This is a genomic window from Brevibacillus sp. HB1.1 (assembly GCF_013332445.1).
GTDB lineage: Bacteria > Bacillota > Bacilli > Brevibacillales > Brevibacillaceae > Brevibacillus > Brevibacillus porteri.
This window is the reverse complement of the sequence record NZ_JABMIV010000001.1, coordinates 173,015-230,685: the sequence shown is the minus strand read 5'-3', so window position 1 is coordinate 230,685 and position 57,671 is coordinate 173,015. Positions and strand designations below refer to the sequence as shown.

32 protein-coding genes (2 of these 32 running past the window's edge) are annotated in these 57,671 nt (G+C 47.7%); 27 read left to right on the top strand and 5 right to left on the bottom strand.

Features of this window, described 5'->3' with window-relative positions:
- From HPY27_RS00925 to HPY27_RS00880, 10 genes are all read left to right on the top strand, one after another.
- On the top strand, positions 1 to 14,708 hold the 3' portion of the coding sequence (locus HPY27_RS00925; RefSeq protein WP_174224172.1) for a hybrid non-ribosomal peptide synthetase/type I polyketide synthase. 853 nt of this gene lie to the left of the window's left edge; 14,708 of the gene's 15,561 nt are visible here — the last part of the coding sequence; its start codon lies off the left edge, out of view; it ends in the stop codon at positions 14,706 to 14,708.
- A 16-nt stretch (positions 14,709 to 14,724) separates the two neighbouring features.
- The gene (locus tag HPY27_RS00920; protein WP_174224171.1) at positions 14,725 to 19,449 is read left to right on the top strand and encodes a non-ribosomal peptide synthetase; all 4,725 of its coding nucleotides are present in this window, start codon (positions 14,725 to 14,727) and stop codon (positions 19,447 to 19,449) included.
- Between the two features lie 136 nt (positions 19,450 to 19,585).
- A complete protein-coding gene (locus HPY27_RS00915; protein WP_017249127.1) occupies positions 19,586 to 20,869 on the top strand; it encodes an MFS transporter in 1,284 nt (427 codons plus the stop codon).
- A 90-nt stretch (positions 20,870 to 20,959) separates the two neighbouring features.
- Complete coding sequence (locus tag HPY27_RS00910; RefSeq protein ID WP_217437869.1) at positions 20,960 to 22,165, top strand: efflux RND transporter periplasmic adaptor subunit; 1,206 nt, start codon at positions 20,960 to 20,962, stop codon at positions 22,163 to 22,165.
- Between the two features lie 3 nt (positions 22,166 to 22,168).
- Positions 22,169 to 25,210: an efflux RND transporter permease subunit gene (locus tag HPY27_RS00905; RefSeq protein ID WP_174224169.1), complete on the top strand. Its 3,042-nt coding sequence runs from the start codon at positions 22,169 to 22,171 to the stop codon at positions 25,208 to 25,210.
- Positions 25,211 to 25,659: 449 nt separating this feature from the next.
- Positions 25,660 to 25,863 carry a hypothetical protein gene (locus HPY27_RS00900; protein WP_026043127.1) on the top strand — a complete coding sequence of 68 codons (204 nt, stop codon included), beginning with the start codon at positions 25,660 to 25,662 and terminating at the stop codon, positions 25,861 to 25,863.
- Between the two features lie 89 nt (positions 25,864 to 25,952).
- Positions 25,953 to 26,459, top strand: coding sequence for a MarR family transcriptional regulator (locus HPY27_RS00895; protein WP_254612801.1), 507 nt, complete (start codon positions 25,953 to 25,955; stop codon positions 26,457 to 26,459).
- An 86-nt stretch (positions 26,460 to 26,545) separates the two neighbouring features.
- On the top strand, positions 26,546 to 27,730 hold the full coding sequence (locus tag HPY27_RS00890; protein ID WP_174224168.1) for an MFS transporter: 1,185 nt from the start codon (positions 26,546 to 26,548) through the stop codon (positions 27,728 to 27,730).
- 79 nt (positions 27,731 to 27,809) lie between these two features.
- Positions 27,810 to 30,212 carry an AAA family ATPase gene (locus tag HPY27_RS00885; RefSeq protein ID WP_174224167.1) on the top strand — a complete coding sequence of 801 codons (2,403 nt, stop codon included), beginning with the start codon at positions 27,810 to 27,812 and terminating at the stop codon, positions 30,210 to 30,212.
- Between the two features lie 94 nt (positions 30,213 to 30,306).
- Positions 30,307 to 32,586: a S8 family serine peptidase gene (locus HPY27_RS00880; protein WP_174224166.1), complete on the top strand. Its 2,280-nt coding sequence runs from the start codon at positions 30,307 to 30,309 to the stop codon at positions 32,584 to 32,586.
- A 51-nt stretch (positions 32,587 to 32,637) separates the two neighbouring features.
- Here the strand turns inward: HPY27_RS00880 and HPY27_RS00875 are convergent, their stop codons facing one another.
- The gene (locus HPY27_RS00875) at positions 32,638 to 34,275 is read right to left on the bottom strand and encodes a PucR family transcriptional regulator (protein ID WP_174224165.1); all 1,638 of its coding nucleotides are present in this window, start codon (positions 34,273 to 34,275) and stop codon (positions 32,638 to 32,640) included.
- A 132-nt stretch (positions 34,276 to 34,407) separates the two neighbouring features.
- On the opposite strand from HPY27_RS00875, the gene HPY27_RS00870 reads away from it, so the two are divergent.
- Positions 34,408 to 35,916: a CoA-acylating methylmalonate-semialdehyde dehydrogenase gene (locus HPY27_RS00870; RefSeq protein WP_174224164.1), complete on the top strand. Its 1,509-nt coding sequence runs from the start codon at positions 34,408 to 34,410 to the stop codon at positions 35,914 to 35,916.
- A 31-nt stretch (positions 35,917 to 35,947) separates the two neighbouring features.
- Positions 35,948 to 37,312 (top strand): aspartate aminotransferase family protein, encoded by a 1,365-nt coding sequence (locus tag HPY27_RS00865; protein ID WP_017249117.1) that lies wholly within the window; start codon positions 35,948 to 35,950, stop codon positions 37,310 to 37,312.
- Positions 37,313 to 37,483: 171 nt separating this feature from the next.
- On the opposite strand, the gene HPY27_RS00860 is transcribed toward HPY27_RS00865, so the two are convergent.
- The gene (locus tag HPY27_RS00860; RefSeq protein ID WP_017249116.1) at positions 37,484 to 37,813 is read right to left on the bottom strand and encodes a MazG nucleotide pyrophosphohydrolase domain-containing protein; all 330 of its coding nucleotides are present in this window, start codon (positions 37,811 to 37,813) and stop codon (positions 37,484 to 37,486) included.
- A gap of 95 nt (positions 37,814 to 37,908) precedes the next feature.
- Here HPY27_RS00860 and HPY27_RS00855 point away from each other — a divergent pair, with 95 nt between their 5' ends.
- From HPY27_RS00855 to HPY27_RS00845, 3 genes are all read left to right on the top strand, one after another.
- Entirely contained in the window at positions 37,909 to 38,490 is a 582-nt protein-coding gene (locus HPY27_RS00855) for an LOG family protein (RefSeq protein ID WP_017249115.1), read from the top strand.
- Between the two features lie 166 nt (positions 38,491 to 38,656).
- On the top strand, positions 38,657 to 39,958 hold the full coding sequence (locus HPY27_RS00850; protein WP_174224163.1) for a hypothetical protein: 1,302 nt from the start codon (positions 38,657 to 38,659) through the stop codon (positions 39,956 to 39,958).
- Between the two features lie 186 nt (positions 39,959 to 40,144).
- Positions 40,145 to 41,404 (top strand): hypothetical protein, encoded by a 1,260-nt coding sequence (locus HPY27_RS00845; RefSeq protein WP_174224162.1) that lies wholly within the window; start codon positions 40,145 to 40,147, stop codon positions 41,402 to 41,404.
- Between the two features lie 10 nt (positions 41,405 to 41,414).
- Here the strand turns inward: HPY27_RS00845 and HPY27_RS00840 are convergent, their stop codons facing one another.
- Positions 41,415 to 41,843 carry a hypothetical protein gene (locus HPY27_RS00840; protein ID WP_017249112.1) on the bottom strand — a complete coding sequence of 143 codons (429 nt, stop codon included), beginning with the start codon at positions 41,841 to 41,843 and terminating at the stop codon, positions 41,415 to 41,417.
- Positions 41,844 to 41,852: 9 nt separating this feature from the next.
- Entirely contained in the window at positions 41,853 to 42,335 is a 483-nt protein-coding gene (locus tag HPY27_RS00835) for a hypothetical protein (RefSeq protein WP_371813495.1), read from the bottom strand.
- A gap of 216 nt (positions 42,336 to 42,551) precedes the next feature.
- Here HPY27_RS00835 and HPY27_RS00830 point away from each other — a divergent pair, with 216 nt between their 5' ends.
- The 6 genes from HPY27_RS00830 (at position 42,552) to HPY27_RS00805 (ending at position 50,013) form a co-directional block, all read left to right on the top strand.
- Positions 42,552 to 43,898, top strand: coding sequence for an NAD(P)-dependent oxidoreductase (locus HPY27_RS00830; RefSeq protein ID WP_174224161.1), 1,347 nt, complete (start codon positions 42,552 to 42,554; stop codon positions 43,896 to 43,898).
- A 15-nt stretch (positions 43,899 to 43,913) separates the two neighbouring features.
- On the top strand, positions 43,914 to 45,191 hold the full coding sequence (gene preA, locus HPY27_RS00825; RefSeq protein WP_174224160.1) for an NAD-dependent dihydropyrimidine dehydrogenase subunit PreA: 1,278 nt from the start codon (positions 43,914 to 43,916) through the stop codon (positions 45,189 to 45,191).
- Between the two features lie 90 nt (positions 45,192 to 45,281).
- Complete coding sequence (gene hydA / locus HPY27_RS00820) at positions 45,282 to 46,667, top strand: dihydropyrimidinase (RefSeq protein WP_173623591.1); 1,386 nt, start codon at positions 45,282 to 45,284, stop codon at positions 46,665 to 46,667.
- A gap of 34 nt (positions 46,668 to 46,701) precedes the next feature.
- Positions 46,702 to 47,592 carry a nitrilase-related carbon-nitrogen hydrolase gene (locus HPY27_RS00815; RefSeq protein WP_017249107.1) on the top strand — a complete coding sequence of 297 codons (891 nt, stop codon included), beginning with the start codon at positions 46,702 to 46,704 and terminating at the stop codon, positions 47,590 to 47,592.
- Between the two features lie 89 nt (positions 47,593 to 47,681).
- Positions 47,682 to 48,194 carry a hypothetical protein gene (locus HPY27_RS00810; protein ID WP_017249106.1) on the top strand — a complete coding sequence of 171 codons (513 nt, stop codon included), beginning with the start codon at positions 47,682 to 47,684 and terminating at the stop codon, positions 48,192 to 48,194.
- 106 nt (positions 48,195 to 48,300) lie between these two features.
- Entirely contained in the window at positions 48,301 to 50,013 is a 1,713-nt protein-coding gene (locus HPY27_RS00805; RefSeq protein ID WP_174224159.1) for a methyl-accepting chemotaxis protein, read from the top strand.
- Positions 50,014 to 50,079: 66 nt separating this feature from the next.
- On the opposite strand, the gene HPY27_RS00800 is transcribed toward HPY27_RS00805, so the two are convergent.
- Positions 50,080 to 51,570, bottom strand: coding sequence for an NCS1 family nucleobase:cation symporter-1 (locus HPY27_RS00800; protein WP_173623589.1), 1,491 nt, complete (start codon positions 51,568 to 51,570; stop codon positions 50,080 to 50,082).
- A 223-nt stretch (positions 51,571 to 51,793) separates the two neighbouring features.
- Between HPY27_RS00800 and HPY27_RS00795 the strand changes: the two genes are divergently transcribed.
- The 6 genes from HPY27_RS00795 to HPY27_RS00770 all read left to right on the top strand — a co-directional run.
- The gene (locus HPY27_RS00795; RefSeq protein WP_174224158.1) at positions 51,794 to 53,404 is read left to right on the top strand and encodes an ATP-binding protein; all 1,611 of its coding nucleotides are present in this window, start codon (positions 51,794 to 51,796) and stop codon (positions 53,402 to 53,404) included.
- A 32-nt stretch (positions 53,405 to 53,436) separates the two neighbouring features.
- Positions 53,437 to 54,090 (top strand): response regulator, encoded by a 654-nt coding sequence (locus HPY27_RS00790; protein ID WP_069201640.1) that lies wholly within the window; start codon positions 53,437 to 53,439, stop codon positions 54,088 to 54,090.
- A 147-nt stretch (positions 54,091 to 54,237) separates the two neighbouring features.
- Positions 54,238 to 55,296, top strand: a complete 1,059-nt coding sequence (locus HPY27_RS00785) for a tripartite tricarboxylate transporter substrate binding protein (RefSeq protein WP_174224157.1) — start codon at positions 54,238 to 54,240, stop codon at positions 55,294 to 55,296.
- 47 nt (positions 55,297 to 55,343) lie between these two features.
- Positions 55,344 to 55,811 (top strand): tripartite tricarboxylate transporter TctB family protein, encoded by a 468-nt coding sequence (locus HPY27_RS00780; protein WP_017249100.1) that lies wholly within the window; start codon positions 55,344 to 55,346, stop codon positions 55,809 to 55,811.
- 17 nt (positions 55,812 to 55,828) lie between these two features.
- On the top strand, positions 55,829 to 57,355 hold the full coding sequence (locus HPY27_RS00775; protein WP_017249099.1) for a tripartite tricarboxylate transporter permease: 1,527 nt from the start codon (positions 55,829 to 55,831) through the stop codon (positions 57,353 to 57,355).
- A gap of 109 nt (positions 57,356 to 57,464) precedes the next feature.
- Positions 57,465 to 57,671 carry the beginning of a GNAT family N-acetyltransferase gene (locus HPY27_RS00770; RefSeq protein ID WP_017249098.1) on the top strand. Its footprint extends 384 nt past the window's final position, so only the first 207 of its 591 coding nucleotides appear in the window; it begins with the start codon at positions 57,465 to 57,467; its stop codon lies off the right edge, out of view.

Here is a 57,671-nt window from a genome sequence, read left to right as displayed (position 1 = left end):
ATTTGTCAACGCTCCGCGCGATTCTAAATGGTGCAGAACCCATCGCTTCAGAATTAATTTATCACTTTTTGGATCAGATGAGCCCTTATGGATTGAAGAAAACAAGCATGCTCCCATGCTATGGACTGGCTGAAGCCTCTGTGGGAGTATCGATACCTGATCAAAACTTGCATTTTACAACGATTTCTCTGGATCGTAGGTTTATCCAGATAGGAAAGCCAATCAAGATGACGGATCAAACAAATCCAGAAGCGCTCACCCTAGTAGAAGTCGGTTACCCCATTGATTTTTGCGAGGTAAGAATATGTGATGACGAGGATCGGGAGCTGCCAAGCGATACGGTTGGCCATATCCATATTAGAGGGAAGAATGTAACCGCTGGATACTACAACAACCCTGTTGCCACCGCAAATGTAATGACGGCTGATGGATGGCTCAGAACAGGGGATCTGGGTTTTATGCGAAACGAACGTCTTGTCATTACGGGGCGTGAAAAAGACATCATCTTCGTGAATGGTCAAAACGTTTATCCGCATGATATTGAGCGGATTGCTGAGGAAGTTGAAGGAGTCGAGCTTGGGAAGGTCGTTGCTTGCGGGGTATTTAACGAGGAGAGCAAAGAAGAAGACATTCTCGTGTTTATCCTTCATCGGAAAAGTGTAGAAGACTTCATTGCGCTTTCTAAGAAAGTGAAAATGCATTTGAACGAGCGAACAGGGTGGAGAATAAGCGAGGTCTTGCCGATTCAGCGCATCCCCAAAACCACGAGTGGAAAAGTCGAACGATATAGAGTGGCCAGGGAGTATCAGTCTGGAGCATTCCGCGATGTTACCGAGGAGATGCAACGCCGAATCACCGAAGAGGTAAAAGAGGAGAGAACCGATCAATCACCGCAGTTACGTGAAGAATTAGAAAAACAATTGCTTACGATTTGCCGCGAGGTGCTTCAATCAGACAAATTGGGACCAAACGACAGTTATTTTGACGTAGGCGTGTCCTCTATGCAGTTGACCCAGTTAGCAGGGCGGATAGAAGAAAAGATGGGGATCACATTGGCGGTTACCGATTTGTTTGCCTATCCGACGATCTCCAAGCTTTCTCGCAGTCTCTTCCACGACGATCAAGCGACTGATCGCATAAAAGAGACAGATACGAGCCAACAGAAACAAAAGGATATCGCGATTATTGGTATTTCTTGTAAGTTCCCGCAGGCTCAGGATGTGGATCAATTTTGGCAAAACATCCGGGGAGGAAAGGATTGTATTCATGAGCTTCATGGTCAGAGACGAAAGGACACAGAACAATATGTATCGCTGGTCAGAAGCGAGCAGGGCAATCCAATCCTTGTGGAGGGTGGTTATTTAGAGGAGATTGATAAGTTTGACTATTCATTCTTCTCGATCACCCCAAAAGAAGCAAAGCTAATGGACCCCAACCAAAGGCTGTTCCTTGAAAATGCTTGGAATACGCTAGAGGATGCAGGCTATGGCGGACACAAGCTTTCAGGGGAAAAAGTAGGGGTGTATGTCGGATTCTCCAAGTTGGGATACGATTACGAACGCCTTTTGTCAGTGGTAAGTCCCAAGGATTTGCCCTCTTATGCAGTAGGCAACCTTCCTTCCATTATTGCAAGCCGCATCTCGCACTTGCTTGATTTGCGTGGCCCTGCTGTCACAGTGGATACAGCCTGCTCTTCTTCCTTGGTTGCGGTTCATATGGCGTGCAAGGCTATCCAAAACGGAGATTGTGAGATGGCATTGGCAGGTGGAGTCAAAACTATCCTGCTGGCGCTGAAGGCTGGAATCGGAATGGAATCCTCTGACAACCGTTCAAGGGCGTTTGACGATCAATCTGATGGAACGGGTTGGGGAGAAGGCGTAGCTACTGTTCTGTTAAAACCTTTGGAAAAAGCCATCGAGGACGGGGATCACATCTATGCAGTGATTAAGGGAAGCGCTGTGAATCAAGACGGCGTTACAGTCGGGATTACCGCACCGAACTCACAGGCCCAGGCAGAATTGATCGTAGACGCTTGGGAGGATGCGCAAGTCGACCCTGAAACGATTAGCTATATAGAGGCGCATGGAACGGGTACAAAACTAGGGGACCCCGTTGAGCTGGATGGAATTCAGAGAGCATTCCGACAATATACACAGAAAAAACAGTTTTGTGGAATAGGCACTGTCAAAGCGAATATTGGACATTTATATGAAGCAGCGGGAATCGCTGGATTGATTAAGGCTGCTTTGCAGTTAAAGCACAAAGAACTGCCGGCCCTCGTCCATTTCCAGAAGCCGAATCGGAATTTCGCATTTGAAAAGTCGCCAGTCTATGTACAAAACAGACTGGAAAAATGGGAAACAGATGGACATCCGAGGAGATGCGGGGTTAGCTCGTTTGGGTTTAGCGGGACCAATAGCCACGTTATTTTGGAAGAGTATGTGCCAGTTAATGAAACGGAGATGACAGTCTCAGACGAGGTGCAAGTATTTACCTTGTCGACCAAATCCGAGTCAGCCCTTCAACGTCTGATTCAAAAGTACCGGGAGTTTCTTTCTTCCAGCGGACCGCTTTCTCTGTCTGATTTGTGCTATACAGCAAATACTGGGAGAGAAACGCTTCCCTATCGGATTGCACTCATTTTGCATAGTCGCAGCGATTTCGAACAAAAGCTCGACCGATTGGCGGTCCGGCTTGAAAATGATCGAGATGTTTTCGTCTACTCACCTGGTAAAAAGCGCGTTCCAGAAGAAACCGTTCATCTGTTGAGTCAATCCGCTCGGGATGTGCAAGAAAAGTACCACAAGGCGAGTACAGAGATGAAGTATTCGTATGCCACGACATTATGCGATTTGTATGTACAGGGAGCTACGGTTGACTGGGATGAGTTCTACAGAGATGGCAAAAAGAGAAGAAAAATGCCACTGCCGGTCTATCCTTTCGATCAGCATCGCTCTTGGATTACAGATGATGTAATCAGCATCATTCCAGAACAGACGAATACTATTAGCGGAAATAGAGGTGCTACTGTGTCAGAGATAGGAACTGCGCCAATCGCAAAAGTTCTGAAAGAGTTGGTTCATCATGCTTCTGGTTTTGCTGTAGATGAAATTGATCCATCCCTTCATTTTCTGGAGCTAGGCTTGGATTCTATTATGCTCGTACAAATCAATCGTGAAATTCAAGAAAAGTTTGGAGTGGTCATTCCGGCCCAAGAGTTGTTTGAAACCATTACCAGTGTGGACAAGCTAGCGGCCCACATCGCTCTGGAGCTATCCAGTAGCCCCGCTGTGGCTTCTGCCAAACAAATGGAATGGATGGCAATCGAGCAACCGAAAGCAAACGTAGTTGTGGAACAGAATGACGTTCACCATATTCAACAATCAGAGCCGATTGAACAAACCATGAAAATGCCAGTCTCGAGAAGCACAGGCGCGGTTGAAACCATTATCGAAAAGCAGATTTCGCTCTTGTCTGAACATCAAAACCAAATGGCTACGCTGTTACAAAAGCAATTGGAGCTGTTGAATCAAGAACAAAGCTTTGTACCAAAGCAACAAGTTGAATCTGTGCCTGTAGCTCCCGAGAGCAAGAAACCCGAAGGTAAACCACCCGTCAAGGTGAATGAAGAGGAACGCCAGAAGCCATTTATACCGTATCAGCCACTGATGATCGGTGAACGAGGCAATTTTACACCGACACAAAGAGAGTATTTGAACGCATTCATTCAAAGCTATACGGAAAAGACAAAGCACTCCAAGAAGTATACGCAAGAGCACCGATTTGTTCATGCCAACAATCGCAATGTGTCTGGATTCCGTTCGTATTGGAAGGAAATGGTCTATCCGATCATTACACAAGCATCAGCTGGTTCAAAAATGTGGGATCTGGATGGGAATGAATATATCGATCTGACGATGGGGTTTGGTGTAAACCTGCTCGGTCATAATCCCACATTTATCATGAAAAAGCTGGAGGAACAGATTCAATCTGATCTGCCTCCGCTGGGTCCTATGTCGGATGTAGCTGGAAGGGTAGCAGAATTAATCAGCGAGCTATCCGGAGTAGAGCGTGTCGCCTTTTACAATTCGGGGACAGAGGCAGTAATGGTGGCACTGCGCTTGGCTAGAGCTGTTACAGGCCGTTCGAAAATCGCATTATTTTCCGGCTCCTATCACGGTACATTTGACGGCGTTCTGACTGTTGCTGATCCTGAGTCCCAGGACGGGAAGGCCATACCGATGGCACCAGGTATTACCCAGCATACGGTGGATGACGTCCTGGTCTTAAACTACAACCATCCAAAATCAATCGAGCTGATCAAAAAACATGCACATGAACTGGCCGCAGTATTAGTCGAGCCTGTTCAAAGCCGCCGTCCAGATCTGCAGCCAGTGGAATTCTTGAAGGAAGTCAGAGAGATTACAAGCCAATCAGGCACTGCCCTTATTTTTGACGAAATCATTACAGGATTCCGCATACATCTTGGTGGAGCACAGGCGTGGTACGGAATAGAAGCAGACCTCGTTACGTATGGAAAAGTTCCGGGTGGTGGCATGCCGATCGGTGTTGTAGCCGGTAAAGCTGCGTTCATGGATGCAGTAGACGGGGGAATCTGGAATTTTGGGGATCATTCTTACCCGGTAAATGCCGAGAAAAAGACGTTTGTGGGCGGAACGTTTTGCACGCATCCACTGACGATGCACGCTGCGATCGCTACTCTGGAATATTTGAAGGAACAGGGGCCGAAGCTTCAGGAAGCATTGACTCAAAAGACCCTCTACTTGGTAGAAACACTTAACGCGTATTTTAAGAACGAACAGATTCCAATCCAGATGATTAATTGCGGTTCCTTGTTCCGCTTCGTATCGTTTACCGATATAGAATTGTTCTTCTATCATCTGATTAGCAAGGGCATTTATATATGGGAGGGCAGAAATTGCTTCCTTTCCACAGCCCATTCCGATGAGGATATCGAAAGACTGATCCATGCGGTGAAGGAAAGTATTGATGATCTGAGGCGAGGAGGTTTTTTGCCAGAGCCACCCCCAACTTCTCCGAATGGTGGACGGAAACAAAACCAAGTCGTCGAAATGACAAACGTTACGAGACGGGATGGACAAAAGCCAGAGGCAACGCTTGTGGAAAGTGTGGGGGAACAACTGAAGCTTCCTCTTAGCCCTGAACAGAAACAAATGTGGTTTGCAGTCAAATATCGCGTGGAAGCATCCGCCGCTTTTAACGAGACCATCTCCCTTCAGGTGGAGGGTGAGCTTGATATCCCTGTGTTTGAGCGGGCAGTCCAAACCATGGTGGATCGTCATGAAGCATTGCGGACCATCATTGATTCAAACGGGGAGTATCAGGTGGTACTGCCCAAGAGGGACATACGTGTTCGATTCGTGGATTTGAGCAATCTTTCATCCGAGGAACAGGAAGAAAAAAGGAATCAGCTATTGGATGAACAAACAGGCACGCCATTTGACCTGTCTTCTGAGGACCCCCTGTACCGGGTAAGTGTCATCAAGCTGGCTACCGCCAAATTCCTGACTTCCTACACCTTCCATCACATGATTGCGGATGGGTGGTCCATGGCTGTTTTTATAAAAGAGCTGGATGATATTTACTCGGCCCTTACACAGAAACGACCAATATCGCTCGAGCCGTCTACACCGTTTTCTACGTACCGAAATTGGCAAGAAGATCAGATGCAGAATCCAGCGTTTCAGGATGCGCTCACGTACTGGAACGAAAAATTTGCAGATCCAATCCCCAAGCTCGTTTTTCCTTTAGAGCAACGTGAAGTGGGAAAACCAACTTTTACAGGCGAGCGAATTACCTTCAAGATCGACAGTAACATCACAAGGAAGGCAAGAAAAAGAAGCATTCAAAACAAGAACAGTCTGTTTATTACCTTATTGGCTTCTTTTAACCTCTTCCTTCATCGCATTCTTGGGAATAGAAAAATGGTTGTTGCGATTCCTACTGCGGGTCAATCCCATATCGGCAAAATGTCCTTGATCGGAAACTGCGTCAATCTGTTGCCGGTTTGCACGGAGATTGACGGCAATGATACGGCAGCGGATTATTTGTCCCGGGTGAAACAGGCGGTTGCGGAGATGGAAAAGCATCAAGCTTACTCCTTTGCAGCATTAGCTGAGAATTTGCCGCATCAGAACTTGCCAGAGCTTTCTGTGTTGTTCAATATGGATCGACCGCTTCACAACCTGACTTTCGCTCAAATGAAGGCTACGCTGTTGCCCAATCGGATCATTTACAGCAAGTACGATCTTTTTGTCAACGTGACAGAAGTGGGCGGAGAGCTTGTGGTTGATGTGGATGCACGAAGCGGGGTAGTAACCACGGAGATTCTTCGCAAGTGGGGCGTCTACTTTGCCAATCTTTTGCATCGTATTACAGAAGACGATCAGGAAAAAATTCGTGCACTGTCACTTTTACAGCCCAATGAGATGGAAAGAATGATACGCGAATCCAGTGGCAACCTGGGCAAATATGCAGCGGAATGGACAGAACTTTTGCAGGATGTGCCAGATGATCGAGTAGGACGAGCTTCCCTCTATGTCCTGGATCAATATCAGCAATTGGCCCCTGTGGGTGCGGTTGGACAGGTTTATCTGGCTGATGGGGGATTCGAGCATGCTGACCCGTCTCATTGGCAGCGAACAATGAAAACGGCTGTTCCCCTAGGTAATGGAGAAATCCAAATCATCCATTTATCCGATCGTCTTGCAGGGCAAAGAAGTACGAGAGACAGAGAAGTAGAGCAGGCTGGTACGGCGACCGAAGAGACCATCAGGGTCATTTGGCAAGAAATCTTGGGAAGCTCCCCGATGTATCTGGATGATAATTTTTTTGAACAAGGCGGGAACTCCTTACAAGCGACTGTCATGCTCAGCAGAATCTACAAGGAATGCCATGTGCAAATTCCTTTGCATCAAATTTTTCAATCGCAGACGATACGTGATTTAGCCAAATATGTAGACTCGTCAAAGCATCAAGCTTTTACTCCCATTCGCTCATGCGAGTTGCAGCCATACTATAAGTCTTCTTCCGCACAAAAAAGAATGTACATCCTCCAAGGTCTGGATGGAGGAACCGCCTATAACCTATCCGGTTACTTACAATTGGATGGGGAGCTGGTACTTGATCGTTTGATTCACTCTTTGCAACAGGTTGTACAAAGGCACGAGTCTTTCCGAACCAACTTTGTCATCAGAGATAATGAAGTCGTGCAAATTTTACATGACGATTTGTCATTGGATATTGAGGTCGAGCAATTGTCCGAAGTGGATGTAAATGAGGCGATTCGCACCTTTATCCAGCCATTTGATCTCAGCAAAGCACCGCTTATTCGGGCGAAAATCTTCCAAGTGTCAGCCAAACGCTTTATTGTGGCTGTGGACATGCATCACATTATTTCGGACGGCTATTCGGTCTCTCTGTTTATCCGTGAGCTGCTCCATACGTATAGAGGAGAATCACTGCCTGAACTCGGCGTGACGTATAAAGATTTCGTGGCATGGGAGCAAGAGAGGGAGCATTCAGAACAGCTCTTGGCTCAAAAGGAGTACTGGCTTACGCAATTTAGCCAAGGAGAGCTCCCCGTACTGAAGCTTCCCATTGATTACCAAAGACCGCCGGTTCAATCCTTTGAAGGTGACCGCTTGACAATGGAGATCGATGAGGAAGTCAGGAAGCAGTTGCTCCAATTGGCTAGGGAAACGGACACGACCTTGTATATGGTACTGCTTGCTGCTTACAATGTACTTCTTTATCGATACACGGGGCAGGAGGAGCTGATTGTCGGTTCTGCTGTGGCGGGAAGACAACACCCTGATTTGGAACGAATGATGGGCATGTTTGTAAATACGTTGGCCATCCGAAACTATCCAACAGGAAGCAAGACCTTTACGGATTTCCTGAAAGAAGTGAAAAATCAAGCCATACGTGCCTTTGAAAACCAGGAGTACCCGTTTGAAAAACTGGTTGATGCTCTGCAACTAAACAAAGATTTGAGCCGCAATCCGCTATTTGATACCATGTTTGATTACCATTATGAATCCTTTGACGACGTGGCCTCAGACGATTTCAAAGTCACGACGTATGAATATCCAAAAGGTGTGTCCCTCTTTGATCTTAGTCTTGATGTCCATGACGATGGGACAACGCTCACTTGCCAATTTGATTACAGCACTCATCTGTTTAAACGCGATACGGTTGAGCGAATGGCCAATCACTTTGCCAAGATTCTTCATTCCATTTTGCAATCGAATGAGAGTTGTCTAGCTGATTTGGAGTACTTGTCCAGCGAAGACGTCAAGCAGGTTGTTGCCGACTTTAATCAAGCGAGAACGCAAATTTCCGCTCCTCTCTATCCAACGTTCTATGAATGGTTTGAGGCAGAAGCAATACGCCATGCAGAGCAAGTCGCTGTTTCTTACGGGGAAGAGCAGATCAGCTATCAGGAACTCAATGCGAAAGCAAACCGATTGGCACGGACTCTGCGTGATCAGGGTGTAAAACCAAACAGCTCCGTTGCGATTTTGGCAGAACGCTCGATTAACATGGTCGTCGCTGTTCTGGCAGTCATGAAGGCGGGTGGTGCCTATGTTCCGATTGATCCTCAATATCCGAAGGACCGCATTTCATTCATGCTGGAAGACAGTCAGGCAAAGGTCATGCTGGTCAATCAAAATGGACAGAGCGGAATAGACTTCAGCGGCGCCATAATCGATCTGGACGCAAAGGCCAGTTACAGAGAGGATTCGTCCAATCTCGACGCCATCTCCGGACCGAGCGATCTCGCTTATATCATTTATACATCCGGCACGACTGGCAAACCCAAAGGGGTTATGATCGAGCATCGCAATCTGGTCAGTGTAGCGAATACATGGCGCTATGCGTACGAACTTGAACAGATGAATGTGAATCTCTTACAGATGGCGAGTTTCTCTTTTGACGTGTTTGCGGGGGATTTGTGCAGGGCCCTGCTGAATGGTGGACATTTGGTGATTTGTCCCAGTGATGTAAGGATTGATCTTCCGGTTCTTTATCAGTGGTTGACCCGGTATGAAATTTCCTTGTTTGAATCGACACCTGCTCTTGTTCTTCCTTTTATGGAGTACATTTATCAAAATGGATTGCCGCTCACTCATCTGAAACTGCTGATTCTTGGTTCGGATACATGCCAAAGCGAAGCGTTTGTCCGCTTGGTCGAGCGTTTCGGGCAGATCAAAATCATCAATAGCTATGGAGTCACGGAGGCTGCTATTGATTCCAGCTACTTCGAAATGGCTGGCGATACCGAAATGACAACCGGAAATGTTCCGATCGGAAAACCGCTGCAAAACACAGAATTTTATGTGTTGGATTCCCAATGGCGGCCACAGCCGGTGGGCGTGTACGGAGAACTATATATCGGGGGAGCAGGTGTTGCGCGGGGGTATCTGAACCGAGAGGAATTAACCCGTGAGCGCTTCATCCAAAATCCTTTCCGTCCTGGTGAGACCATGTATAAAACCGGCGATATTGTGCGCTGGATGGCAGATGGAAATATGGAGTTTGTTGGTCGTTCGGACTACCAATTGAAGATTCGTGGATATCGTGTGGAGCTGGGCGAAGTCGAAAATCAGCTGCTACGGCACGAAAAGGTTCGTAATGCCATTGTGCTCCCGAAGACAAAGGGAGATGAATCCGTTGTATTGTGCGCATATTACACGACGGATGAGGGAGTAAGTGCGTCCGAAATCAAGGGCTTTTTAGCCGATTCCCTGCCTGAGTTCATGGTGCCAACCTTTATCATCCAATTGGAAGAGTTGCCTGTGACGCCAAACGGCAAAATCGATCGTAATGCTTTGCCTGAACCCGATCTTTCTAAGCTAATATCCGAGGAATACGTAGAGCCAGCGACAGAAAATGAAAGAAAACTTGCAGGAATATGGCAAGAGGTCTTGGGTATCGAACGAGTCGGCGCTTTGGATCGATTCTTTGAAATCGGTGGACATTCGCTGCATGCCGCCATTCTTGTTGCCAAAGTGAACAAGGAGTGGCAGGTAGAAATTCCGCTGCGAGCCGTTTTCCAAAATCCTACTGTCAGAAGTTTTGCCCACGTCATTTCTGAATCGACACTGACCGAAAAGCCTTTGATTCAGTTGGTTGGAAAACAAGAGAATTATGAGCTCTCTCCTTCGCAAAAAAGGATTTTCACGGTTCAATCACTCGATGAAACGAGTGTTGCCTATAACATGGCAGGCGCTCTGATTCTTTCCGGGCAGCTGGATTCTGCGGCATTGGAAAACGCATTCCAGTCCCTCATTCAAAGGCATGAGGCGTTCCGTACGTCCTTCGACTACGTAAATGGTGAGCCGAAACAATTTGTCCATGACTCTGTCCGTTTTGCCATCGATCATGCTCGCGCAGAGGACAGTCCTGAGAGTATAGAAAATCTCATTCGGACGTTCATTCAACCATTCGAACTGAGCCTGGCTCCATTATTGCGCGTCAAGCTGGTAAAACTGGTGGAGGACAAGCATTTGCTCCTGATTGACATGCACCACATCATAGCAGATGGAACATCGGTGAGCATTGTGATTGATGAGTTGAATCAACTGTATAACGGACAAAATCCAGAACCATTCACCGTTCAGTACAAGGATTATTCGGCTTGGTTGAAACAGCTCAAGGCGACGGGGCAGTCCCATAAGCAGGAGAAGTTCTGGGTAGATGAATTCAGCGGGGAGCTACCTGTCATGAATCTACCTACGGACTATCTGCGACCGCAGTTTCAAAGCTTTGAAGGGGGTACGGTCGAAAGCGAGATAGAGGCAGATGTATCTCGTAGCTTGCATGACTTGGCGAAGGAAGCGAATGTCACAGTCTTTTCGATACTATTGGCGGCGTACAACGTTTTGCTGTCCAAATATACTGGGCAAGAGGACATTGTCGTAGGGACTCCAGTGGCAGGACGTAACCACACCGATGTTCAAAATGTAGTGGGGATGTTTGTAAATACGCTTGCACTGCGAAATCATCCAGCAGGCAGCAAAACGTTCCGCGAGTTTGTCCAAGAGCTAAGTGAGAAGGCACTTCTGGCGTTTGAACATCAGGATTATCCATTGGAAGACCTAGTAGAGAAGCTTCAAGTTCGACGTGACCCAAGCAGGAATCCGTTGTTTGACACCATGTTCTCCTATGACAATGTGGCAGATACGGCATTTGACTGGAACAGGGTAGAGGTCAGCCTTTATCCATTCCAAACGAAAATATCCAAGCTAGACATCGTCATGAATGTCGAGACGAGAAATGAAAGCTTTTTTGTGGAGTGCGAATATAGCACCAGTTTATTTAAGCCTGAGACGATGGAGCGTTTTATCAGCCATTTTACCAACGTACTGCGGCAGGTAGCTGCTAACATGGATATTCTTGTGGGCGAGATTGACCTCATGTCTCCAGAAGAAGTGCAGTTTATGGAAAAGCTCAGTAATGATACGAAGCGAGATTATCCTGTGGTACAACCGATCCATGTTGCCATCGAGGAATCAGCCAGCCTTTATCCGAATCGCATTGCCGTTTCCTATCAAGGCTCGACAATCACGTACCAACAATTGAACGAGAAAGCCAATGCAGTCGCTTCTGATCTGTTGAACCGCGGTATAGGAAAAGGCAAGTATGTACCTGTGCTAATGGAAAGAAGTCTGGAATTGGTCGTATCGTTATTAGGTGTAATGAAGACGGGAGCAGCGTTTTCACCATTGGACATTCAGTGGCCTGTCGATCGACTCCAGTCTGTTATTGCCGAGCTGGGTAGCGAGTTCGTATTCGTAGAATCTGACCATTCCTTTACGGAGACGGATTTGGGAGCGAATTTGGTTGCGATTGATCTGGGGCACCTGACAACGGAAACCGAAAATCCTAATTTGTCCGTATCGCCGGAAGACCCCATCTATGTCATTTTTACTTCTGGTTCAACAGGCAAACCAAAAGGAGTCGTCGTACCGCATAGAGGGATCGTCAACCGCTTTCTCTGGATGGATGACTACTTTGGACAAGACGCAGCGCAATCTGTCCTTCAGACCACCAACCATGTATACGACAGTGCCATTTGGCAATTCTTCTGGCCGCTGACGAATGGCGGAAAAACGGTCTTGCCTACTACGGGGATGACAGTCTCGGCTGATTACATGGCTGGAATCATTGAAGACGAACAAATTACCTTAACTGATTTCGTCCCATCTGTCTTTAATGTGATCGTCAATCAGTTAGCAGAAAATCTCGAGCTGCAGGGCAAATTACAATCGCTCAAAAAGATCATTATCGGCGGCGAGGAAATCGTTCCGTCCGCAGTTTCCAAATTCCTGAAAATATTCCAGTATGTATCACCGACGAATTTGTATGGCCCGACAGAAGCAAGTATCGGATGCATTGCCTATCAAATTACGGGAGAGGAAGATCGCATTCCGATTGGAAAACCGATATTCAACACGAAAATCCTTCTTCTCGATGCGTACGGAAAGCGAGTGCCGATAGGTGTCCCTGGCGAAATCTACATCTCTGGCATGCCGCTTGGGCTAGGTTATTTGCATAATGAGCAGCAAACGAAGCAAAGTTTTGTCGATAATCCATACGCGGAACCGGGCTATGAAAAAATGTATAAGACAGGGGATTTGGCTGTCTACTTACCGGACGGGAACATCCACTTCCTGGGCAGAAGGGATTTCCAGATCAAAATCAGGGGATATCGAATCGAGCCAGGGGAAATTGAAAGCAAGCTGCTTTCGCTAGAACAGGTAAAAGAAGCAATCGTGATCGCCAGAGAAGAAGAAAATGGAAGCAAGTACTTATGCGCGTATATTGTGACAGAGCATGAGCTTGCCGCTGACGAGTGGAGAGACCTGCTCGCGAAAGATTTGCCCGATTACATGATCCCGTCTTTCTTCGTTCGACTAGACACTATGCCGATTACGGCTGTTGGAAAAGTGGATCGGAAAAAACTCCCCATTCCTGATCGCTCTCTCTTGGTGGAGGAACATATCGTCGAGCCGTCCGATGAACAGGAACAAATCATGGTCACCATCTGGAAGGATGTGCTGGGGCTTGCGCAAGTAAGTGTGACACACAACTTCTTTGAGCTTGGGGGAGACTCCATTAAAGCTCTTCAGATGATAGCGAGATTGAGGAGTCATGGGTATGAGCTTCGCTTGAAAGACTTGTTCCAAAACCCGCGCATTCGCAGTGCAGCAAGATATCTCCAGACGCTGACCAGACAGATTGAGCAAGGGCCTGTAAGGGGAGCAGTAACATTGACACCGATCCAGATGAACTTCTTTGAACAAAACCATCAGAACCCGCATCATTACAATCAATCTGTCATGTTGTTCAGTGAAGCTGGCTTTGATCCAGAGCTGGTTCAACAAGCATTTATGAAGCTGATTGAGCATCATGATGCTTTGCGAATGAAATTCCAAATGAAAGAGTCGGACATTGTACAGGAACATCGGGAACTAGACGAGTGCCAAGTCTCCATTATGATCAGAGAGTTCCCGGCTCAAAGCGTAGTGGAAATGGAGCAAGCAGCGCAACTCATACAGGAAGGGATCGATTTGACGGATACTGCGTTGGTAAATCTTGGCCTTTTCCGAACAGATGCAGGAGATCACCTGTTAATCGTGATTCATCATCTCGTAGTTGATGGTGTCTCATGGCGGATTCTTCTAGAAGATTTCCATACGGTGTATGACTCCTTGCTACAGAAAGAAGAGCCTACTTTGCCTATGAAAACCGATTCCTATCAAACATGGTCAGAAGAATTGCAAAAATATGCGCAAGGAAGCGAGATTCAACAGGAAATCGCATATTGGAAGCAGGTTGAGGGAATGCCATTCTCTCCTCTGGCAAAGGCGGAAACGATTGGGGCACCGCTTATGCGAGATACAACAGATGTCACCATCGAGCTTGATGAAGCCTACACAGAAAAGCTACTGAAGCAGAGCCACCAGGCTTATAACACGGAAGTAAATGATTTGTTGCTTACGGCGTTAGGTTTGGCGGTAAATGAGTGGGCGTCGATAGATCATGTGCTCGTCAATCTGGAGGGACATGGTAGAGAAGAGATCGTGAAGGACATCGATGTTTCACGCACCGTCGGATGGTTTACAGCCCAGTATCCATTCGTACTGGATATGAGTCGATCGGAATCCGTTGGCTACCAGATCAAAATGGTGAAAGACAGCCTGCGACGTGTGCCGAACAAAGGGGGTGGATACAGTATTTTGCAGTATCTGACTGCGAGACAAACCGAAGTTCCGTTAACGTTCCAGGTAAAGCCCGAGATCAGTTTTAACTATTTGGGACAGTTCGATACAGACTTGGAATCTGGCAGCATAACGACTTCCTCTCTTTCACCGGGCCGAGAAATCAGTCCGTCCGCCATTCGATCCTTTGCGCTTGATGTGAATGGAATGGTGGTGAATCGCAAGCTGACACTTACATTTACGTATCATCGTGAAGAGTTTGAAGAAGGAACCATTCAGCGCCTCGTGGATGCCTACCGAGAAAAGATCGTAGAAATCATTACGCACTGCTTATCGAAAGAGTCAGTAGAGCAAAGCCCAACAGATTTCACATACGATGAGCTGTCCATTGAGGAATTAGATCATCTTTCCCAATTGCTGGGTGAAAAAATTCAATGATAGATGGTGATGAGGTTTGAATGGTGTTCAGATTAAAAATATATACCGCTTGACACCTATGCAGGAAGGCATGCTGTATCACTTTATCCTTCATCCTGAATCAGAGGTTCACTTCGAACAAACGGTGATTACGATGGAGGAGTCGTTGCGGCTTGATCTCCTTGATCAGAGCTTTCGCGACCTCGTTGAAAGATTCGATATCCTGCGAACAGTCTTTCACTATAAAGAAAGTAAAAAGCCTCTGCAGATCGTGTTGAAGCAAAGAGAAGCAGCTATTCAGATCGAGGACATCTCTGACCTGACTCAGGATGAACAAGAAGCATTTGTGGAGCAATTTCTTGTAAGGGATCGGGGCAAGAGATTTGATCTGGAAAAAGATCTGTTGTTTCGGATTACCGTTATGAAATTGAGCGAATCAAAATACAAGATGGTGTGGAGCTTCCACCATATTATTATGGATGGCTGGTGCCTGGGGATTGTCGCAAAAGACTTTTTCCATATCTATCGCTCTTATCTTCAAAATAAGAAGGCTGAGCTGGCTCCACCGTATTCTTTCAGTACCTATGTCACTTGGCTTGGCAAGCAAAACAAACAAGAGGGACTCTCGTTCTGGCGAGATAGCTTGGATGGATTTGATCAGCAATCTCCTTTACCGGTTGAAACGATTTCAACCGGTAAGGGGTACCAACGAGAATCGATCGTATTTCGCATGGATCGGGAAACGACTGCCCGTTTGGAGCAGATAGCGAGATCAAATGATGTAACACTGAGCATCGTCTTTCATTCCCTCTGGGGATTGTTGCTGCAACGATACAATTATGCCAATGATGTTGTCTTCGGATCAGTCGTTTCGGGACGTCCCTCTGAGCTCGTTGGCGTAGAAGAAATGGTTGGATTGTTTGTCAATACGATCCCAATGCGAATTCGCAGTGAAGGCAAACAGACATTTTCAGAGTTGCTTCGGCAGGTGCAACAGTTCTTCACAGCCACAAGCAGCTACCAATACTTGTCTCTGGCGGATATTCAGTCCGAAACCACATTAAAACAAAACCTGATTCAGCATCTCATGGTCTTTGAAAACTATCCATTGACGGAAGAGGCATTCGACGAAGATGGAAAAGGTGGTTTATTCGGAATCACGGATGTCCAAGGATATGAGCAAACCAGCTACGACTTCAACTTGTGCATTATTCCCGGAAAGGAATTAGAAATTCACTTTATCTATAATGCACTTGCTTACAGCAATGCCTATCTGCAAAAAGTACGAGCGCACTTGAATCAGTTGATTCAAAGTATCGTCGGTAATCCGGACCAGCCGATTGCGACAATGCAAATGGTCACAGACGAGGAGCAGGCTCTCATTCTGCAACAATGGAATGACACGGAGATGCTGGTTGATCAAACGCGAACCATTGACCAGCTATTTAAGGAACAGGTCAAAAAGGGGCCGGATTACATTGCCGTGGTCGATCAGGAAGGCACATACACGTATCAGGAATTAGATGACAAATCCGATGCGCTGGCCCACGTGCTGCGTGAGAAAGGGGTAAAACCAGGCAGCATTGTTGCTGTGATGGTAGAGCGCTCTACTGCATACAGCCTCGCCATCTTGGCCGTTTTAAAAGCGGGCGGTGCCTTTCTTCCAATTAGTACCGACCATCCGAGCGAACGGATCAGCTATATGATCGAAGATAGCGGGGCCAGCATTGTTTTGGTCCATGATCCGACGGTATCGTATGCAGAGAGTATTCTCCCAGCAGCAACATTGATCAATCTTGATGATAGGAGCGTATACAACGATGTTTCACCTGTTGTACAGACCCTTCATCGTTCGAGTGACCTGGCCTACGTCATTTATACATCCGGGTCAACGGGGAAGCCAAAGGGAGTAAGGCTGCACCACGTCGGAATCGCCAACCTCCAGCAGTTTTTCATCAACGATCTCGGGATCACCCAAAAGGACAAGGTGTTGCAGTTTGCCAGCATCTCTTTTGATGCCTCTGTCTGGGAGTTTACGATGGGGGTATTGACGGGGGCGAGATTGGTCATTGTTTCAAAGGATGTCGTACTCGATCCGCAGGCTTTCAGTGAGTATCTGCTACGGCATGAAGTAACAGTCGCGACGCTTCCACCTACCTTTGTTACGTATTTGGAGCCGGAAAATTTCCCGAAATTGAAGACATTAATCACCGCAGGCTCAGCGGCAAACTGGGAGCTTGTCCATAAATGGAGTGCGCATTGCCGATACATCAATGCATACGGTCCAACCGAAACAACGATTTGTGCAACGACTTGGACGTATGAAGGGCAAGAGAGGCTGCCGCAGCAAGTGCCAATCGGAAAGCCCATTGCCAACACAAAAGTATATGTGCTGGATGCGCACGGTCATTTGCAGCCCCAGGGAATTCCTGGTGAGCTGGCTATCGCGGGTATTAGCGTCGCTGATGGCTACATCAATCGCGAGGAATTGACGAACGAGAAATTTGTGGCAGATCCGTTTATGACCGGTTCGAGGCTCTACAAGACGGGAGACATGGTGAAATGGCTTGCGGATGGTAGTCTGGAATATTTGGGGCGAATGGACAACCAGGTCAAGATACGTGGTTTCCGTATCGAGCTTGATGAGGTTGAAAACGTGATCCTATCCCAGGCGGGAGTGAAGGAAGCGGTCGTGTTGGCCAAAAAAGAGCAGGGAGGAGATGCCTGCCTGATCGCTTATCTGGTCTGGGAGCAGCCTGATTGGAACAGAGATTTGCGTCAGGAGCTTTTGGCCACTCTTCCGGCCTATATGGTACCAACGTATATCCACATCCTTGAGAGAATGCCTATAACACCAAACGGAAAAATAGATCGGAAAGCATTACCTGAGCCTGCCATGATCAGGGAGGCAAGTAAGCAGATGAATCCACCTGTTACAGAGCAGGAGATTAGGCTGGCGGAAATTTGGAAAGAAGTGCTCGACCTACAGGAAATCAGTGTGGATGACCATTTTTATGATCTGGGTGGGCATTCTATCAAAGCGATCCAACTGGTAGCGCGACTTCATAAGGAAGGAATAGAAGTAAAGATTCAAACGATCTTCCAATATGACACAGTCAGAGCGCTAGCAGGATATGTAGATACAGTAAACCGAGTTCGCACCACAAAAGCGCAAGATAAAAAAGAGCTGGAAACCTTGATTTACGCTCATTTTCAAGTACGAAGCAATTATGTAGAGTTGCCCTTCGGCAACAAGCATCGAGCTGTTCTGTACGTGGAGGAAAATGCGCGGGACAAACACCAAGAAATACTGTCCGTATTGCGTACGTCTTGTGATCCTGCAATTCAGCCGCACGCCATTCAATATCTGGATCTCTCGCAAAAAGCATGGGAAAAAGAGAGGAATGATATCCAAGAGGCTGCACTAGATGAGAATGAATCATTGCCATGGCAGGAGCGCCTCGTCAACGACCTCGATCAGAAGCTCCTCCGTTATTCGGAGGCGATCGTCACTCCGCAGACTTTTATCAGACAGCCGCTGTCACCTTCACAGCGCTATCATGTACAGGAAAAGGACATTTCTGGAACAGTGATTCGCTTTGGGCGGATGATCGATCCTAAGACACTGGAAAAGGCATTTCGTAAAGTCCTGGAGCGGCATCATTTACTGCGATGCACGTTGGCTTTTGAGGAAGAAGAGCCATATTGGAAAGAATATCCTTGCCCTAGTGAGATTGCGCTCCCTGTTGTTGATGTATCGAGCGACTCGGATGACAGAAAAGAAGCGGTGCGCCATCTTTTACTGAGCGAATATTTTTACAAGCAGCATGATTCGATCGGTTCTTTGTCTTACAAAGTGATCTTGCTGAAAGAGAGCGAGAAAGAGTACTCGTTCCTATTCCCGGCATCGCATCTCATTTTTGATTTTATTAGCAGTGAGGTTCTGCAAAACGACATGAACCTATATTACGAAGCGTTGGAGAATGGTACAGAGCTCTCGGAAAATGATGGGAATACGTATTGGGATTTCGTCCAGCAAATTACCAAGGGTCCAATCGGAATCGAAGATCAACAGCTCATGGAGGAATTTGATCTTCACGCATTTGAGAATAGTCTTTTGTCCATAGAAAGACAGCTCGCATCTTCATCCGCTTTGGACGGCTACACGATTGTTACCTGCGAACTGGATATGGACAACTCGCAGGAGACAGAAAATGCACGGATTCCGATTGCTCTTTTAGCCAGATTTTGCGAAAGAAGTTATGGAGTCCAAAAGGCACCCATCTTCCTCATGAACTTTGGCAGATCCTTTATGGGGAACCATTTCTTCGATGTGCTTGGCGAGTGCATCGATCATATTCCACTTCATATTGATCCAGCGTCGAGTTTGGATGAGTTGGAAACGTATGTGAAAGCTCGGTTGGATCTCGCAAAGGAGAGGAACATTCATTTCACCAATCTCGTGCAAAGTCATGATGTAACGGAAAACTATCCTCTTTCTAATCACTCACTCATCCAATCCATGCAGATGACGCCTATTATTTGTAACTTTCTGGGTGAGCAGAACAAGAGTCAACCAAGTGAATACGATCACCTGTTTATAAAAGGAAAGAAACGTATTCTCTTTGAGGCTTCCTATACATCCATGGGCAAAATGACTATTTTTATGGCTTTGCCATATCGCGAGGATGAAAGGAAGCTGCGAGTGATCTTGGAGGAGGAAGCGAAAAAATTGATAGGATCGCCTCTAGTCATACGCTAAGAATCGCCTAGGAATCGTATTGGAAATCGGCAGATGGATTCCGCTCTATTCCGGATTTATTGTCCGTGGGGTGTAGCGGGTTCCTCTTGCCGAAATAAATTGTCACCTAGAGGGATTACTATTCAGGGAGGTTAAGATGGGCAACCAAACATACGGATACGGATTGAATATTTTTCTCTTTTCTTTCACTCGTTTTATCACAGAATTAGGTAGCGGTGTCTACAAATTTGCTCTTGCTCTGTACATTGCGGATGTGACGGGTTCTTCCGCTGCATTTGCAACTGTTTTGGGCTTTTCGTACTTGCCAGGGGTGCTGATTAATATTTTTGCAGGCGCCTATATTGATAGACACAACAAGAAAAAAATCATGGTTGTCACCGAGCTGCTAAGCGGTGCGCTCGTTCTCTTGTTTTTACTGTTTTTCCTTCAGTTTCCCACGAATCTATGGCTATTTGTCGGATACGCCTTCGTGATCAGTACCATTCAGGCCTTTACGTATCTCGCTTTGCAAGCATCCATTCCTGAGCTGGTAGACGAAGAAAGAGTAGGAAGTATGAACTCTATTTATCAAGCGATCAGTGCCATTCTCAATGTAGCGGCTCCTTTGGTAGGGGCGGTTGCCTATGGGTTAGTCGGGATGGAAATGATTTTGCTGATTGATGGCCTTTCTTTTATCGGAGCAGGGATCATGCAGATGTTCCTCCGTTTCCGCAAGACTGAGGTTGTACAGGAGACAACGCAAAGCTATACAGACACAATCAAGGAAGTCTTCCAATATATCCGTGAACAGGTCGTCATCAAGTACTTGTTCCTGATTTTCCTTCTGCTCAACTTTATTTTCCCTCCGCTCATGTATGTAGGGCTGCTGCATATTGCCTATCGAGTCGAAAAAGTATCGATGGAGCAATTCTCCTTTATTCAGTCCTCCTGGTTTATCGGGATCATTATCGGAGCGGCTATTGTCTCTATGAAAAAGGTGAGCAAATACGTTGAGAATAAAATCTTCCTTTTGATTCAAGTGCAAGGGATTCTCTTGATGACGTGGATCTTTCCGATTTTTGTTCCGGAAATGAGTAACGCCTCGTGGATCATTACGGGCGTGTTTGTCGGGATTTTATTGGTCTCCGCCATCTTCAACTCCATGGGGAACATCCCGATCTTTACCTTTGTTCAATTGAACACGCCTGAGCATTTGCGTGCCAGCATGTTTGGCGTGGTCGGGACTTTTACCGGAGTGGCCGTACCGTTTGGGATCTGGTTGTACGGTATTTTACTGGAGGCCGTTTATTGGCCATATCTCTTGTTGGTCTCAGGTGCCGTCATTTTCGTAGTCGCTTTGATCGCTCATCTGAACAAGCAAGTGAGTCAATACTTTAAGAAAAAAGAAGAACAGGTGGTTGCGACAGACAAGTCTGCTTGAGCAAGCTCACGATAACGAGAGAGAGAATATGATGTCAGCTTCATTCAAAAAGACAATGACAAAACTACTGGAGGACTCTACGTGAAGAGTATGCGCTACGTCGTTTTGACCGTTGTACTGATGTTCATCACGGGATGTGGAGTGGAAACGAAACAGGAAGCGGAGCAAACCAAGCAAAAGATCGTGCAGGTGCACACCGTAAAACAGACGGATTCCTTGCCGATACCACTTACTGCTTTCGTTGAATACAAACAGGAGAGCCATTTAGCCTTTGGGGCTTCAGGTACGATTGAACGAATGAACGTAACAAAAGGGGCAAAGGTGACACAGGGCCAGGTATTAAGTTCATTAAATACGAACTATTATCAAAAAGGGCTGGAAGCGGCACAAAGCCAGGTTCAAAGCGCATCTGCGTTGCGTTCAAAAACGTTGCAAGGAGCAAGCGCCGATCTCATCAGCAAACAACGCTTGGCAGTGGACAGCCAGGAAAAGCGCATGAAGGATGCGCAACGGAAATGGGAGACAGCCCAAGAGCTGTTTAAGGGCGGTGCTATTTCGCAGAGTGAGCTGGACAGTGCACAGTTGGAAAAAGAGCAAAACGAGATTTCGCTACAAGAGGCGCGAATTACGTTGGATAAGTTGCTAAAGGGTGCAGAAATCAACGAGATTGCCAGTGCAGATGCCGATTTGAAACAAGCGGCCAGTCAAGTAGAGCTCGCAAAGAAAACCCTTCAAGAAACGCAACTCGTCGCACCGTTTAGCGGTACAGTCATTGATGTGACCCAAAAGACAGGTAGTCTTGCCCAGCCAGGTGAAAGTATCATTCACCTGGTTGATAGCTCGGATGTGAAGCTGAAGGTCGATGTCCCATTGGATGTGATGGAAAACTACAAGCAAGGGGACACGGTGCCTGTGACAGTGGAGGGAAAGGGCAAAAGTAAAGGGACCATTACATTTATCTCACCTGTACTTAACCAGGAAACGGGAAAGTATCTTGTAGAGATAGCTGTTTCCAATAAAGACAACGTGTTGATCGAGGGGATGGTCGCGACTGTAGAGATGGCACGCAAAGTGAACGGAATGCTCGTTCCCGTCCAAAGTGTTGGGATTAAGGAAACACAGCGCTTCGTCATGGTTGTCGAGAATGGTGTAATCAAGAGACGCGACGTGCAAGTGGGACAAATTGTTGGAAATAACATCGAGATTCTATCGGGCCTTCAGTCAGGTAATCAAATCCTAATCTCCGGCATAACGTACTACGCCGAAGGAGAAGTCGTTACGGTGAAAGGGGAGTAACCGATGGACAAGGTCATTCTCTTTTTGCTGAAACGAAAAGTGATCCTCTATTTGTGCACATTCCTTATCGTGCTTACCGGAATCGGTGCTCTCTTTTCCTTCAACGTGGAGCTTGTACCGAAAACGAATTTGCCTTGGATTGAAGTGAATATTTCAGGAGGAGCGCTGCCACCTGAAGAGATGGTGGAAAAGGTCACGAAAAAAATAGAGCAGGAATTGAAATCTGTGGCTGGCATTAAAAATTTCTCATCGAAAACAGGGACGGGGTTTTCTGGCATCTCGATCCTTTCAGAGGATGGGGAAGGTGAAAAGGTCAAACAAGAGACACAAAATATTGTAAATCGGCTGCGCAACGAGTTTCCCAAAGTAGTGGATACCGTTACGGTCACGCAAACGAATTTAGGTGATGAGGACTTAATCGACTACGCAATGGTGGGTACCGATACACAGACCATGCTCACCTTGCTGAAGACGACCATTAAGGATCGAATAGAATCCGTCCCGGGTGTGAAGGAAGTGGTCATATCCGAGGACGGTTTTGAAAATAAGGTTGCGATAACATTTCTTCCTGAACGGCTTACTGCCTATCGAACGACAGCAGCGGATGTTGTTGGTCAGCTTCAGAGTGCCAATTGGAAAAAAGCTGTGGGGATATTGGAGAATCCGGGGTTCGACACCGTTGTGATGATTGACAACAGCTTAAAAAATGTAGAAGAGTTCAAAAACATTTTGATCAAGACACCCAAGGGCAAGGTTGCACTCGAACAATTGGCAACGGTGAGTGACCTACGCGGAAGCGTGAAGGACGCAATTTCCATGACAGAAGGAAACCTCTTTGTACAAATCAGTGTAAAGCGTGCTGCGGGGAGTGACCTGATCACTACACAGAAAAAAGTCGAGGAAGTTGTGAGGCAAATCAATAATGAGGCGGGCGGAAACTACGAGCTGAGAGTCATGTTTGAATCCGTCTCCTTTATTAAAAAAGCGATCACCAATTTGAGTCGAGATGTTGTCATTGGAGGAATATTGGCAATCCTCGTGCTCTGGGTATTCCTGCGAAATTGGCGTGTGACGATGGTCATTGCAACGACGCTGCCTCTCTCCATTCTGATGACTTTCATCGCTTTGAAAGCTGCCGGATATAACATTGACATGGTGGTATTGATATCACTGAGTTTGTCAATCGGATTGATTGTTGACGCCGCAATCGTTGTTCTGGAGAGTATTTATCATTTGAGAGAAAAGGGAATGCAGCTGAAGCAGGCCATCGTTCAGGGATCAAAAGAAGTCATAGCACCTGTTTTTGCTTCCCAATTAACTTTGATTATTGTGTTTTTACCGCTTGTGGTCACGGATTTTGAACAGTGGCTGAAGCCTATTCTTCATACCATTGCGTTTACCGTTACCTCTACCATTCTTGCGTCAACGATTGCAGCTTTTCTGTTTGTTCCCATTTTTTCCGAGCGTTTTCTTCAACACGATAAACAGTTGCAGTCCCCTAGCGAAAAAGGGAAAAATCGGATTGTTTCTCTCTTTCAGCGATTACTGCTGGTAACCCTTCGTCATCGAATTCTCACATTGCTGGTGGCTCTTGCGGTGTTTGTAGGGGCATTGGGTCTCTTCCCATTGATAAAAATAGGAAATGGCTTGAATGCCAATGAGAATCAAATTTTTGCCACGCTCACGATGCCCGATGGCACTAGCTTGGAACAGGCGCGAACAGCGGCAGTTGAAGCGGAAAAAGCATTGAGAGAGTTGTCTGACGTCAATCAAGTCTTTTTTACGGCAAAGAAAGAGACCGTCGAGTTAAATATTACATTAGTGACCAAGTCGCAACGAACACAAGAGAAAGAAGAATTTATGCAAGAAGTAAACGGGCGCTTGAATGCCATTGACGGAGTGGAACGGACGAGTTTGACATTTGGCTTCTCAGGTGAATCGGCACCTATTGAGTTGCAGGTCGCGGGCGAAGATTTAGAGGTTTCCCGGTCAGTTTCCACAAAAGTAGAAGAAATGCTGGGGAGCATCCCCGGTGTAGTCAACATTCGGAATGACTTTGAAAGAGGGAAGGAAAAAGTAACGCTGACACCAAATCAGGAGGCAATGTCTCAATTACAGGTTGACTCAGATTCATTGGACAGCCAAATCAGCTTGCTGCTTGGGGAGCAATCCCTATCTACAATCAGTCAAAATGGTATCGAAACCTCGATTGTTGCCAGATTTCCAGAGACATGGGTGACACATCCTGACCAACTCCAACACACGATGATTCGAACCGAAACAGGCTCACAGGTGCCGTTACACGAGTTGGTCGATTTCCATTTCAGCAAATCTCCGATCACAATCAAGCATGAAAAAGGAGAACAAATCATCACCGTGTCAGCAGAACTGTTGGGCACGGACATTGGTACGGCAGGCAGACAAATCAATGAGAAACTGGGCACTGTGGAATTGCCCGCTGGATACAAGATCGAGATCGCTGGCGATTTGAAGGAACAGAATAACACCTTTACCCAGGGAATCATCGTCTTGGTAGCAGTCGTCTCCCTCATCTATGTGATTATGGTGGCGCAGTTTGGGAGATTATCTCAGCCGTTTATTATCATGCTGTCGCTGCCTATGGCCTTGGTGGGAGTCATTCTCGGATTCGTGGTCACGCAGCGAACCTTTGGTGAGATGGCGATGATTGGGCTCGTCATGCTGGTAGGAATTGTTGTTTCCAATGCGATTCTGTTAATTGACAGAATCAATCTGCTCCGTTCACGGGGCATGGGGTTGGAAGAAGCGATTGTACAGGGGACGCGCGATCGTGTTCGTCCGGTAATCATGACCAAGCTGACCGCGATACTCGGCATGCTGCCGATGGGACTCGCTGTTGCGGAAGGAGCGGAACTAGAGGCGCCGCTTGCTACCGGGGTAATTGCGGGTTTGATTTTTCACACGCTCGTAACGCTTGTATTGGTTCCTGTTCTTTATTCGATCTTTGAGGGGATGCGCGAAAAGAGAGTAGCGCGAAAAAAAGCGCATCGCATTGCTGATTTGTAAAAAGGGAAACGGGGCACAGTGCTGTTGAACCAGCGTTGTGCCCTCTAACAGCTTCCTAGAGCGAATAACTTTTACGACAGGTGAGTCTGTCAAGGGTTCAACACAAAGGAGGAGCAATCATGAGCATAAAAGTAGGCATTATTGTCTGCGGTTCCAATGCAAACGAACGGCTAATCCGGATCGTGCACAGAAGCTGATTGCAAAGTACGGGGGTACGGTAGCGGCTAGCTGGCAGGAGGTCGTTCATCATCCTGAGGTTCAAGTGATCAGCGACTGCTCGACGAACGAAATGCATCATATCATCACGACACAGGAAAAGATGGGCTTATCGCCCTTTTGATTATCGAAGCGGCCATGGAGTCAGCTGCAACGGGAAAAACGATTTCTTTGCAACAAAGTATTGGATGATTGCCATGTTGCTTGGTCACACTAAGGTGGGAGGTGTAACCATGGAACGAACCATTCAGGTCAATGGTGAAGATTATCATTTCGAGTCAACGTATGATGGAGATTCACAGTATAATGTTCAAGTACGATGCGGCAAGAAAGTGGTATCGAGCTTTAAAATCTCGGCCGGATCGGAAAGTGAAGTGTTTGAGGCTGCTCGTGCTCATTTCAGTGCGGACAAGGAATTGGGCAATCTAAATGGATAGAGACTGGTCTCGGAACGCAGCTTGCGAATGCAGGGCTGCGGTTTTTTCTTGCGCAAAAGGAAATCTCATGATAAGGTTATTTTGTTTCCTTGGAAACAAAGTTCGAAATAGATGAGGAGCTGATGGCATTGGACCCGAAAACGAAGCTTTGGAATCGATGGATCACCTTTCTACATAAACAGGAGGAGCGCAGCAAGCTACGTGAAGAAATGCTATTGCGCGATATCAAAAGCAGCGTACCTGATTACGATAAAGTTGGTAGGTTATCCGTAACAGAGCTCCACGTCCTTCAAGAGGTAGGGGGAAAAGATCGAGTCAATGTTACGACAATTGCACAGCATATTGGGGTAACAAAGAGTGCGATATCCAAAATAACAGTCAAGCTTTTGAAAAAAGGATTACTCGAGCGCTATCAGCTCGAAGACAATCAGAAGGAAGTTTTTTTTCGTCTGACATCAGCAGGAGAAATGGTAAACGAGATTCACGAACACTACCATCAACGACTGGAGATGGACGTGTACCGATTCTTGGATAGGTATAATCCTGCTGAATTGGCATTTTTGGATGAGGTCATAAGAGAAGCAACAGAAGATTAGGGGAATTATACAACTGGTGTTCATTATTTTTTTTACGAAAATTGTTTCCAAGGACACAATATTAAAGAGATAAGAGGAGAGAAACCATGAATCCAAAAAAAGTACTGTACCTACTTGGGATAACGCTAATGCTAGGTATGTTCGCGCAAAATTTGTTCATGCCTATTTTACCAGCCATGCAAAAAGAGTTTCAGACGAGTGCAACCATGATAAATTGGACCATTTCAATCTTTACCGTCATGCTCGCGATTATGCAAATCATCTACGGACCATTTATCGATCGGTTCGGCCGAAAACGTGTCATGATACCTGCCTTGATCCTATTTACGCTCGCGTCAATCGGATGCTATCTGGTCGATTCTATTTATGGGCTACTATTTTTTCGGGCTTTACAAGGGGCGGGGTTTGCTGCCATTCCGATCGTAGCCGCAACGATCATTGGTGACATATTTACAGGAATCCAACGTGCATCTGCGATGGGTACTTATCAGATGCTGCTTGCGCTTAGTCCGGCACTTGGTCCACTGTTGGGAGGTTGGATTGGCGGCATCGGCGGACATTCTGCGGTCTTTTTGTTTTTGGCGATCTGTGCAGTCTTTCTCGTCGTCATCAATGCTATATTGTTACCCGAAACGAAAAAGGCTCAAGCTATATCATCAGGCGGTTTTACACTAGGGTCTTTCCGTAATATTTTGCTCCACCCAGTTGGTGCATCTGTCATTTTGATCGGTTTTAGCCAAATGTATGCCTATTATTGCTTCCTGCTGTTTCTCCCTGTGCAATTGACGAACCATTACGTAGTCTCCGTTGAAATAATCGGATTGGTTTTCTTGCTCGTGTCAGTCGTCTTTATTATCAGTAGCAAGCTGTCTGCTGTATTGCAAAATCGATGGGGAGCACGTAAAACATTACTGGTGACGACCGGTTTAAATGCTTTGGCGATGTTTCTTTTTATGACTGCTGCTGATGTTTCTTTTCTGCTGCTTGTGGTAACAAGTACGCTGTTTGCCTTAACCTTAGGTGTAGGTATGCCTGCACACACGATTTTGCTATCCGAAGTATTTGAAGCAGAGCGTGCAACGTCCATTGGTGTGTACAATTTCATCCGCTATACGGGGATGGCTGCAGGTCCGGTTGTAGGTGCGATGCTGTTAGAATGGGGCGGGGTCTGGCTTGAATTTGGTATGGCCGGTATCCTCATCACTTTGGCGACCTTGTTCGCGCGTCAAAAGGTGAAAAAAACCGCATCGAGCATGCAAGGGGAGTTCTAATGTTCGGACAGACTTTTCATGTTCGGCTAAATATGCTACAACAGGGATGAAACAATGGAGCGGGAGGAGCAATCAAAAGATGCAGCATCAAGAAGAACGGGACCCGAGGGTACTGATTGCAGGTTTTAGCGAAAATCCGTCCAGCATCCAGTCACTATCCGAAGGCGAATGCCTGACATTCCTGCAAATGCTTGAACAGCATCGCCAAGAACATCCAGGCGAAGAGCTTGATTTGATGGAAGCGATGGTGTTGACGCGAATGTCTGCTTTGCGGATGCACAAAACAGGAGGCCATACGCTGGCAGCTGAATGGGTAGATCGTGCGCTTCAACTAGCCCCTGATTTTCGCTACGCTGGAGAAGTTAAGCTCGAGCTGTACTTTTCACAGTTGCGATCCCATGCCTTTCTTACTGAATTCAAGTCCGTGCGTGAAACGGATAACGTCGTCATGCGCAGGAGAACAGTTGAGGTGCTGGAAGAGCAGGCAACCAATGAGTTGGCAGACATCACGAAGTGGCGCTCTCTTGCTGAAGAGACGATACAGGCAGCGCAAAAATGGAACGATGCGGAGGCGGAAGCTACGGCTGCTGGCCTCGTGCTGTTATACACGGAACGACAAAATTTATTAATTCAATTGCAAGAACGTGTTCAAGCGTATGGAGCGTCTTTATCCGGGGTCTTTTACTCCAGTGAAATGCTCGTCCAATTGCAAGAGACGATTCGCGCTTTAACTAACCAGCAAGAACAGAAGGAAAAGCTCCTGCCGCAAAGGAACGAAAAGGTAGAAGATCGCGAAAAAGCGACTCAACAAGATTTGAGTGCTTTAGAGCAATTGGAGCGGTTGATCGGCCTGGACGAGATCAAACATCGGGTTCGGCAGCTAGCGCAATTTCTACAGTATCGCCAGCTGCGCGAAGAAAAGGGCTGGCATATGAAAGACCAGCTCCCTCTTCATCTCGTGCTGATGGGGAACCCAGGAACAGGGAAGACGACCTTGGCTCGCTTGATCGCCAAGCTGTATCAGGAGCTCGGATTGTTGGCAAAGGGACAGCTCATCGAAGTGGATCGTTCTCAGTTGGTCGGCGCTTACGTGGGACAGACAGAACAGCGCGTCATGGAAGCAATCAAGCAGGCAGACGGCGGCGTCTTGTTTATCGATGAGGCATACAGCTTGAAGCGCCCAGATAGCTCTGGCAGTGATTACGGACAAGTGGCGATTGACACGCTTGTATCCGCTATGACGAGTGGTGAGTATGCAGGACGCTTTGTCGTGATGCTGGCGGGCTATCCCGAAGAAATGCGTCATTTTTTGTACGCCAATCCTGGGCTGAATAGCCGTTTTCCAGAGACGGGCCACTTTTTACTGCCGGACTACCAATCGGACGAACTGGTGCAAATCGCAGAAGAAGTAGCCGTACGGAACGATTTTACTCTGACAGAGGCGGCAAAAATTACGCTGCGCCAGCGCATTGAAAAAGCGCAAGTAGACGAGACGTTTGGAAATGCACGGGCAGTTACAAATATCGTACTCGATGCAATCTTTGCCAAAGGACGCGAGACAGATGGTAAGGAACTGAAATGGGATGACTTTACGATTCTGAAACCCGAGGATGTCCGTGGCTTCGATCCGCCGCAAAAAGAAAGGCATGCAGAAGCTAGACTGCAAGCGTTGATTGGTCTTGCTCAAGTGAAAACGGAGCTGAAAAAAATTGCTGCGTATGTGTCCGTCCAGCAAGAACGTGCAGCAAGAGGCCTGCCGAAAAGTCCGATTGAGCTGCATGCCGTCTTTACTGGGAATCCAGGCACAGGGAAGACGACGGTTGCCCAACTGTATGCGCAGATTTTGCAAGAAATCGGCTATCTGAAACGTGGTCATCTTGTTGCGGCGAGTAGAGCCGACTTGGTAGCGGGGTATGTCGGTCAGACCGCAGCGCTTACACGCAGGAAAGTTCGAGAAGCTTTGGGCGGCGTCTTGTTTATCGATGAAGCGTATTCGCTGCTCGGTGGAGGGGAGCGGGATTTTGGACAGGAAGCGGTTGACACGCTCGTAGAAGAGATGACCAAGCACGAAGAGAATCTAGTCGTGGTCCTCGCAGGCTACCCACTCGAAATGAATTCATTATTGATGAGCAACCCTGGACTTTTGTCGCGGTTTAAAAAATATATTGCGTTCCCCGACTACACCGTGAAGGAACTCGTGCACATTCTTGAACAGGCTGCATGCGATGTAGGGTATGCGATTGAGAAGAACGTGCTGGAAATGATCTCGCAGTCTTTGGATAAAGCAGTCAGTGATCATCGATTGAATGGCAACGGTCGTTTTAGCCATAATCTATTGCAAGAGGCGATCCAGAACCAGGCAGTGCGACTGATGGATATTCCGAAGCAAGAATGGAATCAAGAAATGCTGATGCAGTTGGCATGGGCCGATTTTCAACAGCTATTACAGTGGACGGTAGAAGAGGATGGGGCAAAAAATTAGTTTTTGTCCCATCTCTATGCCTTCCTACTCTTTTGACAATTCACCCTTTCTCTTATAATGGATAGAAATGGTTACATTACGCCATGGGGGAAGGGTGTTTGGTTTGCGAAAAAAATGGCAGGCAGCTTTATGCACGACACTTGTTCTGACACTTTCGCTGGAGGGCATTCCAGCGGATGCCAAGCAAGAGGGAGAGCGTCGGGGCAATATCCAGATCGAAGCCGATAAGGGTCTTGCACTGGACAAGCTTACGTCGAAAAAGAGAGAGTCCGAGCTCGTCGTTATTCAGTTATCTGGTCCTGTTCGTGAGGAGTGGAAAGAAGAACTGGAAGATATCGGCGTCACGCTTGGTGATTACATACCGGATTATGCATTCATCGCGAAAATGGAGGATGAACAGGTAAGAAGGGAAGTCGAGGAGCTGTCCTTTGTCGAAGACGTCATGGCGTTTACACCGAAGTCCAAAGTATCGTCAGAGCTTCGCTTTTCAGGAGGCAATAGAGAGCGGGTCGAGGTTGCCGTCATCGGTTTCAATCAACGGGTGGACATGTTTCGAGCGATGACGGAAATGACAGAGGATCAAGATATACGGGACATTCAAACGCCGGAAGATGCTCCGCATATATCTATCGCTAAGATGGATCAAGAAACGATTGAACAAGTGGTCGAATCAGATGATGTTATTGCTGTCGTCCCTGTGCCAGAAAACAAGCTACACAATGATGTGGCAGCTACCATCATTCGTTCGGACAAGCTGACCTCGACAGGGTATACAGGCAAGGGACAAATTGTCGGAGTCGCCGATACCGGACTGGATACAGGGAAGCTTCAAACGATGCATCCAGATTTTAAAGGCCAGATTGAGAAGCTCATTTCAATTGGCCGACCGAATGATGCGAGTGACGTCCACGGTCATGGTACGCATGTTGCTGGCTCCATTGTGGGCACAGGAGAAGCATCTGATGGACAGTATAAAGGAACGGCACCGGGTGCGAAGCTCGTTTTCCATTCCATAGAAACCGCGAAAGGGAAGCTCAACACGGATGTTGAGACGATTTTGCAGGAAGCATACGAAGAGGGAGCCCGCATTCACTCCAATTCGTGGGGAACGAATGATAAGGGAGCGTACAGCCTATCATCGCTTCTGTTTGATCGCTTTTTATGGGAGCATCCAGATATGACGGTGCTAATTGCGGCTGGAAACGATGGCGAGAAAGGCTATAAAACGATTGGGAGCCCAGCCACTGCTAAAAACGTCATCGCCGTTGGCGCCACGGAAAATGTTCGGCCCAACTTGGGGAAGAGCTCCGATAAAGCGGACGACGTGTGGGTATCGAGCAGTCGCGGCTTAACGGACGACGGACGTCTGAAGCCTGATATTGTCGCGCCTGGTTCAGCGATCTTGTCCACGCGCTCTTCACTGGCACCGAGCAAAAATTTCTACAAGCGTTTTAATGAGCATTACGCGTATATGAACGGAACGAGCATGGCTACGCCGATATTAGCGGGCGGTGTGGCACAAATCCGGGAATTTTTACAGGACGAAGGGGAAAAAAATCCGAGTGGTGCATTAGTAAAAGCCATGCTGTTGACGAGTGCAGACAACTTGGATGAAGACATGCGAGAGCAAGGCTTCGGCCGAGCTAATCTGGAGCAGGCAATTGAAACGAATTACAAGGACGTGAAGGACGGCATTCGCACCCGTGAAAAAGTTACGTATAAGGTCAAGGTCTCGGATGATTCCAAGCCTTTGGCAATTACACTTGCGTGGACGGATTATCCTGCTGCCATTGTCGCAAAGCGTACGCTCGTCAACGATTTGAATCTGAAGGTGACGACACCGAGTGGAGAAAAACTGAACGGCAACGACTTTTTTGAGGCCCCGTACAATGACGAAGTGGACAACCTTAACAACGTCGAGCAAGTGTGGATTACCGACCCGGAAGAGGGAACCTACACCGTGACGGTCGAAGGCTATAACATCCCGAAAGGACCTCAGCCGTATGCGCTAGCAACAACGGGAAAATGGCAAAAGACGGATGACGAGGAAGAGGAAGAGGAAAAACCGCCAGTTGTAGACAAAGAACCTGCGCGAACAGGGAAACTGACGAAGAAGCAGAAAAGCATGGAGTATTTGATCCGTGTTAATGAGCCTGGTGATTTGGAATTGTCCGTAGAGTGGGAAGAGAATGCAAATATTGATTTGTACGTGTTTAACAGTCGTTCACAAGAGCTCGCTGCTGCAACAAGCACCGACAAACCAGAACAACTATCAGTAAATCTTGAAAAATCCGGTCTGTACAATATTCGAGTTGTGTTGACGGATGGAAAAGAAGCAAAGTATCGCCTATATATGAAAAAGCCAGGAAAATAAATAACAGACACAACCTTCGTCTTTTGATCGGATGAAAGGTTGTGTCTTTTTTTACTGATGTTGCTCTTCTTTTCTTAACCATTCCCGCGCTCGCAGAGCGATTTCCAAGCAAATCCTGTTTTGCGTTGCCATGTAATCCTCACCGAGAATTTCTTCGATTTTTTCCAAGCGATGATAGAGCGTTTGTCGATGAATGAACAGTTTTTCCGCAGCCTCCTGCTTGGACAGGTTGACATCTAAATAGACACGCAGCGTATGAACGAGCGAGGAGCCGTGTGCTTGGTCATGGGCTAACAGCGGGCCTAGATAATCGCTTATGAAGGTTTTTAACACAGGCTCACTAGGTACGTGGAATAGGAGTCGGAACAATCCGAGATCAGCGAAAAACGGACTGGATGATTCCTGGCAAAAAGCCAGTGCCTGTTCCGCCTCTGCGAGGTGTCGTCCAGCGTCAGACAACCGTTTTCCGGTTCGACTGACCCCCATCCATATTTGAACATCCGTTCCTAGCATTTGCGTCATGATTCTTTTGACGTCGCGAAAGGCTTTTTCCAGGGTACGACGGGAATCTGCAAGCGGCTGCTGCTCGATTAGCAAAAAGTAAAAGCGATGGCCCATGCAACGTATGAAAGGACGAAAGCGATGACGAGTCAATAGGGAACGGAAGATAGCTGTCAGATCGTGCGGCGGAAGGGAGTCCTCGGCCAGGTTCTTCGGCTTCTCAAACGATAAAAGAATCATGTGATAGGCCGATGTTTTACCGCTGCCTGTGATACTGAGTAAGGAACGCATTTGTTCCTCAGGTATGGAGCGGTTGGCAATCAAATCATCAAACAGCCGGTTTTCGGTAGCAAGCGCCTGTTCCTCCACAAACATTTTCCTCATTAAAATTTGGGCCATCGCGCTGACTGTATTGTCTAAGGTCAGGAGCAAATACTCATCCGGACTGCGTTCATACAAAACAATGCCGACATAAGCGAGCACGTGACCCATTGCAATCACTGGTTGATAGGCAAGCTGCCTGGTCGCAGAGAGAGAAAGGAAGCGGACGCCAGCTTCACTACTATCCAGTTCGGAAAAATGAGACCGCATCAAATCGCTCATCTCCACTGCAACATCATGCGGTACTACCGGGGCAAATTGTGTGGAGACATCTGGTGCGTAATAGAAGACCTGCGTCTGAACTGCCAGCTGAAAATGCTGCAAGAGCTTGGGTATGCCCGCAGCCTGTAGGCTGAGCTGTTGCAAACTGCGAGAGTATGCTTCGAGATTGCGAAGTGCTTGCATCTGCGCATGGATCAAATGCTCGTGCAAATCTTGCGTGATGTCCACAAAGCGGACGGGCTGATGAAAGACGAGCAACGGAAGCTGGTGGTGGTTCGCCAACTCTAGCATATCTTCAGGGATGGAGGGAATGTAACGTCCCAGCTCGATGCACAGCCCGACTGCTTTTCGCCGAATGAGCTCTGTTAAATACGCAAGTCGCTTTTCCTTTTCTTCGCCAAATCCTAGCCCGGTAGATAGGATCAACTCTCCGCCATTTAAAAACTGTCCCGTATCAGCAGTCTCCAAGACGTGAACCCAGCGAACAGGTCGGGACAGGCCGCGATGCCCCGCCACCACTTGGGCATGTTGAAACAATGGCCGCTTGATAATTTCTGCAATGGTCAGGCGCAAATCGTTGCTCATCAGGATCACCTCTTCCATTTACACTCTGTATGATTAACCCTACGTAATGCGTTACGCTTTGTCTAGTGCTGACAGGCATTGTTTTTGGATAAAATGGAATTGTCAATGAATTGAACGTGAGGAGTTGAAGAGATGAACACAGCTATCGTAGGAAATCCGTTGAAAAACTACATTGGGGGGCAGTGGATAGATTCACTGACGACACGCTTTGAAGATGTACCCAATCCAGCAACAGGAGAATTGTTGTCACGCGTGCCACTATCGACGAGAGAAGACGTGGACAAGGCTGTTGCTGCTGCAAAGGAAGCGTTTGTGAGCTGGAGTGCTACGCCTGTCGTGGATCGTGCGCGCATTATGTTTCGTTTTCATAGTCTTCTCGTAAAACACGAGGATGAACTCGCCCGGATGATCACCATGGAGAACGGCAAAAATCTGCCTGAGGCACAGGCAGAGCTATTGCGTGGGCTGGAAATGGTAGAGTTCGCTTGTGGGATGCCGACACTGATGATGGGAGAAACATTGCCCAATATCGCAAACAGCATCGACAGTCAGGTGATCCGTTTTCCTTTGGGGGTAGTCGGCGGGATTACACCATTTAACTTCCCTGTGATGGTCCCGATGTGGATGTACCCGATTGCGATTACCGCAGGAAATACATTTGTCTTGAAGCCCTCAGAGCGTACGCCGCTGTCTTCGATTCGAATTGCTGAACTGCTAAAGGAAGCAGGGCTGCCAGACGGTGTATTCAATGTCGTAAACGGAGCGCATGATGTCGTCAATGGTTTGTTGGAGCATCCGGACGTAAAAGCGATCTCATTCGTCGGTTCGCAGCCGGTTGCGGAATACGTGTACAAGACAGCAGCGGCGAACGGGAAGCGTGTGCAAGCACTGGCTGGGGCGAAAAATCATCATTTGGTCATGCCTGACACGGATTTGAAGCGCGCGGCAAAAACAATTACGAGCTCAGCATTCGGCTGCGCAGGAGAGCGGTGTATGGCAGCCAGTGCTGTAGTAGCTGTTGAAGAGATTGCTGATGAGCTGATCACGCATCTGATCGAGGAAGCCAATGCTCTCGCAATGGGGAATGGTTTGGAGGTGGGCATCGATCTCGGGCCAGTCATCCGTGATTCGCACTTGTCCAAAGTACATGACTACATTGAAAAAGGTGTTGCGTCTGGCGCCGCGCTGGTACGGGATGGTCGCGAGGATGCGAAAAGGCTGCCGGATGGTTACTTCCTCGGGCCAACGATTTTTGACAAGGCAGATGCCGAGATGGTCATTGTCCGAGACGAGATTTTCGCGCCTGTCCTGAGTGTCATGCGTGTGAAAGACTTTGAAGAGGGCTTGGAGACGATTAGTCGCTCGCGTTTTGGCAATGGGGCGACCATCTATACGAACAATGGAAAATGGGGAAGAGAATTCGTTCAGCAGGTGGAAGCGGGGATGGTCGGTGTCAATGTAGGAGTGCCTGCTCCGATGGGCTTCTTTGCTTTCTCAGGCTGGAAACAGTCCTTTTACGGTGATTTACATGCAAATGGAAAGGATGGCGTCCTCTTTTTCACGAAGAAAAAAACGGTCACATCCAGATGGTTCGAAGAAGGCGATACCAGCATCGGCTCGCAAAAAGTTTTTGTAAAATAACCGCTTACGAAAAAATAAGGAGGATTGCGCGATGGAGCAAGGACAAGTGACGAAAGATTTTGATAAAGAGAGCTTGCTGAATGCCGACCGTTCGCATATGTGGCACCATATGTCCCCCTACAATCCCAATCCGATGATCGTAACGGAAGCGAGCGGGTCGTGGATCACGGATATCGACGGGAATCGGTACCTGGATGGAATGTCTGGATTGTGGTGTGTCAACGTTGGCTATGGCCGACAGGAGCTCGCAGACGCCGCTTACGAGCAGTTGAAGCAATTGGCTTATTTTCCACTCACACAAAGCCACGTCCCTGCTATTCGTCTATCCGAGAAGATCAGCGAATGGCTTGGCGAGGAGTATCGCGTTTTCTTTTCCAATAGCGGCTCTGAAGCGAACGAGGTCGCATTCAAGATTGCCCGTCAATACCATCACCAGAACGGGGAGTCGGGTCGTTACAAATTCATTTCGCGACATCGGGCTTACCACGGAAATACGATGGGGGCTCTTGCTGCAACGGGTCAATCCATACGCAAGGAAAAATACGAGCCATTAGCACCAGGCTTCCTTCATGTACCGCCGCCTTACTGCTATCGCTGTCCGGCTGGAAAATCGTACGGCAAATGCAATCTGGAGTGCGCCGAATATTACGATCAAGTGATCAATTGGGAAGGCGAAAAGACAGTGGCAGCGGTCATCATGGAGCCGACCATTACCGGGGGAGGCGTCCTCGTGCCTTCGCCCGAATACATGCCAAAAGTGCGGGAAATCTGCGATAAGTACGGCGTATTGATGATCGTAGACGAGGTCATCTGCGGATTTGGTCGCTCAGGTCAAAAGTTCGGCCACCAAAATTTCGGAATCAAGCCTGACATCGTGACCATGGCCAAAGGTATTACGAGCGCCTACCTGCCACTTTCCGCAACGGCTGTGCGGGCAGAAATCGCAGACAAATTCAATGAGCAGGGGAATAATTTGCATTTCCGTCATGTCAATACGTTCGGGGGCAATCCGGCGGCATGCGCGCTTGCCCTGAAAAATCTCGAAATTTTAGAAGAGGAAAAACTGGTGGAGAGAGCGGAGGAGCTCGGTGCAGAATTGCGTGCCAAGCTGGCGTTTCTCGCAGATCATCCATACGTTGGAGACATTCGTAGCTTTGGCTTCCTGATGGGGATTGAGATGGTAGAGGATCGCAAAACGAAGGAACCCGCGGCGCCAGCGAAATTAACACAGGTGATTGCCGAGTGCAAGAAGCGTGGGCTAATCATCGGTCGCAATGGCGACACCATTCCGGGCTTCAATAATGTGCTGACACTCTCGCCCCCGTTTACCACGACGAGTGATGATATTGATTTTATTGCACAGGTTATGAAAGAAGCCTTCGATACATTGGAGTAGGAGTAGCTTGGACGAAAAGACGAATAGATGAAAGCAGCGGCAGACTAGGAGATGCGAAAAACCTAGGCTACCGCTGTATTCATTCAACGATGAAGCTGGAAATGAAAAACAAGATGCTCCATAGCTATCAAGTAGCTGATTCCATCTCGGTCATAATCCTCCTGCATGTTCTTACTCAGTCTCCGATTTTTGATAGCGCTTTTGCAGCTTTGCTCGATGTGCTTCCAATATCTCTTCAAAAGGAACCTCGTATTGGTTTGCCAGCAAGATTAAATTCCCGAGTACATCGCCCAGCTCTTCCACCAGCTCCTGCCGAGCTTCCTCTGCGGGCTTTTCCCCTTCATCAGGACGATCTCGGCCAATTTCAATGGCGCGTACAGCTCTTGCCAGCTCGCCAGCTTCTTCCATCAGAAATCCTACACGAATAAACGGACCATACCCAGTCCAGCCACGTTCTTGATAAAAATCTCCGACCCATTTTTGAAACTCAGTTATATTCATATGTATCTGTCCCTTCCTGATTTTAGTATAATTATATTACACGCAAAGAAATTCTGGAAAAGCCATTCTACTTCAACAAGTTTTGGGAGGATGACATGAAACGTATTTGTGTTTATGCAGGTTCCAATCCGGGTGTAAATCCACTTTTTGAGCGGTACGCACAGGAGTTGGGAAAAGAACTGGTCGCTCGTGATCTTGAATTGGTCTATGGTGGTTCTAGCATGGGACTGATGGGACGCGTTGCAAATGCAGTTCTGGAAGGTGAAGGCAGAGCAATCGGCGTCATGCCTACCGGATTATTCCGTGGAGAAATCGTACATAAAGGGCTGACAGAATTGCATGAGGTCCTGACGATGCACGAGCGCAAAGCGAAAATGATCGATTTGTCTGATGGCTTCATTGCTTTGCCGGGCGGATTGGGTACCTTTGAAGAAATTTTTGAAGTGGTGAGCTGGGGTCAAATTGGCATTCACCAAAAACCAATCGGACTGTTGAACGTGGATGGCTACTATACGCCGTTGATGCAAATGGTGGAGCATGCGACTGAAGCCGGATTTATTCCCGCTATGCAGGGCGAATTGATCCTGTGCGAGAGTGATCCCGCTATTTTGCTAGATCGTATGCGAGATTACACACCGCCAGTGAAAGTAAACAAATGGTCGGAACTGGAAAAATAAGAACGAGTAAAAAATAACCCGAAGCCTCCAATTGTGGGAGGATTTCGGGTTATTCTAGTTATTGACAGGATGAATGCAGGAGTGTTAATGTAGTTGATTATATACCTAGTAAACACATGGGAATAATATTAATATGATTCGTCTTCATACGTCAGGAGGATTCTTCATGAACAGATCAGCGAAATGGCTACAACTCTCCACTTCAGCTGCCGTACTCTCAGCGGCGCTCGTTTTTCCAACTGCAGTTGGTGCAACAACGAAAACAACGGTAGAAGCACACGTAGAGTGGAACAGCTTTTTGCAGCAGCAATACGGTGTGACTTTTGACAAGACGGTAACTCGCGAGCAATTTGAGAAAGCGTTGCTCAAGATCGTATCTACTACTACAAGTATATCGGAAAAAGACTTGTCAGCCAAAACTTTCTTGCCTGAATCCAAAGATGCCTCCAAGCTGGTTGTATGGGAAGCGGTAAGCGCTGCTGCAAAAGCTGCTGAGTTAAAAGAACTCGGGTATACATATAGCGAGGAAAAAGTAGCGGCTGCCTTGAAAAAAGCAGGGATTTCGTATAAAAAAGGCGGCACGCTTACCTTGCAGGCGGCACAAGAGCTGGCTGTAGCAATTGACACAGGGCTTGTGTCCGCCAATGCTTTGAAGTCAGCTTCTGTAGAAGGGGCAGTATCCGCAGAGCTTGCGAGTCAATTGCTAGCAAAAGTAGCAGAGTTCCATGGTTCTGCCAAAAACTATCTGGGCACAATTGCCGATGCAGAGATTTTTGGCAAGCTCGCACAGGCGTGGAACGAATCGCAAATTATCAAGGCTGGTGAATTGCAAGAGCTCGTAGACAAAGGCTTGAAGAAAAACCTGATTACTGGCTACAATCTGAAGGATGCCGCATTCGATCCTCATTTTGATCCACAGCGCACGATTACGTATGGGCATAGTGATATTGCTCACGCCATTCAATTAATCGGCCTGTTAAAAAGTGAAGGCGTAAATGCCAAGGTTCAATTTGAGCCGAAGACATCTGCCTTCATTTACTTGAAGGAATGGGGAGAGCCCGTTCAAACAGCCGATTATCAAGTGGTTCAGATTGAAAACGGCAACTACATTGCGTACGCCAAGGAGTACGATCTCAGCTTGGAATTCGACAGTGCAGAAGAGAAAGAGAAGTTTCAGCCACTTGTTTTGAAATATGCTAAACGGGATCAAGAAGACATGACCGGATTGCTCAAGGCTTCTTGGTGGCAGCCGCTTTATCATTCCCGCACGGAGCTGGCAGATTATGCTGTCATTACGAACAACGTGTTAAAAGATGGTCGTTATGTCGTGCAGTCTTTCTCCCTGAATGAAGAATCACCAAAAGTCGTGGAAGGCTTCCAAAAGCTGAATGACAAAGTAAAGGTAGAGACATACAAATTTTGGGTAGATCAACCGTTCTTTCATTATCTCAACGGCGAATCGAAGTAAATATCGTGCATCGAAAAGCGTCCTTCCCTTCACAAAGTCGGGGAAAGGACGCTTTATTCTATTACATGGATAATGGATTGAAAAATCCATTTAGCGGATCTTGTCTATTTCTGGTATAATTTAGGGATAATCGTTGTTTTATGGCGATGGTTGTATAGTCATGCTGATAGTTTGGGAGGGAATGAAGTGAAAAAGAAAGCGATAATGCTACTGTTGTCCAGCTGTTTGTTTGCTTCGACAGCATTCGCAGCAAGCGCATCAACGACATTGCCAAGCACGCCGCAAAGCGGTACGGGAACATCCGTGCAGGCACCAGCAGATTTGTCAAAAGGGCTGCTCGTGAATACCTTCACTTCCCATCAGTGGAAACAAGATTCGCTTACGAAGCTACTGGGGAAATCCGTGAAAGAATTTGATGATTATGAGTATTATTCACAAGGAATCAGCATGAAGTGGAACGAAAACAAGCAAGCGTTTGCCGTTCTCGTTGAACCTTCCTATAAAGGCGAAGTTGTAAAAGGGATTACGACCGCTACTAGAAAAGACGAGATCGTCCGAGTCTTGGGTAAGCCGCATTTTTCCGATGAAAAGCTTGAGTTGATTGGCTATGCGGAACAGGGCTATCACTTGTTTTTCACGTTTGCTCAGGATAAAGTAAAAGCCATTTCGATTTATCGTCGTGATCAAATCGCTGATACAAAAGTACTTGTTGATATGGCTAAAAATTTGCAAGACTATGGTGAAAAATTAGGGGCACCCGCTCAATATGCTGATTTTTCTATCTTTGGTGCATGGGGTAAGCCGGATTTTTCGTACCACCTCAGAGGAATCGGTACATACGCGTGGGAGTATCCATCCAGAGGGATTGCCTACGATGGCATGCCAGATGATGCAACGCTAACCATCTACACTAATTTTCCGGGCAAAGACAAGCTCGCTGATTTGAAAAACGTAAAAAACATTGTCTTTTCCAAAGAAGATTCCCTGTTCTTGATCGAAAAACTGAGAATCGAAACGGAAAAAGAAAAAATCGAATTGGCGAAAAAAGCTGGAATCCCATCACCAGACAAGAAAAAAATCGCGGTGATTGATTCAGACAATTTGTACAATACCGCGAATATTCGCTTCTATCAGCCAGACTACACACCGCAAGCCCAACTATTTCCAGGTTATTTTATCGATGAAGTAACATGGCTGGACAACAACTGGATCTTGTATCAGACAATGATGGGTGTGGGAGTTTATCATGTTACTACCCATGAAAAGATAGAAATTGTAGGAATGGAGAAAAAGGCAAACGAGCCGTTTGATATGTTGGATGTCAATACAGTCAAGCCTGATCTGACAAAAAAAGCAATTGTGTTTGAAGTCAGCATCAAAGAGAAGAATCAGACTTACACGGTTCGCTATCAAATCAAGGGCGACAAAATCACGTTTACCTGGTAGAGAGCAGGGACTATCGTTCTTTTTTAGCGATGATGGGCGTGCTGGCTGCTTCCTTTTCGGCCAGATACGACCGCATGCCACGAACGAACAACTCACGAAGGACTTCCTGCTGCGTTTTGCTGCTGACGAGAGAGCGAATGAGCTCCAGCTCAGCGACCAATTCTGAATCAAGGTGAACGTTGACAGTCTTCCCTTTGGTTCGCGGGTGCAGCTCGTAGTACTCCGCTGATTTTTTTACGATTCCTTCGATGACAACAGCTTCGTTCAACCATTCCTGGTCGGGGAAATATAAGCATGGTGCTTCTAAAATAATATGGGTCAGTTCTTCGCTAAATCGTATGGCGAGGGTCTGGCCCTTTTTTTTATGCAAGTCGCGGATTTGTCGTGATCTCTCTTGATTGGCAACTGTATTTTCCAGCGTGATTACGGCCAGTTCCATAGTGCCTCCTTACGGGATGAGCAGTTCTTCTTCTGATACCGACAACAATACTTCTCCCGTTTTTTCCAATTGGACTTGGTAGGTGAAGTGCTGATCGCTTCGCTCGACGGAGGTGATGATTCCCCAGCAGCATGTGCTATCTCTTGTGAGCTGGACACGATCCAAAACCTCGTAGCTCGGGCGAAGATACCCTTTTTTATATAGATAAGTGAGCACGGATTCTCGAGGAAAAAGAAATCGTTTGTTTCCTTGTTTACTGACCAAAAGGGGGAAGGTCTCCCGTTCGTCTATCCAATCCCCTAAATAGCCTTGATCTGCCCAGCGTTTGACGGTAGCCATACTGCCAGCACGACCAGCTTTGGTCTCCAGGATGTCTAGTATTTCACGTGAAGAGAGAAACGCTTTGCGCCTTTCGAGTTGTGTCAGGTAGTTTTTGCGCTCGGTTTCCAATTGGTTGAGAAGCGCATGTGCATCCGCGATTTTTTGTTTCACTACCCTGATCTCCAGGTCGTAATCCTTCATACGGGACGGCCCTTTCTTCCTTGTTTGTTTTTATCCTATTCGAACATGAAATCATTCATGTCAATCCGAGCAGATTGATTTCGTTTCCTTGCTAGGCAAATACGAAATGTAACAATCATAAAAAAACGATTTCGCACATTGATTAATAGCAAGCATGTTTAGATCTGGTGAGGAGGTTGTGGACAGATGAGCATTCCCAATGAGCTCGCGAAAAATTTCGCAGAAGTCGTGCCTGCCCTAAAACCGATGGAAGCCATCCATGAGGCAAATCGCTGCTTGTATTGCTACGACGCACCCTGTATTAAGGCTTGTCCCACGTCGATTAACATCCCTTCCTTCATCAAAAAAATTGCGACCGGGAATTTGTTCGGATCAGCCCGGACTATTATGGAATCGAATCCTGTCGGGGCGAGCTGTGCGCGCGTATGTCCAACCGAGGAGCTATGTGAAGGTGCCTGTGTACTAAATTCAGCTTCCAAGCCTATCATGATCGGTCTTCTCCAGCGTCACGCGACAGACTGGGCAATCCAAAATCAAGCAACGCTTTTTTCAAAAGGCGAAGCAAATGGAAAACGGGTAGCCATCGTCGGAGCGGGCCCAGCCGGATTATCAGCAGCACGTGAGCTTGCGCGTCTTGGCTACGCGGTTACGGTATTTGAAGCAAAGGAAAAGGCCGGAGGATTGAACACGTACGGCATCGTTTCTTTCCGTCTGCCGCAGGAAATATCGCTATGGGAAGTAGAGCAAGTAGAGGCATTGGGGGTAGAGATACGTACCAATACGCGAATCGGCGTGGATGTAGCGCCAGAAAAGTTATTAGACCAGTATGATTCCGTCCTGTTGGCAACTGGTATGGGCAATGTCCCTCAGTTGCATATCCCGGGAGAAGAACTGAGAGGTGTCCTCGATGCCATCGCACTCGTGGAGGACACCAAGACCAAGGGACTATCAGACGAAATGCTCGGTAAAAAAGTCGTCATCATCGGTGCGGGGAATACGGCGATTGACGCTGCCACCTGCTCGAAACGGCTGGGTGCAGACAATGTTCAGATTTTGTACCGACGGACCGTTCAGGAGATGTCCTGTTATCAGTTTGAGTACGAATTCGCCAAGCAGGATGGCGTAGAATTCCGCTGGCTCGTTGTCCCAACGCGTATATTGGAGGAAAACGGCCGAGTGAAGGGATTAGAACTAGTGCGAATGGAGCTAGGTGAGCCGGATGAGAAAGGAAGAAAGCGTCCAGTAGAAATTCCGGGCAGTCATTTTGTCATCGAAGTCGATTATGTCGTCAAAGCGATCGGACAAAACAGACATTTGTCCTTGATTGAATCATTTGGGCTCCAACACCGAAATGGGATTGTCGAGGTCGAGGAAGGCACCTATCGAACCTCCCATGTCAAAGTTTATGCGGCGGGCGATGTCATTTTTGGTGGAGGCAAGACAGATGCGATGGTAGTCGACGCAGCCAATCATGGAAAACGAGCGGCTCATGCCATCCATCAATCGCTCAGTGATCAAAAACAGCCAGTATAAAGGAGGAGACCTATCATGGCAGATCTCAGCATTAATCTGGCGGGAATCCAATCCCCGAATCCATTCTGGTTGGCCTCTGCGCCGCCGACCAATTCAGGCTACCAAGTACAGCGTGCCTTTGAAGCGGGCTGGGGTGGCGCGGTCTGGAAGACGCTCGGAGAGCCGATCATCAACGTCACCTCCCGCTTTGCAGGACTGAACTTCGGGGGACAGCGCGTCTTTGGTTTCAACAACATTGAACTGATTACGGACAAACCGCTTGAGGTCAATTTGAAGGAAATGGATGAAACGAAGCGCCGTTTTCCGAAGCACACGTTGATTGCGTCGCTCATGGTTGAACATAAACAGGAAGCATGGCACGAGATTGTCAAAAAGGTGGAAGCAATAGGCGTAGACGGTCTGGAACTAAATTTTGGCTGTCCGCACGGAATGGCAGAACGCGGGATGGGCTCTGCGGTCGGTCAGCATCCAGATTTAATCCGGCAACAGGTCGAATGGGTAAAAGAAGTCGCCCAAACCCCTGTCATCGTCAAGCTTACCCCAAACATTACGGACATTCGCTTTACAGCGCGGGCCGCCAGCCAGGGGGGGGCCGATGCCATTAGTATGATCAACACCATAAACAGCTTGATGGGGGTTGATCTCGACAAATGGCTGCCGATCCCACATGTAGATGGTAAAGGGGCGCACGGCGGCTATTGTGGACCAGCAGTCAAACCAATCGCCCTGAACATGGTCGCAGAATGTGCACGCGATCCCAAGGTTGGTATCCCGATCTCAGGCATTGGCGGAATCTCTGATTGGCGGGATACCGTTGAATTTTTGCTGATGGGAGCAACGGGTGTTCAAGTATGTACGGCTGCCATGCATCATGGATTCCGGATCGTCGAAGACATGATTGATGGGCTTAACAATTACCTGGATCAGCGTGGAATTGCGTCCGTGATGGATATTGTCGGAAAAGCGGTACAGACGTACTCGGATTGGGGCAATCTGAATCTGAATTACAAGGTCGTGGCGCGCATCCATGAAGAGACTTGTATCAATTGCAATAAGTGTCATATCGCTTGTGAGGACACTTCCCATCAATGCATTGACATTGTTGCTGATGCAGCGACGGGTAAAGAGCGCTTAGTCGTACGAGAAGAAGATTGTGTAGGCTGTAATTTGTGCTCCATCGTTTGTCCAGTGGAAGGAACGATCGAGATGGTCGAGATTCCGAGCGACAAAGCCCCTCTCAGCTGGAATCAGCGGCAGGCTGCTTTGGCTGCGGGTGGCAGCTGCGAGCTGTAAAGCAAGTCATGTTTTCGGCGTGGGGGGCATAGCGTGTACAAGGGAAGGCATGTCTACTCGGTGACGGGTTGAAGGGGAGATGATCATCGGATGAAAAAATGGATTCGAAATGGCACAGTCGTGACAGCGTCAGACACGTATCAGGCGGACATTTTGATCGAAGGGGAAAAGGTAGTCGCAATCGGCTCCAATCTGGATGGGAAAGATGCCGAAGTCATCGATGCTACCGGATACTATGTTTTCCCAGGTGGGATTGACCCACATACCCATCTCGATATGCCTTTTGGCGGAACGGTTACTTCCGATAACTTTTATACAGGCACGAAGGCAGCAGCATTTGGCGGGACGACGAGCATCATCGATTTTTGCCTGACGAATAAAGGGGAACCATTGCATTCATCCATTTCGACCTGGCACGAAAAAGCAAGGGGCAAAGCGGTCATTGACTACGGATTTCACCTGATGGTTTCCGATGCGAACGATCAAGTGCTCGAGGAATTAGGAGCAGTCGTACGAAATGAAGGGATTACTTCGCTCAAAGTATTCATGGCCTACAAAAATGTGCTGATGGCCGATGATGAGACGCTATTTAAAACGTTGGTTCGGGCGAAGGAACTAGGTGCCCTTGTACAGGTCCATGCGGAGAATGGAGACGTTCTGGATTATCTGATCAAGCAGGCGCTTGCAAAAGGGCAGACTGACCCCGTGTACCACGCTTACACCCGCCCACCTGAAGCAGAAGGAGAAGCAACGGGACGTGCGATTGCACTGACTGCACTGGCAGATGCCCAGCTGTATGTCGTGCATGTATCGTGTGCTGAAGCTGTGCGCCGAATCGCAGAGGCTCGCGAAAAAGGATGGAATGTGTACGGGGAGACGTGCCCGCAATATTTGGTGCTAGATATTACGGATCTACAGAAGCCGGGCTTTGAAGGAGCGAAGTACGTCTGGTCCCCTCCGCTTCGGGAAAAGTGGAATCAGGACGTCCTGTGGAGCGCGTTGAAAAATGGCATTTTGCAAACGATTGGCTCCGATCATTGTTCCTTTAATTTCTCTGGTCAAAAAGAGCTGGGGCTAGAGGATTTCACGAAAATCCCGAATGGTGGACCAATCATTGAGGACCGGATGCGTCTCCTCTTCTCGGAAGGGGTAGCAAAGGACAAGATCAGCCTTAATCAGTTCGTCGATATGACCTCTACAAAAGTAGCCAAACTGTTCGGGATGTTCCCGCAAAAAGGAACGATCGCAGTAGGCTCGGACGCGGATATCGTATTGTTTGATCCAATGGTGAAGCGCACGATCTCCGTTGAAACTCACCATATGAATGTCGACTACAATCCATTTGAAGGAATGGTGGTGAATGGCGATATCATCTCGGTGCTTTCGCGCGGGTCATTTGTCATTCGCGATCAGCAATTCGTCGGTCAAGCCGGGGCTGGACGCTTTGTAAAACGATCGACCTTTACAAGACCGTAATCTATGCGAGCGCAAAAAGGCGAGGAGGGCGACTATGGCAGATATCATTCGCATCGGCTTGATTCAGGCGAAAAACGATATCCATGGAGACGAACCGGTTCATTTGCACAAAGAAAAAGCCATTGAGAAGCATGAGAGGATGGTTCGGGAGGCGGCTGCCAAGGGGGCACAAATCATCTGTCTGCAAGAAATCTTTTATGGCCCGTATTTTTGTGCCGAACAGCAACCGAAATGGTATGAATCAGCGGAAGAAGTCCCAAATGGACCAACCGTGCAACTTTTCTCTTCCCTTGCCCGCGAGTTAGGAACCGTACTCATTTTACCTGTGTACGAGCGCGTGGGGATCGGTACGTATTACAACACTGCCGCTGTGATTGACGCGGATGGCACGTATTTGGGCAAATATCGCAAGCAGCATATTCCGCATGTCGGAGTGGGCAGCAGCGGGTGCGGATTCTGGGAGAAATATTACTTTAAGCCCGGCAATCTTGGCTATCCCGTTTTTGAAACCGCTTTTGCCAAGGTCGGGGTCTATATATGCTATGACCGCCATTTTCCGGAAGGCGCACGACTGCTGGGCCTGAATGGGGCGGAAATTGTATTCAATCCGTCTGCGACTGTCGCCGGCTTATCTGAATACTTGTGGAAGCTCGAGCAGCCTGCTCATGCCGTTGCCAACGGTTATTATGTGGCAGCGATCAATCGGGTAGGGACAGAAGCACCGTGGAACATGGGAGAGTTTTACGGACAATCGTACTTGGTCGATCCGCGAGGGCAATTTGTTGCCTTGGGGAGTCGGGATCAGGATGAGGTCATTCTCGCTGAAATGGACCGTAACAAAATTCATGAGGTGCGAGATACGTGGCAATTTTACCGGGATCGCAGACCGGAGACTTACGAAGATATGGTAAAGCTATTACCTTAATACAAGAGTGAGGGAGGTGCCGGATACGCACCTTCCTCCTTTTCACATCATTGGAAGGATTCCATCAGAGTCAAAAGGAGCGTTCAGGGATGAGGCAGATTGTATATCGAGGGGTCGAATACGGTGAGGGACTTCGCGTTGTGAAAGCGCAAAAGTATGAGAGGGCAGAACGTCGCCATTTTACAAACGGTGCGAGTGCAAAGGCAGTGTTTGGCGCTGGTGTTTACTTGGTGAGCAATCCGGAAATCGCCGCACAGTATGCAATTTGTCATGCAGAGACCAATGGGGAGAAGGCAGTTGTGTTGAGCCAGCAGCTACATTTGCAGGGTCTCGTTTGTTTGGACGAGCGCTATGGGGAAAATGAACTACGCATTGATGCATTGCGTGCTGCTTATTCAGAAGAGGAACTCGAACAGAGACAGAACGATATGGGCTATGAAGAGTGGCTGGAATGGACAGGCGATAAGGTGCGTGCGTATTTGATTGACTGTGGATACCGGGGGATTCGGTATCGGATCAGCCCGGAGCTAACGTATTATATTTGCTATGAGCCTGACGTTCAAATTGAAGAGATCGTGATTCTATCTGTGCTCGATGTGTGAGTAAGCGACTACGACTATCGACTTATTCGACAAACTTTGGTAAGATTAGACAATATTCGCGCTTTTTCTAGCTTACCTATTTGACAGAGGAAGGATTGCCGCAACGATGAGTCTATTACGTAACCTCAGCACCCGAGCCAAACTATTTAGCTTGATTGTGATGATGGCCGTCTTTTTGTGTGCTGTCGGATTCACCGGATTTTTTCATGTGCAAGTCTCAGGTGAACGCATGCAGGCCATGTATGAAGAGCAGCTTCTTCCCGTTAAGTGGATTAACGATTGGAGACAAGAAATCCGCGCGATTGACGGATTGGTCTATAAAATGATTCTCGATCCATCTCCTGCGGTCTTTGCTGAATACAAAACGGAACTGGACTTGCGGATGGAAACAGCAGACAAAACGTTCCAATATCTCCAAAACACGAAGCTGGATGCTCAAGAACAAGAAAGAGTGACGATGCTAAAGGAGCTTATCGAGCAGTATCGTAAAGACCAGGGCGAGGTCTTGAAAATGATCCAGGAGGGGAAAGCGGATCAAGCCTATTCGTTTTATCGTGCAACGGATAAGACGCTGAATTGGATTAATCAGGAACAGCTCGAATGGGCGAATTACAAATCTGAGCAGGCAGTCGCCATGCAAAAGGAAAACCAAGATGAGACTCAAGAAGCGATTACCTTCCTGATCGTAGTAGGCGTACTGTCTATCGTGATCGCTAGTGTATTGGGGTGGATCATCTCCCGGATGATCGCTGATCCCCTGCGAGTTGTTTCAAGCCGCATGCAGCAATTGGCAAGCGGGAATATGGCGGTTGCTCCCGTCACCAATGTGACTCGTGACGAGGTAGGTACACTTGGTACTGCGTTCAATGAATTGGTAACGAATTTCCGTTCATTGATTGAACAAGTAAAAGTGGCGGGTGAGCAAGTGGCTGCTTCCTCTGAGGAATTGTCTGCGAGTGCGGAGCAGTCCGCTTATGCAACAGAACAATCGATCAGCAGTGTGCAGCAAATCGCCTCTGCCTCCGAAGTACAGACGCAACGTACGCAAGAAAGTGTGCGTGTCATGGAAGAAATGTCGATTGCCATCCAGCGGATTGCCGATACGTCCGGAGCCGTTTCTGAATCATCGACGCAGGCAGCAGAGGATGCGGAGCAAGGAAGCATTCATATTCAGCAAGCTGTTGATCAGATGAATACGATCTCCGACTCGGTGAATCACGCAGCGGATCTCGTGCAACTGCTCGGCGTACGGTCAGAAGCCATCGGCCAAATTGTTGATGTGATTACTGGAATTGCTTCCCAAACGAATCTGCTGGCGCTCAACGCAGCGATTGAGGCGGCGCGTGCAGGAGAACACGGCAGGGGATTTGCTGTCGTGGCGGATGAGGTTCGTAAACTCGCAGAACAGTCAGAGGAATCTGCGCGCGAGATTGCGAGACTGATTGGGGAAATCCAGCAAGAAACCACGCAAGTCGTGCATGTCATGATGGATGGAACCCAAGAGGCGAAAAAAGGTGCAGAAGTCGTTCAAGAAGCGGGTGTCACCTTCCAACGTATCGTAGCGTCTTCTCAGGTGGTTGCAGGTCAAATTCAGGACGTGTCCGCTGCTACCGAGCAAATGTCGGCAAGCATACAGCAAGTCGCATCTGCTATGGATGAAATGAATCGCCTCGCACAGGAAGCAGCCGTACATACCCAAGGAGTATCGGCTGGGGCAGGAGAACAGCTTGCCAGCATGCAAGAAATCGCCCGTTCCAGCGCGAATCTGAATGAGCTTTCTCAAGAGCTGCAAGAGTCCATCAGTCAATTCAAATGGTAGAGTAAGTAATGAAACGAAAGACTGGCATACCCAATGGGGCAGCCAGTCTTTTTTGGTAGCTTGCTATTAGGAAGCAATCGTTTGTTTATTGTTTGCTGTAATTTTTTCATAATCCTTGGCACTCAAAATCGAAGCGTCGTTTTTCATCATCCACGTGTAGAGCACGAGTGAAATCAGTAGCCCGATAGTCCAAGCGTTGTCCCAAATAATGGATAAGCCCGGAATGTATTTACTTATAAAAGGAATCGCAATCCCGATTAGCATCGCCCAGATGGCTCTGCCATTAAAGCCCGTTTTGTAGGCGTAGATTCCGTTTGTTTTATACAACTCTGTTAAATGAATGCGCCGCTTGCGCACGAGCCAATAGTCGGCAATGGCTATTCCGTCGATCGGGCCTAACAAGGCTCCGTACGTTCCCAGCCATAAAAAGATGTAGTTGCCGAAGTTCTCTAGAATGTACCAAGGCTGCATCAAGAGAGACACGACCCCGGCGATGATGGCGCCGGTTTCATACGAGAAACGGCGAGGGGCCAGATTTTCCACTGCTCGGGCGGGAGCAACGATATTGGCCGCTACGTTAGTCGTCAATGTGGCAAGAATAATTCCAATCGTTCCAAGGAAAATGGCGAAAGGCGAGAATTTAGCCAACACGGCAGCAGGATCCCACAACGCTTCTCCGTAGATCACGACGGTAGCAGAAGCGACAGCAACTCCGATGAACGAGAAGAAACCCATCGTGGTTGGTAACGAAGAGGATTGTCCGATGATTTGAGCTTTTTGACTTTTGGCATACCGACAGAAATCCGGAATGTTGAGGGCCATTGTTGCCCAAAAAGCAATGGCTCCCGTCAATGCTGGGAAGAAGACCTTCAAGAATTCTGCGTTAGTAGTGAATTTCGAAGGTGCTGAGAGCATCGGTCCCCATCCGCCTGCTTTCGTAAGCGCCCAGACGAGGAGAGCCAAACTCATGATGATCAGGATGGGAGCAGCCCAAGCCTCCATTTTTTTGATCGCTTCGGGACCGCGATAAGCGACCCATACATTTAAGAGCCAAAAGCCAAAGAAGGATATCCAGAGATGTCCGGGAACATTCGCCCAGCCTGTCATCGACATCAAGAGCGTATCGATGGCAGCACCTCCGAACCAACAGTTGATGCCAAACCATCCAGCACCAATCAAACCGCGTGCGACAGCAGGGATGTGCGCTCCTTTGGAGCCAAACCAGAGGCGCGCAAAAACTGGATACGGAATGCCAAATTTCGTCCCGGCATGAGAGTTGAGAAGAATGGGAATAAGGACAATACAATTACCGAGAATGATCGTCAAAATGGCCTGCCACCAGTTCATACCCAAGGAAATTAACCCTGCCGCCATTGCATACGTCGGCAAACAGATCGACATTCCGATCCACAAGCTGGCGAAGTTGTAAGATGTCCAGCTGTGCTCTGCCGTCCTCGTTGGCCGAAGACCTTCATTATAAAGCGGACTGTTCTTGATTGCCTCTTCGCCTTCTTTCGTCAGGGTAACAATTCCATTTGATACCGTCTGCGTCTTCATTTCTTTCCCTCCTTTGCTATTCAAGATGTCTCGTATTCGGACAAGCGCCTTAGTTTGTCTTGAATACAAGTTGTAACATTATATTGGGGGAAAGAAGGCCTAATACCTGATTTTTCGTCGTAAAAAGACAACCCGCAACGACAAGCTTCGCCATTGACAATGGGAATGATTCTACCTTTTTTCCTAATTGGGATGGTAAGATGAAGCAAGGGGTGAGCGAGCTGTGACGACAAGCAAAATCCAAATGTCTTTGCAAACCAGAATGATCTTATTGATTACTATTATCATTATTCTGATTGTTTCGTCAGTTAGCACGGTGTTTTCTTCCATTGTTGCGTCTTCGATCGAAGAGCAGGTGGGCAAAAAAGCATTGAGTGTGGCGAAAATTGTTGCCAGCGATCCTGAGCTGCGTGGTGCTTTTTCAAGCGATTACCCTCCTGCGCTCATTCAACCCATTGCTGAAAACGTCCGGATGCAAACCGGAGCAGAGTTTGTGGTCGTGGGGAACCATGAGGGAATTCGGTATGCGCATCCGATTCTGGAGCGGATTGGAAAGGAAATGGTGGGAGGAGATAACGAGCCAGGGCTCTCGCATGGTCAATCTTACATATCGAAGGCGGTTGGCAGCATGGGACCATCATTGAGAGGGAAGGTGCCGATCAAAAATGAAAAAGGGAACATCATCGGAATCGTATCCGTTGGGTTCCTGCTGGAAGATATCGAGGAGGCCATTGACCTCTACCAAGACCGCATCCTGATCCTGACTCTTCTCGCCTTGTTGTGTGGTGTGGCTGGTGCGATTGCACTCAGTCGCTATTTAAAGCGCTTAATTTTGGGATTGGAGCCAGAGGAGATCGCATCCTTGTACGTAGAGAGAAATGCTGTACTGGAGTCAGTCCGCGAAGGCATCGTGGCGATTGACCGCAATAAGCGCATCACGATGATGAACAAGGCTGCCATTCGTATTCTGAACCTACCGGAAGAAGAGTTTCATCGCAAAGATATCGTGGAAGTGCTACCAGACAGTCGTATGCCAGAAGTTCTTGAATCAGGTGAGCATCAATTAGATCGCGAGTCCATTATGAGCGGAAAAGAAATCATTGTGAATCGACTTCCGATCAAGTTCGGAGGGAAGGTCGTAGGAGTAGTCAGCAGTTTTCGTCCCAAATCGGAAATTGACCAGCTAGCTTCTGAGTTGTCCCAAGCAAGGCGTTATGCGGATGTTCTTCGCGCCCAAACACATGAATTTCACAATTTGTTGTATACCATTTCTGGTTTATTACAGCTTGGCTCGATTCAAGAAGCGGTCGAGCTGATTACGAGTGAAACGTCCGCACAGCAAGAGATGATTTTGTTTTTGGCGAAGCAAATTCCAGATCCGTTAATAGGGGCATTGTTGTTAGGCATGCACAACCGGGCCAAGGAGTTGAAAATTCAATTCGTCATCCATCACGACAGTCACTTGAAGGAGCTCCCACCGACGATCAACCGACAGCAGATCGTGGTTTTATTGGGGACACTGATCCAAAACGCGTTGGAAGCGGTCAATGAGCCAAGCGTCGAGTACAAACGAGTGGAGTGTTACTTGTCTGACACGGGCGATGAGATCATGTTCGAAATCGAGGACTCGGGACCGGGAGTTGTGGAAGAATTGCGAGAAAAAATATTCGAGCACGGTTTCTCAACGAAAAAAGGCGAAGATCGCGGAATTGGTCTGGCCAAGGCGCACGGAATTATTAACGAATTGGACGGCTATATTCTCATTGGCAAAAGCGAGCTAGGAGGTGCACTTTTCACAGTATCCCTACGCAAAAGAATGGAGGTGGCGTCTTGAGAAAGCTGGAGGTTCTCATCGTAGAAGACGATATGCGGATTATCGATATCAACAAACGATTTGTCAGCAAGATTGAAGGTTTTGAAGTTATTGCTACAGCAACGAATGGGACGGATGCTAAAGAATTGCTTTCTTATACCCGCCCTCAACTCGTTTTGTTGGATGTGTACTTGCCTGACATGTTGGGAACAGAGCTGGTCTGGTTTATTCGGCAACATTACCGCGAAGTAGACGTGATCATGATCACCGCAGCCAAGGAAATGGAAATGGTACAGGAAGCGCTGCGAGGCGGAGTATTCGATTACATCGTCAAGCCGCTGGTTTTCGAACGTTTTCGTGAACGGTTAGAAAGCTATCGGGAGCACGTCATTCGGACGAGGGAAGCGGTCGAGGTGGACCAGGAAGTGATTGACCAAATGCTGACCAGAAGGCTGGTCGCCCCGAAAAATCGAGATGCCCTTGCACCAAAAGGAATTGACCACTTAACTTTGGAAAAAGTGATCGAGGCGATCAGACAGACGGGAGACAAGGGGGTCTCGGCGGAGGAAATTGGCCGCGAGATTGGAACCAGTCGAACAACGGCACGACGGTATTTAGAATACTTGGTCCTGGAAAAAAAAGCGCGTGCTGAATTGATTTATGGCACAGTTGGCAGACCGGAAAGAAAATATCGCTATCTTCCATAATGTTCCATGAACAATATGAACAAAAAGTGATTAATTTTCAAAATAGACCTTATGCACGAAAACTATTCCCCTAGCTACCGCGGTGGTACATTATGTTCAAGCGTGATAGCGCTTACAAATAAGCGGGTTGAGGGGGATATTTGTTTGATGAAAAGAAAAAAAGTGCTAATCACAGTGTCCACTTTTCTTACACTAGCATTGGCTGCTTGTGGTGGAGGTACTGGAAATACGGGAACAGCAAGTCCAGGAGCACAACCAGCGCAAGCGCCGCAGCCTACCGCAGAGGCATCCAAATACCCAGAAAAGCCGATCGTGTATGTAGCTCCATCCGGTGCAGGTGGGGGCTGGGATAAGACAGCTCGCTCGGTAGCAAAGGTGTTGGCGGAAAGCAAGCTGGTTACGGAAACCATCACGGTAGAAAACAAGCCGGGTGGTGGGGGAACCGTGTTCTTGGCTGAATATGTAAGCAAAGACAAAGGCAATCCTTATAAATTATTCGTTAGCTCTCCTCCTATTTTGATTAACAATAACAAAAAAGAGGGGAACAGCCCATTTGGCTACAAAAATGTCACACCATTGGCGCAAATGACGAAAGATTTCGGCACCCTCGTTGTGAAAGCGGATTCACCTCACAAGGACATCAAGAGCGTGCTGGACGCGATCAAGGCTGATCCAAGCAAAATTACACTGGCAGGGGGCTCTGCGCCAGGATCGATGGATCATCTGATCGGGGTATTGCCAGCAGCTAAATATGGAATTGATCCAAAAAGCGTCAAATACGTCTCGTATGATGGCGGCGGAGAAGCAATGGCAGCCTTGTTGGGAGGTAATGCAGATATCATTGCAACAGATGCTTCCAGCGTAGGTGAATATCTGAAAGCAGGTAAAATCCGCGTACTGGGCGTTACTTCTGATGAACGTCTCGGAGGCCAATTGAAAGATATCCCGACGTTAAAAGAGCAAGGCATTGATGCGACGTTCACGATTTGGCGCGGTGTCTTCGGTCCGGCTGATATGCCAGCAGACGCAAAAGCTTACTGGGATGCAAAGCTGAAAGAACTTTCCACGCATGAGACATGGACAAAAGAATTGGCTGCAAACGGTTGGGAAAGTGAGTACAAGGACGCTGCTGCTTTCTCAGCATTCCTGGACGAACAAGATAAGCAGGTCAAAGAACTGTTGACATCACTTGGTATGTCGAAGTAGGGAGAGGAGGGGCATCCCCTCCTTTTTCCACACCGTAGGAGGTATACATGAACCTGATGTTTGATCGTATCGGCAGCCTGTTTTTTGCGCTAGTAGGTGCACTCTTCATTGCTGAAAGTCGGAATATTTCGTCTAGTGCTTACGGAAGTCAGGTCGGACCGAATATGTTTCCATTTGGGCTTGGCGTCATCCTGATCTTGTTGAGCTTGCGACTGTTGTGGGAGACCTACAAGAAGGGCGTGGCAGCTTCCTCATCCGAGTCACAGAGTCCACTGCGATACAAGCGGTTTTTATTCATTTTGGCAGCGACAGTCTTGTATGTATTGGTGTTGGAGCAACTCGGTTATGTCATCTCGAGCTTCGCTTTCCTTCTGTACGCCTTCACTATGATGGGAAGTAAAAACATTCTTAAATCAGGAATCGTTTCCTTACTGTTTTCAGTAGGCGTTTATGTCATCTATGTGCATTTGCTAAAAGGTACGCTTCCAGGACTACCTGCCTGGCTAGGCGTCTAGGGAGGGGATAGATTAGCATGAGTGCATTGCAATTTTTGGCGGATGGTTTTCTCGTTGCCTTACAGTGGCATAATCTTGTCTTTGCCTTTATTGGCGTCCTGATCGGTACTGCGGTAGGGGTCCTTCCTGGCATCGGTCCAATGAGCGGAGTGGCGTTATTGATGCCCGTTACGGCTTCTTTGACTTCTGGCTTACCTCCTGAAAGTGCAGCGGCTAGCGCACTGATTTTGTTGGCAGGCGTTTACTACGGCGCGATGTACGGTGGTTCCACAACATCCATTTTGTTAAATACGCCGGGTGAATCCTCTTCAGTCGTTACGACATTGGACGGCTATCAGATGGCCAAACAGGGACGTGCTGGCGCAGCGTTGTCGATTGCAGCGATTGGTTCTTTTGTCGCAGGGCTCGTGGCATTGATTGCTCTTGTGTTTTTGGCTGATCCATTATCCGATCTTGCTTTGAAATTCGGCCCTGCTGAATATTTCTCCCTCATGCTTCTCGGCTTGTGTGCGGTCAGCGGACTGGGGGGGAAATCGATGACCAAAGCCCTTATTATGACAGTCATGGGACTCTTGCTTGCGACAATTGGGATGGATACCGTTTCAGGTGTGGCTCGGTTTACCTACGATATTCCCGATTTGTACCAAGGCTTGGAGTTCCTCACGATAGCAGTTGGGTTGTTTGCCCTTGGAGAAGTGTTCAAGACGATTATCGAAGACGATCAATCCACAAAGGAAATTATTAAAGTGGGGCGGGTACTGCCTTCCAAACAAGACCTAAAAGAAAGTGCCGGACCGATTACACGCGGCTCATTGCTCGGGTTTTTCATTGGTGTTTTGCCTGGTGCTGGCGCTACCCTCGCATCCTTCTTCTCGTATATTTTTGAGAAAAAGCTGAGCAAAGATCCTAGCCGCTTTGGAAAAGGAGCGATTGCAGGGGTAGCAGCACCGGAGTCTGCAAACAATGCTGCTTCTGGCGGTGCGATGATTCCACTATTGACGTTGGGTATTCCAGGGTCCGGTACCACTGCAATTTTAATGGGTGCATTATTGATGTATAACGTACAACCGGGGCCGCTATTATTCAGTGATCATCCGCAGATTGCCTGGGGCTTGATTGCCAGTATGTTTATCGGAAATGTCATGCTGTTGATTTTGAACATGCCATTAGTGAAAGTGTTTGCCAAAATCATTGAAACACCGTCCCATTTCTTGATTCCGCTCATTATCGCGATTTCCGTTTTCGGTGTGTACGCTGTGCAAATCAGTACGTTTGATTTGATTTTGCTCGTGATTTGTGGCGTAGCTGGCTATTTCCTGACGAAAAACGATTTTCCACTGGCGCCGCTCGTCCTCGGCCTTGTGTTGGGACCGATGATTGAAAATAACATGAGAAGAGCGTTGACCACCTCGAATGGCGACTTCTCGATCTTCTTCACGAAGCCGCTTTCCGCTGCTTTTCTGGTTTGTGCGCTTCTGTGGTTGCTGATCCCTCTCTTCTTAAAGCGCAGAGGGAAGCAAGTCATTATCAGTGAAGAAGCGTAACACCCTACTATTTGTCTTGACAGTGTCCTCGCGAGCCCGTATCATTGGAAAAATTTCGGGAAACTGTTCTGCTTGATGGATGAAGCAGAACAGTAGAGGAGAGACAGACATGTTAAACATTGAACCTGTTATCTTAGAAGGCAAGCTGGTCCGATTGGAGCCGCTCAGAATGACACATGTGGATGGAATCTGGGAAGCAGGCGCATACAAAGAGATTTGGCCGCATATGTCCGTTACCATTCGAACGAGAGAAGATGCTCAGGCTTTTATTCTGCAAGCTTTAGAAAATGAACAAGCCCAAACAGAATTACCATTC

Excerpts from the sequence above, each read along its gene's own strand:
- hydA (WP_173623591.1), top strand. The coding sequence starts at position 45,282 with ATGAAAAAATGGATTCGAAATGGCACAGTCGTGACAGCGTCAGACACG.
- HPY27_RS00900 (WP_026043127.1), top strand. The coding sequence starts at position 25,660 with ATGGAACGAACCATTCAGGTCAATGGTGAAGATTATCATTTCGAGTCA.
- HPY27_RS00780 (WP_017249100.1), top strand. The coding sequence starts at position 55,344 with ATGAACCTGATGTTTGATCGTATCGGCAGCCTGTTTTTTGCGCTAGTA.
- HPY27_RS00910 (WP_217437869.1), top strand. The coding sequence starts at position 20,960 with ATGCGCTACGTCGTTTTGACCGTTGTACTGATGTTCATCACGGGATGT.
- HPY27_RS00855 (WP_017249115.1), top strand. The coding sequence starts at position 37,909 with ATGAAACGTATTTGTGTTTATGCAGGTTCCAATCCGGGTGTAAATCCA.
- HPY27_RS00890 (WP_174224168.1), top strand. The coding sequence starts at position 26,546 with ATGAATCCAAAAAAAGTACTGTACCTACTTGGGATAACGCTAATGCTA.
- HPY27_RS00840 (WP_017249112.1), bottom strand. The coding sequence starts at position 41,843 with ATGGAACTGGCCGTAATCACGCTGGAAAATACAGTTGCCAATCAAGAG.
- HPY27_RS00775 (WP_017249099.1), top strand. The coding sequence starts at position 55,829 with ATGAGTGCATTGCAATTTTTGGCGGATGGTTTTCTCGTTGCCTTACAG.
- HPY27_RS00875 (WP_174224165.1), bottom strand. The coding sequence starts at position 34,275 with ATGAGCAACGATTTGCGCCTGACCATTGCAGAAATTATCAAGCGGCCA.
- HPY27_RS00830 (WP_174224161.1), top strand. The coding sequence starts at position 42,552 with ATGAGCATTCCCAATGAGCTCGCGAAAAATTTCGCAGAAGTCGTGCCT.
- HPY27_RS00885 (WP_174224167.1), top strand. The coding sequence starts at position 27,810 with ATGCAGCATCAAGAAGAACGGGACCCGAGGGTACTGATTGCAGGTTTT.
- HPY27_RS00805 (WP_174224159.1), top strand. The coding sequence starts at position 48,301 with ATGAGTCTATTACGTAACCTCAGCACCCGAGCCAAACTATTTAGCTTG.
- HPY27_RS00810 (WP_017249106.1), top strand. The coding sequence starts at position 47,682 with ATGAGGCAGATTGTATATCGAGGGGTCGAATACGGTGAGGGACTTCGC.
- HPY27_RS00800 (WP_173623589.1), bottom strand. The coding sequence starts at position 51,570 with ATGAAGACGCAGACGGTATCAAATGGAATTGTTACCCTGACGAAAGAA.
- preA (WP_174224160.1), top strand. The coding sequence starts at position 43,914 with ATGGCAGATCTCAGCATTAATCTGGCGGGAATCCAATCCCCGAATCCA.
- HPY27_RS00790 (WP_069201640.1), top strand. The coding sequence starts at position 53,437 with ATGCGGATTATCGATATCAACAAACGATTTGTCAGCAAGATTGAAGGT.
- HPY27_RS00860 (WP_017249116.1), bottom strand. The coding sequence starts at position 37,813 with ATGAATATAACTGAGTTTCAAAAATGGGTCGGAGATTTTTATCAAGAA.
- HPY27_RS00905 (WP_174224169.1), top strand. The coding sequence starts at position 22,169 with ATGGACAAGGTCATTCTCTTTTTGCTGAAACGAAAAGTGATCCTCTAT.
- HPY27_RS00870 (WP_174224164.1), top strand. The coding sequence starts at position 34,408 with ATGAACACAGCTATCGTAGGAAATCCGTTGAAAAACTACATTGGGGGG.
- HPY27_RS00915 (WP_017249127.1), top strand. The coding sequence starts at position 19,586 with ATGGGCAACCAAACATACGGATACGGATTGAATATTTTTCTCTTTTCT.
- HPY27_RS00850 (WP_174224163.1), top strand. The coding sequence starts at position 38,657 with ATGAACAGATCAGCGAAATGGCTACAACTCTCCACTTCAGCTGCCGTA.
- HPY27_RS00785 (WP_174224157.1), top strand. The coding sequence starts at position 54,238 with ATGAAAAGAAAAAAAGTGCTAATCACAGTGTCCACTTTTCTTACACTA.
- HPY27_RS00815 (WP_017249107.1), top strand. The coding sequence starts at position 46,702 with ATGGCAGATATCATTCGCATCGGCTTGATTCAGGCGAAAAACGATATC.
- HPY27_RS00865 (WP_017249117.1), top strand. The coding sequence starts at position 35,948 with ATGGAGCAAGGACAAGTGACGAAAGATTTTGATAAAGAGAGCTTGCTG.